General features: G+C 36.4%; 63 protein-coding genes, 1 tRNA gene and 1 other annotated feature (1 of these 65 running past the window's edge). Of the genes, 8 read left to right on the top strand and 56 right to left on the bottom strand.

The genetic code is table 11. From position 1 onward, the window contains the following. The 12 genes from BCR25_RS00295 to BCR25_RS00240 all read right to left on the bottom strand — a co-directional run. On the bottom strand, positions 1-396 hold the 5' portion of the coding sequence (locus BCR25_RS00295) for a YggS family pyridoxal phosphate-dependent enzyme (protein WP_069661616.1). Its footprint begins 282 nt before the window's first position; only the first 396 of its 678 coding nucleotides appear in the window; the start codon lies at positions 394-396; its stop codon lies off the left edge, out of view. A gap of 15 nt (positions 397-411) precedes the next feature. Next, a complete protein-coding gene (ftsZ, locus tag BCR25_RS00290) occupies positions 412-1,662 on the bottom strand; it encodes a cell division protein FtsZ (RefSeq protein WP_069661615.1) in 1,251 nt (416 codons plus the stop codon). A gap of 26 nt (positions 1,663-1,688) precedes the next feature. Further along, entirely contained in the window at positions 1,689-3,011 is a 1,323-nt protein-coding gene (gene ftsA / locus BCR25_RS00285; protein ID WP_069661614.1) for a cell division protein FtsA, read from the bottom strand. A gap of 162 nt (positions 3,012-3,173) precedes the next feature. Next, entirely contained in the window at positions 3,174-4,136 is a 963-nt protein-coding gene (locus tag BCR25_RS00280) for a cell division protein FtsQ/DivIB (protein WP_069661613.1), read from the bottom strand. Between the two features lie 93 nt (positions 4,137-4,229). Next, positions 4,230-5,321 carry an undecaprenyldiphospho-muramoylpentapeptide beta-N-acetylglucosaminyltransferase gene (gene murG / locus BCR25_RS00275; protein WP_069662103.1) on the bottom strand — a complete coding sequence of 364 codons (1,092 nt, stop codon included), beginning with the start codon at positions 5,319-5,321 and terminating at the stop codon, positions 4,230-4,232. Between the two features lie 7 nt (positions 5,322-5,328). Then, positions 5,329-6,699, bottom strand: a complete 1,371-nt coding sequence (gene murD, locus BCR25_RS00270; RefSeq protein ID WP_069661612.1) for a UDP-N-acetylmuramoyl-L-alanine--D-glutamate ligase — start codon at positions 6,697-6,699, stop codon at positions 5,329-5,331. Between the two features lie 385 nt (positions 6,700-7,084). Continuing rightward, positions 7,085-8,050, bottom strand: coding sequence for a phospho-N-acetylmuramoyl-pentapeptide-transferase (gene mraY / locus BCR25_RS00265; protein ID WP_069661611.1), 966 nt, complete (start codon positions 8,048-8,050; stop codon positions 7,085-7,087). A 55-nt stretch (positions 8,051-8,105) separates the two neighbouring features. Further along, positions 8,106-9,980, bottom strand: a complete 1,875-nt coding sequence (locus BCR25_RS00260; RefSeq protein WP_069661610.1) for a peptidoglycan D,D-transpeptidase FtsI family protein — start codon at positions 9,978-9,980, stop codon at positions 8,106-8,108. Further along, positions 9,980-10,381 (bottom strand): cell division protein FtsL, encoded by a 402-nt coding sequence (gene ftsL, locus BCR25_RS00255; RefSeq protein ID WP_069661609.1) that lies wholly within the window; start codon positions 10,379-10,381, stop codon positions 9,980-9,982. The genes BCR25_RS00260 and ftsL overlap by 1 nt, the downstream gene beginning before the upstream one ends. Before the next feature lie 16 nt (positions 10,382-10,397). After that, a complete protein-coding gene (gene rsmH / locus BCR25_RS00250) occupies positions 10,398-11,357 on the bottom strand; it encodes a 16S rRNA (cytosine(1402)-N(4))-methyltransferase RsmH (RefSeq protein ID WP_069661608.1) in 960 nt (319 codons plus the stop codon). A gap of 13 nt (positions 11,358-11,370) precedes the next feature. Beyond that, positions 11,371-11,802: a division/cell wall cluster transcriptional repressor MraZ gene (gene mraZ, locus BCR25_RS00245; protein ID WP_010762855.1), complete on the bottom strand. Its 432-nt coding sequence runs from the start codon at positions 11,800-11,802 to the stop codon at positions 11,371-11,373. Positions 11,803-12,114: 312 nt separating this feature from the next. Beyond that, positions 12,115-12,486, bottom strand: a complete 372-nt coding sequence (locus BCR25_RS00240; RefSeq protein WP_069661607.1) for a DUF3397 domain-containing protein — start codon at positions 12,484-12,486, stop codon at positions 12,115-12,117. Positions 12,487-12,670: 184 nt separating this feature from the next. Between BCR25_RS00240 and BCR25_RS00235 the strand changes: the two genes are divergently transcribed. Together BCR25_RS00235 and BCR25_RS19735 are read left to right on the top strand one after the other, a co-directional pair. Continuing rightward, positions 12,671-13,627, top strand: coding sequence for a magnesium transporter CorA family protein (locus tag BCR25_RS00235; protein ID WP_069661606.1), 957 nt, complete (start codon positions 12,671-12,673; stop codon positions 13,625-13,627). Between the two features lie 71 nt (positions 13,628-13,698). After that, a complete protein-coding gene (locus BCR25_RS19735) occupies positions 13,699-13,812 on the top strand; it encodes a DUF4044 domain-containing protein (protein ID WP_071879564.1) in 114 nt (37 codons plus the stop codon). Positions 13,813-13,983: 171 nt separating this feature from the next. Here the strand turns inward: BCR25_RS19735 and recN are convergent, their stop codons facing one another. From recN to BCR25_RS00185, 10 genes are all read right to left on the bottom strand, one after another. Then, positions 13,984-15,675, bottom strand: a complete 1,692-nt coding sequence (gene recN / locus BCR25_RS00230) for a DNA repair protein RecN (RefSeq protein ID WP_069661605.1) — start codon at positions 15,673-15,675, stop codon at positions 13,984-13,986. A gap of 19 nt (positions 15,676-15,694) precedes the next feature. Continuing rightward, complete coding sequence (locus tag BCR25_RS00225; RefSeq protein ID WP_069661604.1) at positions 15,695-16,144, bottom strand: arginine repressor; 450 nt, start codon at positions 16,142-16,144, stop codon at positions 15,695-15,697. A 188-nt stretch (positions 16,145-16,332) separates the two neighbouring features. Further along, positions 16,333-17,148, bottom strand: a complete 816-nt coding sequence (locus tag BCR25_RS00220; protein WP_069661603.1) for a TlyA family RNA methyltransferase — start codon at positions 17,146-17,148, stop codon at positions 16,333-16,335. Between the two features lie 13 nt (positions 17,149-17,161). Next, positions 17,162-18,052: a polyprenyl synthetase family protein gene (locus BCR25_RS00215; RefSeq protein WP_069661602.1), complete on the bottom strand. Its 891-nt coding sequence runs from the start codon at positions 18,050-18,052 to the stop codon at positions 17,162-17,164. After that, on the bottom strand, positions 18,052-18,291 hold the full coding sequence (locus BCR25_RS00210) for an exodeoxyribonuclease VII small subunit (protein WP_069661601.1): 240 nt from the start codon (positions 18,289-18,291) through the stop codon (positions 18,052-18,054). Before BCR25_RS00210 ends, BCR25_RS00215 begins: the two co-directional genes overlap by 1 nt. A gap of 4 nt (positions 18,292-18,295) precedes the next feature. After that, positions 18,296-19,639, bottom strand: coding sequence for an exodeoxyribonuclease VII large subunit (xseA, locus tag BCR25_RS00205; protein ID WP_069661600.1), 1,344 nt, complete (start codon positions 19,637-19,639; stop codon positions 18,296-18,298). 9 nt (positions 19,640-19,648) lie between these two features. Further along, positions 19,649-20,494 (bottom strand): bifunctional methylenetetrahydrofolate dehydrogenase/methenyltetrahydrofolate cyclohydrolase, encoded by an 846-nt coding sequence (locus BCR25_RS00200; protein ID WP_069661599.1) that lies wholly within the window; start codon positions 20,492-20,494, stop codon positions 19,649-19,651. 175 nt (positions 20,495-20,669) lie between these two features. Next, positions 20,670-21,116: a transcription antitermination factor NusB gene (nusB, locus tag BCR25_RS00195; RefSeq protein ID WP_069661598.1), complete on the bottom strand. Its 447-nt coding sequence runs from the start codon at positions 21,114-21,116 to the stop codon at positions 20,670-20,672. Further along, positions 21,109-21,534, bottom strand: a complete 426-nt coding sequence (locus BCR25_RS00190; protein ID WP_069661597.1) for an Asp23/Gls24 family envelope stress response protein — start codon at positions 21,532-21,534, stop codon at positions 21,109-21,111. Before BCR25_RS00190 ends, nusB begins: the two co-directional genes overlap by 8 nt. 153 nt (positions 21,535-21,687) lie before the next feature. Then, complete coding sequence (locus BCR25_RS00185; RefSeq protein WP_069661596.1) at positions 21,688-22,752, bottom strand: M24 family metallopeptidase; 1,065 nt, start codon at positions 22,750-22,752, stop codon at positions 21,688-21,690. Between the two features lie 258 nt (positions 22,753-23,010). On the opposite strand from BCR25_RS00185, the gene BCR25_RS00180 reads away from it, so the two are divergent. Next, positions 23,011-23,823, top strand: coding sequence for a metallophosphoesterase (locus tag BCR25_RS00180; protein ID WP_069661595.1), 813 nt, complete (start codon positions 23,011-23,013; stop codon positions 23,821-23,823). Positions 23,824-23,923: 100 nt separating this feature from the next. On the opposite strand, the gene BCR25_RS20260 is transcribed toward BCR25_RS00180, so the two are convergent. From BCR25_RS20260 to rplU, 22 genes are all read right to left on the bottom strand, one after another. Beyond that, on the bottom strand, positions 23,924-24,070 hold the full coding sequence (locus BCR25_RS20260; RefSeq protein WP_169818969.1) for a hypothetical protein: 147 nt from the start codon (positions 24,068-24,070) through the stop codon (positions 23,924-23,926). A gap of 184 nt (positions 24,071-24,254) precedes the next feature. Next, a complete protein-coding gene (locus BCR25_RS00175) occupies positions 24,255-24,659 on the bottom strand; it encodes a pyridoxamine 5'-phosphate oxidase family protein (protein WP_069661594.1) in 405 nt (134 codons plus the stop codon). Between the two features lie 206 nt (positions 24,660-24,865). Further along, entirely contained in the window at positions 24,866-25,336 is a 471-nt protein-coding gene (locus tag BCR25_RS00170) for a DUF2798 domain-containing protein (protein WP_069661593.1), read from the bottom strand. 118 nt (positions 25,337-25,454) lie between these two features. After that, the gene (locus tag BCR25_RS00165) at positions 25,455-26,204 is read right to left on the bottom strand and encodes a LytR/AlgR family response regulator transcription factor (RefSeq protein WP_069661592.1); all 750 of its coding nucleotides are present in this window, start codon (positions 26,202-26,204) and stop codon (positions 25,455-25,457) included. A 12-nt stretch (positions 26,205-26,216) separates the two neighbouring features. After that, on the bottom strand, positions 26,217-27,518 hold the full coding sequence (locus tag BCR25_RS00160; protein WP_139124495.1) for a sensor histidine kinase: 1,302 nt from the start codon (positions 27,516-27,518) through the stop codon (positions 26,217-26,219). A gap of 126 nt (positions 27,519-27,644) precedes the next feature. Beyond that, positions 27,645-27,767, bottom strand: coding sequence for a cyclic lactone autoinducer peptide (locus BCR25_RS20915; protein ID WP_071879565.1), 123 nt, complete (start codon positions 27,765-27,767; stop codon positions 27,645-27,647). Between the two features lie 14 nt (positions 27,768-27,781). Continuing rightward, positions 27,782-28,369, bottom strand: a complete 588-nt coding sequence (locus BCR25_RS00155; RefSeq protein WP_069661591.1) for an accessory gene regulator B family protein — start codon at positions 28,367-28,369, stop codon at positions 27,782-27,784. A gap of 161 nt (positions 28,370-28,530) precedes the next feature. After that, positions 28,531-29,373: an ABC transporter permease gene (locus BCR25_RS00150; protein ID WP_069661590.1), complete on the bottom strand. Its 843-nt coding sequence runs from the start codon at positions 29,371-29,373 to the stop codon at positions 28,531-28,533. A 16-nt stretch (positions 29,374-29,389) separates the two neighbouring features. Next, positions 29,390-30,121 carry a SagB/ThcOx family dehydrogenase gene (locus BCR25_RS00145; RefSeq protein WP_211272471.1) on the bottom strand — a complete coding sequence of 244 codons (732 nt, stop codon included), beginning with the start codon at positions 30,119-30,121 and terminating at the stop codon, positions 29,390-29,392. A 52-nt stretch (positions 30,122-30,173) separates the two neighbouring features. After that, positions 30,174-31,013 (bottom strand): thiopeptide-type bacteriocin biosynthesis protein, encoded by an 840-nt coding sequence (locus BCR25_RS00140; RefSeq protein ID WP_069661588.1) that lies wholly within the window; start codon positions 31,011-31,013, stop codon positions 30,174-30,176. Positions 31,014-31,024: 11 nt separating this feature from the next. Continuing rightward, positions 31,025-32,194, bottom strand: coding sequence for a hypothetical protein (locus BCR25_RS00135; RefSeq protein WP_069661587.1), 1,170 nt, complete (start codon positions 32,192-32,194; stop codon positions 31,025-31,027). A 15-nt stretch (positions 32,195-32,209) separates the two neighbouring features. Continuing rightward, a complete protein-coding gene (locus tag BCR25_RS00130) occupies positions 32,210-33,883 on the bottom strand; it encodes a YcaO-like family protein (RefSeq protein WP_069661586.1) in 1,674 nt (557 codons plus the stop codon). After that, positions 33,880-35,331, bottom strand: coding sequence for a hypothetical protein (locus BCR25_RS00125; protein WP_069661585.1), 1,452 nt, complete (start codon positions 35,329-35,331; stop codon positions 33,880-33,882). Before BCR25_RS00125 ends, BCR25_RS00130 begins: the two co-directional genes overlap by 4 nt. A gap of 7 nt (positions 35,332-35,338) precedes the next feature. Next, positions 35,339-36,079 (bottom strand): ABC transporter permease, encoded by a 741-nt coding sequence (locus tag BCR25_RS00120; RefSeq protein ID WP_069661584.1) that lies wholly within the window; start codon positions 36,077-36,079, stop codon positions 35,339-35,341. A 13-nt stretch (positions 36,080-36,092) separates the two neighbouring features. Next, positions 36,093-36,818, bottom strand: a complete 726-nt coding sequence (locus BCR25_RS00115; RefSeq protein ID WP_069661583.1) for an ABC transporter ATP-binding protein — start codon at positions 36,816-36,818, stop codon at positions 36,093-36,095. Between the two features lie 11 nt (positions 36,819-36,829). Continuing rightward, positions 36,830-39,307, bottom strand: coding sequence for a lanthionine biosynthesis protein (locus tag BCR25_RS00110; protein WP_069661582.1), 2,478 nt, complete (start codon positions 39,305-39,307; stop codon positions 36,830-36,832). Further along, complete coding sequence (locus BCR25_RS00105) at positions 39,291-40,313, bottom strand: hypothetical protein (protein ID WP_069661581.1); 1,023 nt, start codon at positions 40,311-40,313, stop codon at positions 39,291-39,293. Before BCR25_RS00105 ends, BCR25_RS00110 begins: the two co-directional genes overlap by 17 nt. Positions 40,314-40,646: 333 nt before the next feature. Further along, on the bottom strand, positions 40,647-40,820 hold the full coding sequence (locus tag BCR25_RS19725; protein WP_071879566.1) for a thiazolylpeptide-type bacteriocin: 174 nt from the start codon (positions 40,818-40,820) through the stop codon (positions 40,647-40,649). A gap of 45 nt (positions 40,821-40,865) precedes the next feature. Further along, entirely contained in the window at positions 40,866-41,024 is a 159-nt protein-coding gene (locus BCR25_RS19720; RefSeq protein ID WP_139124494.1) for a thiazolylpeptide-type bacteriocin, read from the bottom strand. A 794-nt stretch (positions 41,025-41,818) separates the two neighbouring features. Further along, positions 41,819-42,106 (bottom strand): 50S ribosomal protein L27, encoded by a 288-nt coding sequence (gene rpmA / locus BCR25_RS00100; protein ID WP_010762831.1) that lies wholly within the window; start codon positions 42,104-42,106, stop codon positions 41,819-41,821. Positions 42,107-42,118: 12 nt separating this feature from the next. Beyond that, positions 42,119-42,463, bottom strand: coding sequence for a ribosomal-processing cysteine protease Prp (locus BCR25_RS00095; RefSeq protein ID WP_069661580.1), 345 nt, complete (start codon positions 42,461-42,463; stop codon positions 42,119-42,121). Between the two features lie 34 nt (positions 42,464-42,497). Continuing rightward, the gene (gene rplU, locus BCR25_RS00090; protein WP_069661579.1) at positions 42,498-42,806 is read right to left on the bottom strand and encodes a 50S ribosomal protein L21; all 309 of its coding nucleotides are present in this window, start codon (positions 42,804-42,806) and stop codon (positions 42,498-42,500) included. Positions 42,807-42,825: 19 nt separating this feature from the next. Further along, positions 42,826-42,904, bottom strand: a sequence feature (ribosomal protein L21 leader region). A gap of 169 nt (positions 42,905-43,073) precedes the next feature. Between rplU and BCR25_RS00085 the strand changes: the two genes are divergently transcribed. Beyond that, positions 43,074-43,147, top strand: a tRNA-Arg gene (locus BCR25_RS00085). A 46-nt stretch (positions 43,148-43,193) separates the two neighbouring features. On the opposite strand, the gene BCR25_RS00080 is transcribed toward BCR25_RS00085, so the two are convergent. The 11 genes from BCR25_RS00080 to BCR25_RS00030 form a co-directional block, all read right to left on the bottom strand. Next, on the bottom strand, positions 43,194-43,676 hold the full coding sequence (locus BCR25_RS00080; RefSeq protein ID WP_069661578.1) for a hypothetical protein: 483 nt from the start codon (positions 43,674-43,676) through the stop codon (positions 43,194-43,196). Beyond that, the gene (locus BCR25_RS00075; RefSeq protein ID WP_069661577.1) at positions 43,676-43,996 is read right to left on the bottom strand and encodes a collagen-like protein; all 321 of its coding nucleotides are present in this window, start codon (positions 43,994-43,996) and stop codon (positions 43,676-43,678) included. Before BCR25_RS00075 ends, BCR25_RS00080 begins: the two co-directional genes overlap by 1 nt. Next, positions 43,993-44,223: a hypothetical protein gene (locus tag BCR25_RS00070; protein ID WP_069661576.1), complete on the bottom strand. Its 231-nt coding sequence runs from the start codon at positions 44,221-44,223 to the stop codon at positions 43,993-43,995. The genes BCR25_RS00075 and BCR25_RS00070 overlap by 4 nt, the downstream gene beginning before the upstream one ends. Then, complete coding sequence (locus BCR25_RS00065; protein ID WP_069661575.1) at positions 44,223-45,098, bottom strand: phage baseplate upper protein; 876 nt, start codon at positions 45,096-45,098, stop codon at positions 44,223-44,225. Before BCR25_RS00065 ends, BCR25_RS00070 begins: the two co-directional genes overlap by 1 nt. A 24-nt stretch (positions 45,099-45,122) precedes the next feature. Next, complete coding sequence (locus BCR25_RS00060) at positions 45,123-47,930, bottom strand: phage tail spike protein (protein WP_139124493.1); 2,808 nt, start codon at positions 47,928-47,930, stop codon at positions 45,123-45,125. Then, entirely contained in the window at positions 47,924-48,691 is a 768-nt protein-coding gene (locus tag BCR25_RS00055; protein ID WP_069661573.1) for a distal tail protein Dit, read from the bottom strand. The genes BCR25_RS00060 and BCR25_RS00055 overlap by 7 nt, the downstream gene beginning before the upstream one ends. A 13-nt stretch (positions 48,692-48,704) precedes the next feature. Beyond that, a complete protein-coding gene (locus BCR25_RS00050; RefSeq protein WP_069661572.1) occupies positions 48,705-51,476 on the bottom strand; it encodes a phage tail protein in 2,772 nt (923 codons plus the stop codon). Between the two features lie 14 nt (positions 51,477-51,490). Further along, complete coding sequence (locus BCR25_RS00045; RefSeq protein WP_069661571.1) at positions 51,491-51,790, bottom strand: hypothetical protein; 300 nt, start codon at positions 51,788-51,790, stop codon at positions 51,491-51,493. A 53-nt stretch (positions 51,791-51,843) separates the two neighbouring features. Next, entirely contained in the window at positions 51,844-52,185 is a 342-nt protein-coding gene (locus tag BCR25_RS00040; RefSeq protein WP_069661570.1) for a tail assembly chaperone, read from the bottom strand. 180 nt (positions 52,186-52,365) lie between these two features. After that, positions 52,366-52,875, bottom strand: a complete 510-nt coding sequence (locus BCR25_RS00035) for a phage major tail protein, TP901-1 family (RefSeq protein ID WP_069661569.1) — start codon at positions 52,873-52,875, stop codon at positions 52,366-52,368. After that, the gene (locus tag BCR25_RS00030) at positions 52,872-53,060 is read right to left on the bottom strand and encodes a hypothetical protein (RefSeq protein ID WP_245792243.1); all 189 of its coding nucleotides are present in this window, start codon (positions 53,058-53,060) and stop codon (positions 52,872-52,874) included. Before BCR25_RS00030 ends, BCR25_RS00035 begins: the two co-directional genes overlap by 4 nt. 238 nt (positions 53,061-53,298) lie before the next feature. On the opposite strand from BCR25_RS00030, the gene BCR25_RS00025 reads away from it, so the two are divergent. The 4 genes from BCR25_RS00025 to BCR25_RS00010 are packed head-to-tail and all read left to right on the top strand — an operon-like array spanning position 53,299 to position 55,914. After that, positions 53,299-53,769: a GNAT family N-acetyltransferase gene (locus BCR25_RS00025; RefSeq protein WP_069661567.1), complete on the top strand. Its 471-nt coding sequence runs from the start codon at positions 53,299-53,301 to the stop codon at positions 53,767-53,769. An 18-nt stretch (positions 53,770-53,787) separates the two neighbouring features. Then, a complete protein-coding gene (locus BCR25_RS00020; protein ID WP_069661566.1) occupies positions 53,788-54,306 on the top strand; it encodes a GNAT family N-acetyltransferase in 519 nt (172 codons plus the stop codon). Between the two features lie 18 nt (positions 54,307-54,324). Further along, positions 54,325-55,119, top strand: a complete 795-nt coding sequence (locus BCR25_RS00015) for an alpha/beta fold hydrolase (RefSeq protein WP_069661565.1) — start codon at positions 54,325-54,327, stop codon at positions 55,117-55,119. Between the two features lie 30 nt (positions 55,120-55,149). Continuing rightward, a complete protein-coding gene (locus tag BCR25_RS00010; protein ID WP_428839341.1) occupies positions 55,150-55,914 on the top strand; it encodes a MurR/RpiR family transcriptional regulator in 765 nt (254 codons plus the stop codon). Positions 55,915-55,935: 21 nt separating this feature from the next. On the opposite strand, the gene BCR25_RS00005 is transcribed toward BCR25_RS00010, so the two are convergent. Beyond that, the gene (locus BCR25_RS00005; RefSeq protein WP_069661563.1) at positions 55,936-57,255 is read right to left on the bottom strand and encodes a 6-phospho-beta-glucosidase; all 1,320 of its coding nucleotides are present in this window, start codon (positions 57,253-57,255) and stop codon (positions 55,936-55,938) included. Positions 57,256-57,671 lie beyond the last annotated feature (416 nt).

Genomic DNA, 57,671 nt, shown 5'->3' with positions numbered 1-57,671 from the left:
TCCGTGTTTGCTGTCTTCACCTGTGATATTCACTTCTACAAAACAAGCAATTGGTTTAACTGCTCGCTTTTGAATTTCTTCTGCTAACTTCAAGCTGTCTAACGCATGAAAATAATCTATCTCGTTGATTATTAATTTTACCTTCCTACGCTGTAAATTACCAATCAAATGCCACTTAATAGCTGAAAAATCTTTAAGTGCCATTTTTTTTTCGAGTAATTTATCTACTCGGTTCTCAGCCATATTCTCAATGCCAAGTTCAGCAAGCTCCTTGGCACGACCGCTTTCCACAGATTTAGTCACAGCAATCATAGTAACATCCTCGATCGTCCGTGCGGACCTTTGGCATGCCAGCTGAATTTCTTGATTTATTTTTTCTAAGTTATCAGCCAGCATGATCAAAAATCGCTCCTATCTTTTTCTGCGGAAAAATGGTGGTGTGTTTAATTCATCGTCATTGTTTTGTGTTGGTTCTTCACGATGAAACGTTTCAAAGTCTTTCTTTTCAGCATTATCAAATGTTGAATCGTCTACTTTAGGTCGTACGTTTTGTTCACGACGGATATCCCAATCTCCAAAAGCACTAGACTCTTCTTGTGGTTGAGGCTGTGACGGTTTTGACTGTTCCATATCAAGCACTGGTGCTTGTTGGACTGTTTGGATTTGAGTTGGTCTATTTTGACGTGGTGACTTACGATCTTTTTTAGAAGGATCGATTCCTGTCGCAATTACAGTTACACGAATTTCATCACCTAAATCTTCATTAATAGATGTACCGAGAATGATATTCACATCACCAGTAGCAGCACTTGTCACGATATCAGAAGCATCTTGAGCTTCGAATAATGTCATATCAAGTCCGCCAGTGATATTCAATAGGACTTGTTCAGCACCATCGATTGATGTTTCCAACAATGGAGAAGAGATTGCTTTTTTCGTTGCTTCGATGACACGATCTTCACCACTGGCAACACCAATTCCCATCAAAGCTGTTCCTTGATTTTCCATTACTGTTTTCACATCAGCGAAGTCTAAGTTGACATAGCCTGGTGCTGTAATCAAATCTGAAATACCTTGAACACCTTGACGTAAAACATTGTCTGCTTCACGGAATGCTTCAAGCATTGGCGTCTTTTTATCAACGACTTCTAGTAAACGGTTATTTGAGATGATTAATAATGTATCAACGTTTTCTTTCAAAAGAGCGATACCTTCTGCTGCAAAACGTCCACGTTTTGGTCCTTCAAAACTGAATGGTCTTGTTACAACTCCAACAGTTAAAGCACCTAATTCTTTAGCGATTTTAGCAACTACAGGAGCCGCTCCTGTTCCGGTTCCGCCGCCCATACCAGCAGTGATGAAAATCATATCAGCACCTTGTAACGCATCTGATATTACTTGTTCACTTTCTTCTGCAGCTTTTTGGCCAACTTCGGGTTGAGAACCTGCACCTAAACCACGTGTGTACTTAGGTCCAAGTTGAATGACTGTCTCGGCATTTGAGTTTTTAAGGGCTTGTACATCTGTATTTGCAGCGATGAATTCTACGCCTTTGACGTTTTCTTCGATCATGCGGTTAACAGCATTGCCGCCGCCGCCGCCTACTCCGATAACTTTGATGACAGCGCCATTGTTAATGTTATTATCTAAAGAAAATTCCATAGTATCGTTTCCTCCTGTTTTAATTGTTAGTCAAAAATGTTTGAGAAGAAGTCTTTGATTTTACCTGTAACTTTTTCACCAGATTCATGAATTTCTGAATCATCGTAATCTTCTTGTACACTATCAGCATATGTATCATATTGAACTTCCTGCTGAACAGCGATTGACGGTGAAGTTTTTATTTTTTCACCTGGGATTGCTCCCTTAGCGATATGGTAAATATCGTTAAGCTGAGCTGAGTATTCTACGATACTAATCACGTTGGTAAATACTGGGTTACGTAAGCCCATATGATTAGGAACATACAATTTCACACTTGCATCAAAAATCTCCTGTGCTAGATCTACCACACCAGGAAGACTTGCGCCGCCGCCAGTTAAAATAACACCGCCAGGCAATTCCAATGCATCGATTTCGTCAAGTACTTCTTTTGATTTTTTGAAGATTTGTTCCACTCTTGCTTCGATTACTTCCGAAAGATAGCGTTCATCAACCTTAACGGGCTCTGACTTACCGATCACATCAACTGGAAACTCTTCACTAACTGATGTTCTTTCTGGATAAGCATCACCATAATTGATCTTTAAGGCTTCTGCATTATTGAATGATGTATTCAATACAATCGAAACATCTTTAGTGACGAATTCTCCGCCTTCTTGATTGACATGAGTGAACTTCAATTGTTTATCATGCATCACAGAAGTTGTTGTTTGACCGCCGCCCATATCGATAACGATCGTACCAAAATCTTTTTCGCCATCAGATAGAACTGTTTCAGTTAAAGCTAAAGGCATAATCACTAATTCATTGACTGTTAAACCAGCTTTTTCAACACATTTTCTTGTATTGTGAATAATTGTTTTCGGTCCTGTAAAGACAACACCGAACATTTCTAAACGAACGCCAATCATTCCTCTAGGGTCTTTGATTCCTTCAAACCCATCTACTGTAAATTCTTGAGGTAAAATTGCAACGATTTGACGTTCAGGAGGAGTTGAACGAACCAGAGCTGCCGATGCAACATTACGTACATCTTCATCAGTGATTTCTTTTGACTCACTACTTACAGCGATCATTCCTTGGCAATTTTCCACTTCAAGTAAGTTTGCTGGTAACCCCACATTCACACTTTTAATTTGAATTCCCGCTTTTTCTTCTGCTTGTCTTACTGCTCTTTGAATCGCATTTACTGTTTTATCAATATCGACGATGATGCCTCGATTTAATCCATCAGATTTTGCATTTCCTACGCCAATAATATTCATTTGACCTTCAATAAATTCAGCCACTACAACTTTTACAGATGTTGTACCAATATCAAGGCCTACATACATTCCTGTCTTTGCCATGAATGGGGTTCCTCCTCCTATTAATTCCAATATGTAAACAAGCATCAAAGAGCTGTTTACATATATATTTTTTAATGAATACTCACTTCTTTCAATTTTACCATAAACATGGGCTTTTTAGAAAGCAGATTCTACTATTTTATGCTTTTTATTTTCTTAAGTTTATTCAAGTGCCTCAGATGATTCCTCTGCGCTTTGCTCAGTCTCTCCATTATTTACTGGATAAGAGAAAATTCCAACTTCCATATCAATGATTCCAGGACTTTCCATTTGACCAGCTACTTTCCCGTAATACGCCATTTTCTGCTCCAATTGCGAAATATTTACGATCACTTCATTTGCATCTTTCATATGCAAATTGATCAATTCTTTATTTGCATTAGAAGGAGCATAACGAATTTCAGAGATATTTTGCTTGATATCTTCTGGAAGCTGATTATAAGAATTTATTAAGTTTCGAATGATTTTCTGATCTTTAAAATTCTGGAAAACGGGCATCCCACTTACTGGAGCATTCATTTCCTCTGATAAAATCTTTCCATTTTCTAAAATTGGATGGTAGATATTATTAATGGATTCCAAAGCGACTACTTTATACTCTTCGATTTTTATGTTGAACGAGTTGATTCCGCTCAACGAGATGGTTGCTTTTTTCACACGCGGCAATTGACGTTTGATTTTTTCTTCATAGATATTTCTATCGCCAAACTGCTCCCAAAGACTGACACCTTTTTCAAGTTTCGATTGCTCGATGACCTTTTGACTTTCGACAGACGTATTCCCAGTCACACCAATATTACCTAATTTACTCAGCGGAGAAACAAAGTAAAGTACAATCAAAATCGCAATTAAAAATACCGATATGATCAATGATAAACGTCGATATAATCGCGTATTTCGTACTTTTTTTATATTTGGTAAGCGGTCTGCAAAAGATTCGTAAGTTTGCTGTGTTTTTTCTTCAGGGACTAAATCCTCTGACGGCGTTTCTGCTTCAGTTTTTGCTTCTTTTTCTTGCTCGTCTTCTTCCTCTTGAGCCTCGTTTGGCACGACCGATGGGTTCCAGGCTGGTTGATCTCCTTGTGTTTTTAAGTATTCCAGATTTTCTTTTTGCCATGGAGTCAACTGTTGTTCATCGATTGGCTCAAGTGTTTCTTCTTGCTGGTCTTTAGTTTCTCCTGGATCGTCTTTCTTCTTACTAATCTTTTACACCCCCTATCAAGTAATTTCTTTGACCACTTTGTATAGTCGATCACTGGCATCTGGGATGCCTTCTTTTTTAGAAGCTTCAGCCATAGCAGCATGACGCTCTGCATCTAATAAAATCGCATCAATTTCTGCTACTAATTTAGCTCCTGTCAGGTCTTGGTCACGAATCATTTCAACAGCTCCAGATTTGACTAAACTTTGGGCATTTTTTGTTTGATGGTCATTTGTCACATACGGACTTGGCACTAAAATTGCTGGCAAGCCTAATGCTGTAAATTCCGCGATAGAAGTAGCTCCAGCTCGGCCGACCATTAAATCTACTGCAGCCAGCACTTGCGCCATTTTATCAATATACGGCTGAATGCTTACATTTGTCAATTTTTTTCCGGCAAGATTTACGTTTTTTTGTAATTCTTTATAATATCTTTCTCCGGAAGCGTAAAGCACCTGATATTCTTTTTCTTCAAACAATGGCAGTGCCTCAACAAAAGCTTGATTGATCTTCAAAGCACCGCGGCTGCCACCAAAGATGACCACTGTCTTTTTCTCTGGCAGTAAGCCGTAGTCTTTTAGGACTTCCGTTTTTTGAGTTGTCACTACTTCTTGCGCACGAGGGTTTCCTGTTAGAACGACTTTTTCTTTTGGAAAATACTCGGCAACATCTGGAAAACAAATAGCAACTTTTGTTGCATACTTACTTAAAAACTTGTTTGTTATACCAGGTATGCTGTTTTGCTCGTGAACGATCGTTGGAATCTTTAATTGCTTTGCCGCATAGACGACAGAGCCTGATACATAGCCGCCCGTCCCAATGACGACATCCGGTTGAAATTCTTTAATCATTTTTTTAGCTTTTCCGATACTGCTAAGGAAAAGATACACAGTCTTAATATTTTGAGGGCTTAGTGACCGTCGAAATCCTTGTATTTTGATGGTCTTAAATGGAATATCATATTTAGGAACGATCTGGCTTTCAAGTCCGTTTTCCGTCCCAACATACATGAATTCCGTATCAGGTTCTACTTCTCTGACGTGATTAACAAAAGCCAAAGCTGGATAAATATGTCCGCCTGTTCCGCCTCCGGTTATCAATATCTTCATAATTCTCTCACTTTTCTTTGTCATTTAGCTGATTCATTGCTTGAATAAAAGCATCTCCACGCAATTCAAAGTTGGGGTATTGATCCCAGCTTGCACACGCAGGCGATAATAGAATAGTATCATTTTTTTCAGAAAATTCATAGGCATCCTGTACAGCTGATTGAACATTTTCAGTTAAATGAATTTCTGTGATTCCTGCTGCAAGTGCTGCCTTTTTTAACTTTTCTTTCGTTTCTCCGAATAAGTAAATTGCTTTAACTCCCTTTAGCGAAGGAACCAATTCATCAAACTCGTTGCCTCGATCCAATCCGCCAGCTAGCAAGAGCAGTGACGAACGCTCAAAACCACTTAAAGCCATCTCAGTAGCCAAAATATTAGTCGCCTTTGAATCATTATAAAATTTACGTCCAGCTATTTCACCGACATACTGCGTCCGATGGGGTACCCCTGTGAAAATCATCAACGTCTGTCTTATTGCAGCAGTCGGAACATGTTTCAATTTGGCTACTACAATCGCAGCTAGCGCATTTTCAATATTATGACTCCCTGGTACACCTAATTCTTTCGAACTCATGATGTATTCATCCTCATAATAAATTTTATCTTCTAAAAGATAGGCGCCCGCTACTTTTTCTTTTGTTGAAAATGGAATAATCGTAGCTTGAGTCGTCTTACTCAATTCTTGCAACTCTTGCTGATTCCAGTTCAATACTAGAAAATCAGTTTCTTTCATGTTTTTCTGCAAAGCCCATTTTGCTTTGACATACTCTTCTCTAGAACCATGATAATCTAAATGTGCTTCATAAATATTCGTAATAACCGCTATCTCTGGTCGAAACGTTTGAATCCCCATCAATTGGAAACTTGATAACTCCATCACAATATCATCTGCTGATTTAGCTTCTTCCGCAACTTCACTTGCAGGATAACCGATATTTCCAGCTAATCTAGCTGTTCCATCTGCTCGTTCAGCATTTAAAAGTAACCCAATCATCGTTGTCGTTGTTGTCTTTCCATTTGTTCCAGTAATCCCAATAATCGGACACTCCGCAATTTGATAAGCCAGCTCAACTTCTGTAATGATTGGCAATTTCATTTCCAATGCTTTTTCTACCAAAGGATTCGTGTAAGGAATACCCGGATTTTTAACAATCAAAGAAAAATCTTCATCCAAGAGTTCAATGGGATGTCCACCTGTAACAACACGAATACCCAAGGTTAACAAATCTTGGGCTTCCGGGTTTTGATCAAATTGTTTAAAATCATTCACTGTCACTAATGCACCTAGCTCATGAAGCAACTTCGCCGCACTAACGCCACTCTTTGCCAGCCCAAGAACAAGGACTTTTTTGTTTTCATAATCAGTAATTTTTTTCATCATAAATTCTCCTTATCTTATATAAAAGCTGAGAGAAGCGGTTAACTCTGTAGAAAATTAGGAAATTTGATACGAAACGCTCTTTGTTTCTTAGCATAATTTATCTATTTTCCTAAGAGTTGCTTCTTGATGCTAGACATATTAAAAGCTGAGAGAAGCGATTAGTCTTGTAGAAAGTTAGGAAATTGAGAGTGAAATGCTCTTTATTTCATTCGATGTTTCTCTACTTTCCTAAAGGCTGCTTCTTGATGCTAGACAATAAAAGCTGAGAGAAGCGATTAGTCTTGTAGAAAGTTAGGAAATTGAGAGTGAAATGCTCTTTATTTCATTCGATGTTTCTCTACTTTTCTAAGTTACTTCTTGTGGCTGAATCAATCAACACCGTTTAAAAAATAATCCACAGTGTAACGCCTGAACAAACTAGTGCTGTCAGCCAAAAGACAATATCGATTTTCCATTCTGACCAACCACACATTTCAAAATGATGATGGATCGGAGACATTTTAAAAATTCGTTTACCGAATAATTTAAAGGAAGTAACTTGTAAAATCACACTAGCTGTTTCACATACGTAAACTAGTCCAATCAGCAACAATGTCCATTCTTGACGTAAAATAATAGAAATCGCTGCAAGTAATCCACCTAATGCAAGCGAACCGACATCACCCATGAATATTTTTGCTGGCTTTCTATTATAAGGAAAGAAGCCGATTAATCCGCCAATCACACTTAAACAAATGATCACTACATCAAACTGCTGCTGCTTCCACGCAATGATTGCGTATGTACCAAATGAAATCGTCCCAAGTCCGGCAACCAAACCATCTATTCCATCAGTTAGATTTACTGCATTTGAAAAACCAACTAACCAGAAAATCACAAAGACACCATAAAAAATACCTAAAGGCAACGTAGTGATTCCAAAAAGATCTAGTGAATCGGGTAAGCCTTCAGAACGATACACAAAATAGAACACTAAGCCGCCAATAATTTGGCCAACTAATTTTTGACGAGAATTCAGTCCCATATTTCTTTTTTTGAACACTTTGATAAAATCATCAAGAAATCCTAATAGTCCATAAAGAACTAGAATGAATAAAATAATAAGTAGTGACGGAGTAAACTCTTGTTTCCACAATCCCACTAATAATGACGTGATCAAGCTGGCAACTAGGAAGACGAGTCCTCCCATCGTCGGCGTACCTGTTTTCACATTATGCCAAGTGGGTCCATCTTCACGCGTCGTCTGACCTTGTTTTTTCATTTGAAAATATCCGATAAAAATCGGCATCACTGCCACCGTAATAGCGAAGCTAAATACTATCGGGATAAAAATTTGCGTCCACTCCATGATATCTCTCCTAATTATTCCACTCTTTTTATGTTGTTCATCATTTTTTAACTACTTATTTTGCAACATCAGCTGCTTCAGTCGACTCACTATCTACCGAATCCATCACAACTTTCATCAACGGATTCGCAATTTTCGCAAGTGCTTCTCTTGTGTAACTTTGAGGTTTCTTCATTGTTAGATATAAAATATATTCTGGGTTATCTGCTGGAACCATTTCAACAACCGAATAGGTATAATCTGTCAAACCAGCCATATAGCCATTTTCTCCGGTAATCTGTGCAGTCCCTGTTTTAGCAGCTACATGATAACCAGGTACTTTATAAACATCATAAGCAATCCCATAGGTTGGATCTTCTACTGTATCGATCATATATGTCCGAATATCACTTGCTGCTTGGGGTGTGATAATTTGCTGACCGACACTTTCAGGTTGTGTGACTTTTTCTTCACCAGTATTTCTATCAACAATTTTATTGATATATTGCGGCTTCAACATTGATCCATCATTTGCGATCGCTGTAAAAGCCTGCATCATTTGAAAATTCGTCACGTCAACAGCTTGTCCAAACGAAGACATCGCTTGATCGACCCAGTTGTCTCCTGGAAGACTTCCGGCTGACTCACCTGCTAAACCTGAATTAGTTGATTTACCAAATCCAAATTTCTCCAAGTATTCTTTCCATTTTTCGCCGCCCATACTTTGTTCAAGTGTTAGCATCCCAACATTACTAGACCAAGAAATTGCTTGTCGAAACGTCAACGTTCCAATGGCGCCAAAATCATGATCGTTTACCGTTCTGTCATCCAATTTGTATCCGCCAGCGGGATAAGCAAATGTCGCATTGGGATTAAATTTTCCTTCTTGAATCGCAGCCGCAGCTGTGAACAATTTCATGGTCGAACCTGGTTCGAATTTATCTTCAACTAAAAGATTGCGCCAAATAGCATCTTTTCCCAACCCTTCTTTTGTTTCAGGATTAAATGATGGTCGCTGTGACATTGCAATGATTTCGCCAGATTTTGCTTTCATTAGCATTGCTGTCATTTCTTCCGGTTCATATTCTTCAACAACCGGATCCATAAGAGACTCTAACTGACTTTGAATGCGCATATCTAATGTTGTATAGATATCTTGTCCATCCACTGCTTTTTTTTCACTAGCAATCGTTCCTGGAAGCGGATTGCCATACACATCTTTTTTGTAATCGATTTTTCCATCATGTCCACTCAAAATATCATTATACGATTCTTCCAAACCCATTTTTCCGATCAATCCTTTGGAATCGTCGTCTGCATCTGCTGCATCCGTATAACCAATAAAGTGAGAGGCAAAGACACCATTTGGATAAATTCGCGCTGGATGCCCCTCAAAATAAAGACCAGCGAGTTTTTGTTCTTTTAACATGTCTTCAATTTTTTGTCTAGTTTCTAAAGTGAGATTTTTTCCTTTAGTGCCAAATTCTACTTGGAATCTTACAGTTCCGTCTTCATTGACACCACCGTTTAAATATTTCAATGCTTCATCTTTTGTGAGTTCGGTATTTTGGTCCAAAATTTCCGCTAAAGCATCAAAATCTTTTTTCTGGGCATAGAGTTTTTTGTTTTCTTCACCCAGATAGGTTTCAGATAAAATCGCGTAAACAGAGTAAGAGGTTGCATCTTCTGCAATTACTTCACCATTCCGATCCAATATAGCGCCTCTTTTAGCTTTGACCACGCTGCTGCCTTGATACAAATTAGCTGTTTTTTCTGGTAGCGAAACACCTGCTACTTTTCCAACTGCAACGATATACGTCAATCTAAAGGCAAATAAAAAGAACAATCCAATACTCGTAGCAAATAAAATAATGCCTACTTTTTTACGATTGTTCATTGGATTTAAGTTCTTCTTTTTGACAAAATTCTTTATTTTATTTTTTATACTCATTATTTCACGTTCCTTATGTTATCAACGTTATCTGAAAGACCTTTTTTCTTTGCAACGTCCTTGATACGATCCGCTTTTGATAATTCATTTTTTTGTTGTTCCAATTTCAAAGCAGATTCTTCTTTTTCTTGGATCATTGCTTGCGTTTCAGTGATTTCATTAGTCATTTGTGTAATAGATGTACGTACTTGAATGGTGAGAACTGCTATACCAATAATCGCTACGAGCAACAAAAAGCCGATAGTCTTTTCTAAGAGTGAGATATTTCTCAGCTTCCTTTTCGGAGATTGGGGTAAATTGGGATTTTTTTGAACTTTAGGTTCATGTTCTACCTCTACGATTGGCTCATCCATTACTGGAACATCGTATTGAAAATCATCCAGTCTTTTTAACTCAGCCATTTCGTTACCCCTTCCTCTAAATGTTTGATTTTACCTTTTCGGCAATTCTTAGTTTTGCACTTCTTGAGCGATTATTTTCAGCCAATTCAATCTCACCAGGTAAAATTGGCTTTCTTGTGATTACTTTTAGTTCCGGTTGAAACTCTTCTGGAACGACCGGGATACCCGGAGGTAAATCTTGTATAGTACTGTATTCTTTAAACATATTTTTGACGATTCGATCTTCTAAAGAGTGAAATGTAATCACACTAATCCGACCATTTTTATTTAATAAAGCAATAGCTTGCTCTAATGACTCTTCTACAACGCCAAGTTCATCATTCACAGCGATTCGAATCGCTTGGAAAATTCGTTTGGCTGGATGACCGCCTTTTCTTCTGGCAGGTGCCGGAATGGCCGTCTTAATAATTTCGACTAATTCTCCAGTGGTTTGAATCGGCTCTTTTGCTCGAACACGTTCAATTTCTCTAGCGACTTGTTTTGAAAATTTTTCTTCCCCATAACGGAAAAAAATCTTTACGAGTTCGTTATAGCTATATTCATTCACTACATTATATGCAGAAAAATCCGCGTCTTGATCCATCCTCATATCCAGAGGTGCATCTTGGTGATAACTAAAGCCTCGTTCAGCTTCGTCCAGTTGAGGAGAGGAAACACCTAAGTCGTATAAAATACCATCAACTTGATAAACTTCCTGTTCAGCTAATTGTTGTTCGAGGTGTCGAAAATTCGACTTGATAAATGTCACCATGCCTTTATCAACATATTTCTTTAGTCGTTGTGCTGCATGATCCAATGCCTTCTGGTCTTGATCAAATGCGTACAAGTGACCTTGTTCGCTTAATTGAGAAAGTAAATACTCACTATGACCTGCGCCACCCAATGTACAATCGACATAGATGCCGTCTTCTTTCACATGTAACCCATCCACTGTCTCTTTCAATAAAACAGTATAGTGCTGAAAGTCCTTCGTCATAATGCTCCTCTTTCTAAAAACCAAAATCAATCATTGTTTCTGCAATTTCATCAAAATTCTCTTCAGCTTCTGTAGAAAATTCTTGCCAGCGGGCTTCATCCCAAATCTCGATTCGGTTTGATACTCCGATGATTACACAAGCTTTTTCCAAACTGCCATGTGTTCTTAACGCAGCAGGGATGTTGATTCTACCTTGTTTATCGATTTCACATTCAGTTGCAGCCGAATAAAAAAAGCGGACAAATGTGCGGGCATCCTTTTTAGCTAGAGGCATTTCTTTCAACTTTTCCTCTAGTTGTTCCCATTCGGACATTGGATAACCAAATAAACAGCCATCCATTCCTCTTGTGACTACAAATTTCTCGCCTAATTGGTCGCGAAATTTAGCAGGTACGATGAGTCGGCCTTTGGCATCTATATTATGTTGAAATTCACCCATAAACATAGCCAATATTCCCCACTTTTCCACTTGATAGAAACAGTCTACCACATCCTACCACTTTCTACCACCAAAAACGTATAATCTTCTTGCATTTAATGGTTATTTAAAAAGTTTGTAATATTACTTATTAAGATAAATCCGCTCTAAAAAACGCTATCAACACCTGTATAATAACTTTTTAAAAGATTTCACTTTCTTTTTTTTCACCTATCATTCTCATAAAAATATTACAATTTTTTTTAGTGGAGGAAAGTGGGGGATTTGCTCTTATTTTTACCTGCTCTACATCGCTGCATTTTTCGTTATCCAGTCAACTTATGCCAGATAGTGAAAGATATTCAATAAAATCAACACTCCATATAAAATCAGGCTTAAAAGAAAAACTAAACGCCAAAACATTTTAAAATATCTGCCGTAAAGAATTTCTCCGTAATAGTACGCTTGAAAAACAGCGACACAGATCCCCAATAACAATACTGAGATGATCATATATGGAACAATAGACTGTCCATAACTATCCTTTGATAATTCATTTAGTCCTATAAATAAAAATGGAATAGAAATATCTGGTGCTTTTACCTTATAACGCTCTGTCAATGAGAACGTTGAGATAATAAAATTGCACGCAAATAAAACAACTACTGGAAAAACATACCAAAAAAGCATAATGACTGAAAACGACACCATTTCCTACACAATTCCTTTCGTAACACACTTAGTTAACTATACTTCATCTTCTTTACACTGATGTTTCATTTCGTTTAAAAATTCATGCCTAAATAATACTAAATGACAAGGCTTTTATTCCCCGAAAACCAGTCAAGTCTATTATAATGGAATTAACAAACTCTTGAAAGAATGAGGTGAGCTTTTGATTAATTACTTAGCACTGGAAAATGGACAGTTTACTTCATCGAATTCAACTACGGAAGATACGATTTGGCTAGCTGTCGAAAGACCATCAGAAGAAGAAATCAATCACTTAATAGACACTTACAAACTCCCTAAAGATTATATCACAGGAGTGCTGGATGATGATGAAAATTCTCGTTTTGAAGGACTTCATCAAAATACACTGGAAGAACCGGCTCTATTGCTGGTCCAGTACCCGCACGCAACCATTAGCCCCAGCGGCTATACCCAACTAGACACTTTTCCATTTGCAGTTATTTTGACGACAGACGGAAAGGTAATTACTGTAATTAATAAATCAGCCGATTTCTTGAAAAAGGCATTGACTACTCCTTTTCCGAATAGTGAACTACCGATCCAAGAATCGCTTATTTTATATTTATCTTGGCATATTTCAACCTGCTACAATCGCTTTTTAAAAGAATTGATCCAAGAGACAAATAAGCTGGAAGGTGAATTAAAAGTCTCCACTGAAAATAGTCAACTCTATCAAATCATGGATATTCAAAAAAGTTTAGTCTATTTTGAATCAGCGATCAATTCCAACTTAGAAGTATTGAACCGACTTTATTCCGCTAAAATTTTTAGCGATCCTAGAGCTCATTTGCCTCATCTTCACGATATTCTTGTGGAAACAAAGCAGGCTGCAACGACAACTAAAATTCAGTTAAAGCTTGTAGATAAAATCAGTGATACTTTTTCAGCAATCGTTTCAAACAACTTGAATAATGTGATGAAGATCCTAACCTCACTAACGATCGTCTTAACGATTCCCACAATCATTGGAGGTGTCTTTGGAATGAATGTGAAATTGCCGTTTGCCAATCGGGAAGATGCCTTTTTTTGGATATCCGTTGTAACCACCGTTACGTGCATCTTTGTCATTTACAGGCTAAAGAAACGAAACCTTTTGTAAAATTTCTGGTTGCCGATTTAGTCAAAAGGTTGTACACTAAAGAAAGTAAAGTATAAGGATGTGTAAGATCAATGAACGATAAAAAGACAAGTACTTTCTCTAAAGTGACTAAAGTCGTTGTTTGGTTGATGCTGATCGCTATTGCCGGTTCGACATTATTGACTGCTATCATGAGTATGAGATAATCAACCAAATAAACATATACGGAGACAATTTTTTGAAGAAACACGAGCACTATTCCTTCATTATCTTGATCTCTTACATCAAAAAAAGGACGAGACAAACGTATTTGTCTCGTCCTTTTTTTGATGTAGAGCTCTGAATAAAACTACTTTTTATTGCTTGAAATAGACGCTCTATCCCTTCCGTTCTTTCTCAGCCATATTCAATAATTCCTCAGCGTGCTCCATTGTCAGTTTAGTGATCTCGCTGCCTGAAAGCATCCGAGCAATTTCTGTCACTCGTTCCTTTTCTTCCAAACGTCGAACTTTTGTTTCAGTCCGCTCACCAATGATTTCTTTTTCGATAAAGTATTGATAATCAGCAACGGCTGCGACTTGGGGCAAATGAGTGATACATAGTACTTGCGAATCTTCTGAAATCTGATAAATCTTATCTGCAATTGCCTGTGCCACACGTCCGCTGACACCTGTATCCACTTCGTCAAAAACAATGCTTGTAATTCCCTGTGACTTAGAAAAAATGGTTTTCAAAGCAAGCATCACACGAGAAAGTTCACCACCAGAAGCTACTCTAACTAAAGGCTTCAACGGCTCACCTGGGTTTGTTGTAATATAAAATTCGACTTGATCGAGTCCTTCTTCTGTGATTTGATCTTCAGGCAGCTCTGAAAAACGTATATCAAATTCTGTCCGCTCCATGTATAACTCTTTCAATTCTTTTAAGATACTTTTTTCTAAAACAGCTGCAACTTTTTTTCTAATGGTCCGCAACTTCATTCCAAGTTCAAGAACTTGGTTTTTCTTTTCAACTAATAACGTTTCAAGCTCTCCCGTGCGGCCTTCCAGAAAGTCAGCATCTGCTAACTCACGGGTGATTTCATGATAATATTCAAGGATGGAATCGATCGACTCACCGTACTTTCGTTTCATTTGGCGGATTAATTCTAATCTTGTTTCTACTTCATTTAATCGGTTTTCATCTAGTTCTAAACTGTCGATATGACGCGTTAAATCACCACTAGCTTCTTGTAATAAGTAATAGCTGTTTTGAACAGTTTCCGAAAGCGCTTTGTATTCAGGATCAAGGTTTTCAATCGAAGAAAGTTCATTCATAGCATAACCGATTTTATCCAAGCTACTGTCGCCTTCTCCGTTGATCGCTTCATGACTCGCAGCTAATGCGTCTGCAATTTTTTGGAAATTACCTAATTTGTTCCGCTCTTCTATCAATTGCTCTTCTTCTCCTGCAACTAGCTGAGCAGCAGCGATTTCATCGCTTTGAAATTGCAGCATGTCCATCCGCTGAGCGAATTCTTTTTCATTTTTTTGACGATTTCTGACTTTTTTTTCAATCATCCGATAATCAGAATAACTTTCTTCATATTGTTCTTTGATTTTCAATAATTCCTTGTCGCCAAAATCATCCAGCATCCCTAAATGTCTATCACTTTGCATCAATTCTTGGTGCTCGTTTTGTCCATGAATATCAACTAAATATTCTCCAACTTTGCGTAGATTTGCAATGTTGATGATTCGACCGTTCACCCGGCAGACATTTTTCCCAGAAGTGGAAATATCTCGTTGGATCACAAGTGATTCCTCATCATTTTCGATACCAAGTTCTTCCAGCAGATTGACTAATTCTTGGTTTTTCGGCATCGTAAATAGCCCTTCCAATACACATTTTGATGCTCCTTGGCGGATATAATCGCTTGAGCCTCGTCCTCCAGTCAATAAGCCCATTGCATCGATAATAATCGATTTACCAGCACCCGTTTCACCAGTTAAAACCGTCATTCCCATTTGAAAGTCTAAACGTAAAGACGATATGATCGCAAAATTCTTTACAGAAAGTTCTTGCAGCATTGTTCATTCACCTCGATTTTTAAATATATCGGAAAAATTCAGCTTTTAAATACTCTGCATCTTTATCAGTCCGCGCAATAATCAAGACACTGTCATCGTCATTGATCGCAGCAAAAACAATGTCTTTGTATTGTTTTTCAATTAAATTAGAAACAGCAGCAGCATTCCCTGGTATAGTACGCAAAATAACCTGCTTATCCATCTGATCAACTGAAATAAATGCATCTTTCAGTAATTTTTCTAATTTAACTGCGCTATCTTCTTGCGTTTGAACAGGAACACTGTAGCGGTAGCCACCTTCAGCAGAAGGAACTTTGATCAATTTCATTTCTTTGATATCACGAGAAATCGTGGCCTGTGTGACTTCAACCCCTTTTTCTTGTAAGTAAGCCACAAAGTCTTCTTGTTTTTGAATATTTTTATCTGCTAATAAACGAGTAATCAGACGATGTCGATCTTTTTTTCTCATACTAATTGGCTCCTTTTCAAATCCATTTCCATTTTATCATAGCGTATTTTTATTCATTTTGAAAGTCTAAAAGCAGAGCACCAAAAAGATTAGCTGACGTAACATTAACATCTGATTTTAATAAAAAATTGCGGTTTAAACTATTTAAGCTAAACCGCAATCAACTATAAAAGAGTATCTGCATCTCACTACTTTTTCAATTCACGATGAGCAGCTGCTACCACTTCATCTATATCAACTGAATCGGTCATTGTTCCTGCTCCTTCAATAGAAGTCAGATAGGCTAGAAATTCAATATTTCCTTCACCACCTGTGATTGGAGAATAATCCAGTCCACTGATCATATAACCGTGCTCTTGCGCAAAAGTGAGAATATCATTTAGCACAAGTTTATGGGTTTCCGGTTCACGGACGATTCCTTTTTTACCAACAAGTTCTTTACCTGCTTCAAATTGTGGTTTAATTAAGGCAACAACTTGACCACCTGGTTTTAAAATAGCATGTAACGGCGGCAATATCAGCTTCAAAGAAATAAATGACACATCGATCGTTGCAATATCTGGTATCCCTTCTTCGAAATCTGCGGGTGTACTATACCGAAAATTCGTCCGTTCCATCACCACAACTCGTTCATCTTGACGAATTTTCCAAGCAAGCTGGTTGTAGCCCACATCCAACGCATAACTTAAACGAGCGCCGTTTTGTAAAGCAACATCAGTAAATCCGCCCGTAGAAGCGCCGATATCCAGCATCGTCTTATCTACTACATCGATTTGGAAAACCTGTAATGCTTTTTCTAATTTTAATCCGCCACGAGAAACATAAGGCAATGGTTGTCCTTTGACTTGAAGAGGTGTTTCAATCAAAATTTTCTCTCCCGGTTTATCTAATCGTTCATTTTTATCATTGTAGACGAGACCAGCCATCACTGCCCGTTTTGCTTTTTCCCTTGTTTCAAATAATCCTTGGTTAAACGCTAAAATATCCACGCGCTCTTTTTTCATAAGTGCCTTCTTTCTATGATAACCGCAATTGATTTAAAAATTCTTGTAATAATGCCAGATGAAAATCACTGCTTATTTCTTTCACTGCTTCTAACGTTTCATTGCCTAAATTAAGCTGTTCAGCCAATGCTTCTTTTGCACCTTCTAAGCCAAGCAAGCCTGGATACGTACTTTTGTTTAACGCTTCATCCCGACCAACTTGTTTACCTAGTTCTTCTTCTGAACTCGTCGCATCCAATAAATCATCCTTGATTTGAAAGGCCAATCCTAAATGACTGGCAAAAACACCAAGTAAGTCTACAACTTCTTGTGGCTGTTGCGCTAAAATTCCACCTGCTAAAAGAGCAAATTCAATCAGTGCACCGGTTTTCTTTTCATGCACATCCGCAAGTTCTGCGAGTGACAGTGAACTGTTTTCACCTTGCAGATCTCCTGCTTGTCCAGCGACCATTCCTTGTGTTCCAGAAGCTTTGCTTAACAGCTGAATCAGCAGCACTTTTTGATCAGACTGAATTTGGCTAAGTGCTACCAGTTGAAAAGCAGCCGTCAATAAGCCATCCCCAGCTAAAATAGCATGGGCTTCACCAAATACTTTATGATTTGTCGGTTTCCCACGGCGCAAGTCATCATCATCCATCGCCGGCAGATCGTCATGAATCAATGAGTACGTATGAATCATTTCAAGCGCTGCAGCAACTTGATAATCCGCAGTTTGTATTTCTCGATTGAATGAATCAAGTACTGCTAAAACCAGGAGCGGACGAAATCGTTTGCCACCCGCATGAATCGAATACAGCATCGCTTCTTTTAAACGATCATTTGCTGTATAATCATTGATAAAATTTTCCATTTCTTTTTCAATAAGCGGCAACTGTTGCTTACGAAAATCAGTGAAATTTTTCATCAATTTGCCTCTCCTTCTTCAAATGGAATTTCTTCGTTATTTTCAGTCATTACTTTCGTCAATGTTTTTTCAGCTTTTTCTAAAGTATCCTGACACTGTTTACTTAAGACCATTCCTTCTTGAAAAGCCGCAAGAGCTTCTTCCAAAGGAACATCGCCACGCTCTAAACGTTGTACGATTTCTTCTAATTCCGTTAATGATTCTTCAAATGTCTTTTCGACTGTTTTTTCTTTGGCCATTTTTTTACTCCTCTTCCGCTGGTAAAATTTGCTCTACCACCGTATCTACTACACCATCCACATAATGGATTTGGATTTTTTCTTTTGGTTGCAGTTCATTTACTGATTTGATTACTTGTTGCTCTTTCGTCGTATAGCTATAACCGCGTCCCATTATTTTTAAAGGACTAAGCAAATCCAGCTGTTGAACTGCAGAAACAAACTGTTTTTGTTTATCTTTCATATATTGTTCCATTCGGTTATTCAGTGATTCATTTAAAAATCTTAATTGTTGCTGCCCTTCTCTGATTTGACTTTGAGGACTTTGCTGCCTGAATTGACCGATAATTTCCTGCGCCGTACGTTGTTTTTGATGATAAATAGTTTCCATTGATTGAATCAAACGCTGAGTGATACGATCCAGCTTGATCGTCTGTCCTTCGTATAAACGATCCGGTTGTTTGAAAACATAGGAGTTCTTTAGACGTTGATAGCGGTCTGATTTTTGTTTCAACTGATAAAGAAAACTCTGCTCTAAACGTGTTTGCCGATCTCTTATTTTCAACAGTTCCTCATTTAATACAGGTACTGCCAATTCCGCGGCGGCTGTAGGTGTTGCCGCTCTGACATCTGCCACCATATCCGCAATCGTAACATCTGTTTCATGCCCTACTGAGGAAATAATGGGTGTCTGCGCTTGATAAATCGCTCTAGCAACTCGCTCTTCATTAAACGGCCATAGATCCTCGATCGATCCGCCGCCTCGTCCAATGATCATGGTATCAAATGTTCCCAGTTCTTCAATTCTCTGGATATTTCGAACAATATCGTCTGCTGCCTGATCTCCCTGCACTAAGGTTGGAAATAAGACCAGTTGGGCAATCGGATATCGTCTTTTAACTGTCGTAATGATGTCTCGAATAACCGCTCCGCTAGGACTAGTCACAACTGCAATTCTTTTCGGATAACGAGGAAGTATTTTTTTCGGTCCTTCAAACAAACCTTCTTTCCCTAACTTTTCACGTAGTTCTGCCAGCGCTTGGTATAACGCTCCTACGCCGTCCGGCTCCATATGCTCTACATAAATCTGGTAAGAACCGCCATTTTCATAGAGGGAAACACGACCAACAACTAAGACTTTCATGCCTTCTTTAGGTTGAAATTTCAGCTTTTGGAAAGCTGATTTAAACATGATTGCCGAAATCTTTGCACCATCATCTTTTAAACTAAAGTACTGATGAGCATTCGGTCTCAAACGAAAATTAGAAATTTCTCCTGTTAAGTAGACACGTTCCAAGTATGGATCAGCATCAAATTTACGTTTTAAATATTTGGTTAAAGCTGTAACTGTTAAATATTGCTGCTCCATCTTCTCACCTTACTTTTGTTTTTTAGCGGCCTCCACCGTTTGATACATCAACATCGTGATCGTCATTGGGCCTACACCTTTAGGAACAGGTGTAATGTAGCTAGCGATTTCAGAGACTTCATCGAACTTCACATCGCCGATCAACTTGCCATTTTCATCACGATTCATACCCACATCGATCACAACTGCACCTGGTTTCACGAACTCTTTCGTCACAAAATGACCACGTCCGATTGCTACGACTAGAATATCTGCTTCTTTAGCAACTGACGGTAAGTCGACCGTTCTAGAATGTGCGATCGTCACCGTTGCATTTTCCATCATCATCAGTTGTGCCATCGGCTTGCCCACAATGTTGCTCCGTCCGATTACAACTGCTCGTTTCCCTTCAAGATCAATGTTATACGCTTCAAACATTTTCATGATGCCGTACGGTGTACAAGGAATCATTGTAGGCTCACCGATAAATAAATGCCCCATATTCATTGGGTGAAAACCATCCACATCTTTATTTGGATCAACTGCTAGCAATACTTTTTCTTCATTGATATGTTTTGGTAACGGCAGCTGAACTAAGATACCATGAAACTCAGGGTCTTGATTATAGCGTTCGATCACTTCCAGCAACTCCGCCTCAGAAATTGTTTCAGGCAAACGCTCGATCTTTGAATGGATCCCGATTTTCGCCGCCGCTAAATCTTTATTTTTTACGTATGTTTGACTTGCCTGATTCTCGCCTACCAACAATACGACTAATCCTGGGCGAATCCCGATTTTTTCAAGTTCTGCAACCTCTTCTTTGATTTGTGCCTGCATTTTATCTGCTAACTCACGTCCGTTGATTAACTCTCCCACAAGATCACTCCTCTTTTTTGTCTGTATTGTCTTATTTTAGCATAATTTATCAGGTCTTAACACTCAATAATACTACTCACAAACGATTTCATGTACAAAAAAAGCGACTAAGAGCAACTCTGCGAGTTATTCTTAGCCAGCTAAAATCTGGTTAAACAGTAAAAATGCGAACCATTTAATCCTCAATATCTTTCATCACATTCGACAACACACCGTTGACAAACTTTCTTGAACGGTCATCGCTATACTTTTTAGTCAACTCGATGGCTTCATTTAATGCAACAGTATTCGGTACATCACCTGCATACATCATTTCAAAAATAGCCATACGTAAAATAATCAAATCCATTTTGGCGATTCGCGCGATCGACCAGTTTGCACCTAAATGTTTCTCGATAACCTCGTCAAGTTCTCCTTTGCGATCACAAACGCCACCTACTAATAAATCTAAATAAGTGGGGACAAACTCTTCTCCATCTTCACTGATGATCTCTCGATTATCCAACTCCAATGCATAAGAAATCGCATCTTGCTTCGTCAAATCAACATTAAAATCTAAAGGAAATAAAGCTTGCAGCGCTTTTTCACGAATCTCATGACGAGTAAAACTAGGCTTACTCATTTGTGCCCTCTTCTTCCGGGAATAATTCATCAAAATCTGGTTCTGGAAGTTTTTCAGGAACGACCGCTACCACATGGATGTTCACTTCAACTAAATCGATATCTGTCATAAATAGTACTTGTTGTTTTACACGATCCTGCATGTCTAATGCTACTTTAGGTACTGAAATACCGTAGTTCAAGTAACAATAAATATCAACTTTTAAGCCTTCTTCTTCTGCTCTTAAATAGACACCTTTACCATGAGCAGCACGGCCAAGAAATTCTGTTACATTATTAGCAAATGTTCCGCGCATACCATATACGCCATCAACTTTAGAAGCTGCAATACCAATAATGACTTCAATCACTTCCGGCGCAATTACGATTTCGCCTAAAGCATCTTTTGTATTGATTACTAGATTTTTTTCGTCAGTCATTTTTATCCTCCTCAATAGTTATGTCCGAGAAACTTTATCTGCATTTCCAAGCTTTCGTTCATATACCTATCTAAGTTTACATTCACCATTAGTTTATCATTAAATGGCCGATTTCGCTACCAAAAAAAGAGCGTAGAAAACGTGTTCTGCTATTTATAAGATAATCAATTCTTTAGGTGAATGAGTCAAGACACGATTACCGTCTTTGGTAATTAATAAATCGTCCTCGATCCGAACACCGCCAAGACCAGGAAGATAGATACCAGGCTCATCTGTGATCACATTTCCAGGCACAAACTGTTTATCTGCTCTGAATGAGACATTTGGTCCTTCATGAATTTCCAACCCAATCCCATGCCCTGTGCTATGTCCAAAAGCGTCTCCATACCCATAAGAAGCGATATGATCACGAGCGATTGCATCTAGCTGAATGCCTGTCAATCCGGGTTTTGCTTCATCTAATACTTTTAGCTGTGCTTCCAAAACGATTTGATAAATCTCTTTCAATTTACTGTCAGGTTCACCAATTGCAAAGGTTCTTGTCATATCAGAAACATACCCTTGATAATAACAACCAAAATCTAAGGTAATCAAATCACCTTTTTCGATCACCTTTTCACTCGCTACACCATGAGGCATCGCAGAACGAACTCCACTGGCAACGATCGTTTCAAAAGAAACACTTGTTGCGCCTAATGAGCGCATATAGAAATCCAGCTGATTAGCAATTTCGATTTCTGTCATTCCTGGTTTGATCACCGTTAAAATATGTTTAAACCCAAGATCTGCAATACTGCAGGCTTTTTCAATAATTGCAACTTCTTCTTCATCTTTGACTTCACGTAATTCTTCGATCAATCCAGCAACAGGAATTAGATCACACGGAGTAATTTCTTCTAATAAACTATATTCTGCAAAGCTAACAAATAGCTCTTCAAAGGCAAGATTAGTCAATTGCTCCTTTTCTGCTATCGCAACAACTTCATCAAAAATCGGACCTGCATTTTGAATGATCTCATAGCCTTGCGCCTGTGCAGCAGCTTGTTCTGTATAACGAAAATCAGTGACAAAAAAAGCCTTATCTAATGTGATCACTGCTAACCCAGTTGTACCAGTGAAATTTGTCAAATAGCGTAAGTTATATGAGCTAGTTACTAAAAAGGCATCCAGATTATTAGCTTTCATTAAAGCTCTTAATTTATTTACTCTAATCATCATATATATTTTCCCTCTTTCTTTCTAAAGTTCTCTTTAATTGTAGCAAATTTTCCCTTTCTTTGTTACCTATTCGGTCTAAAACATAACTATCTTTTTTATTTTAGTTTTATTTGAACAGTTTTTCTAAGTAATAAAATGGCAAGCTTATACTTTTTTATCGAAACTTCTAAATTATTCTAAAGTTTTCTATATATTTGAACGCTTTTATTATTTTTTTAATTATTCTTGATATAGTGACTAAAGAAAGCGAGGACATACATGAAAAAAAGATCAATTATTTTCTTATTATTATTTTTTGTAATCATCGGTATGATTCTATATGCCTTTTTTATAGAACCCAAAAGAATCGTCACACATAACTATACGATTGGAAATAACGATGGGCAAAAGCCAGTCAAGGTTGTACAACTTTCAGACATTCATATCCAAGAAAAGTATCCTGCAGCCCAGTTGGAAAAAATCGTCACACGAGTAAATAAAGAACAACCCGATATTATTTTGTTTACCGGCGATTTATTCGATAATTATGCAAAATACGGACCGGCGGAGGAAGTAGTTACGGCGTTAAGCCGCTTGAACGCTCCGTTAGGAAAATTTGCGGTTTGGGGCAACCATGATTATGGCGGTGGCGCTGCCCGTGTGTACCCAGAAATTCTAGCAGCTGCTGACTTTCAGTTATTGGAGAATTCTGGAATCAATGTTTCACTTTCGGAAGGAAAATCAATTTTTATTGGCGGCTTAGATGACTCTTTATTGGGAAATTCCGCTATTGATGAGACTTTGATTAACCGACAAAGTGATTACACGATTTTACTAAGTCACGAGCCGGACAAAGCAGATGAACTTATCGACCAAAACGTTCAACTGATTTTATCTGGTCATAGTCACGGCGGACAAATCAATGTTCCTTTTCTAACAATCAAAAATGCTATGGCAGAAAAATATTTCAGCGGTTTTTACAATTTAGCAAACGATACGACCTTGTATGTCAATACTGGACTCGGTACGACTAAAATAGCCGCACGTTTTAGAGTTCCGCCGGAAATCGCTGTTTTTGATCTATATCTTTAAAAGCATCGGTTAGTGAGTAAACAACAAGAAATCCAGGAAATAAATTTCCTGGATTTCTTGTTGTTGCTCTTTTTTTCGGCTGTTTTTCCTGTTTATTTATCTAGTACATTTCTTTTACTCGTCCACCGATTTTATCTGCAAATTTTTCTGCATAATTTTTATTACTAAAGATCCGCGCTCGTCTTTTGTCTCTTGTACGTTGCCCGTCTTTACTAATATACCCATGTAATACTTTTACAGCGTACATCGTCATTCCTCCCTTTCGTTTCTTTTTGGTGATGAGGTAACTATAACCTAGAAAGCTTAACAAAAGCATAAAAAGATCCGAATTATCTATGAATACTTCTTAAGAAAAAGGAAAAAGAGCCCGAAACACATCACTAGCTGTTTCGACTCTTCTGATAATGGTGAGTTTATGGAAACTTATCTCCTTAAACGATGATATCTTTGGTTTTTTTGTCCATATGAATTCTCGCTGTCCAGGTTTCAAACGTAACCAAGACTGGATTTGGATGATCCAATTCTTTTTGATAAGCCGACAACTTTGGTTCGACTTCTTGCGCAGAATAGACCTCTTCAATGGAAAATTTACCTTTTAATAATAAACTTTCATGAGCGATCTCTTCATAACAGCAAACAGACCCGTTAGGATTGTGACGAATGTTTTTAACTGTTTCGCCTTCTCCATCCAAGTAAAACTGTAACTTTAACAATCCTTCTCTCCATAAGGGCGCAGAGACTGTAATAACAGAGGGAAATTCTCGTTTATCGATCGTTGCGAGTAAAAATACTTTACTTGAATTTAATAACCTAACAATTCGCTCATGTATTTCCATTTTTGAAGACCTCCTTGTTCATATATATTCAATTAATTATAACAATTATCGCCTATTTTTGAAAAGCTAAACCCTTTTGATAACAAAATAATGACCAAGTTAGAATCACAGGAACTCTAACTCAGTCACTTTGAATCAAATCAAATGGTGGAAACAGCAATACTGGTTTCAAAAGATATATCCATCCTTTTGACTCTCGCTACTTATCAGTCAATAGCCTTTTCATTCAGCCAATTATTTTGCTGACTTTTCTTTAAAATCATTCTGCACACTGGCCCGATAAGCAGAAGCTGCAGGGGCAACGCCATAACCAAGTTTGCGACAAAAGCAGCTCTATAATACGAAAGAAATTCTTTAGTGAAACCAAACTGAATTACAACACCATACATCGACATAAAAAAGACCATGCCCAGCACCATACAGCTGGAAATAGCAATGATCATATGCAGTTTCTTTTCTTTATTGATCGGCAATGCAAAGGCAATTTTCTTCGCAGTTGCGGCTACAACAAATACATCCAGTAAAAAGGCAACGATAAATCCTGGAATCAAGCCTCCGAACAAGTGCCCCCACGAAAATTGACCATGCAAAATCAAATTGTACAGACTCATTGAAAACACCATAGAAAAACAGACGATCGTTGTGAAAAATAAACTTTCTTTTTTAGTTTGCGGCATATATACACTCCTCTTTTTTTTGTAACAAAGATCATGCTACCATAAATAAAAAATTCTCGTAAGTGTTTTTTTCTAAATGAAAAAGTGACATTGTAATCGATCAAATACTTTGTACTATTTAATCATTATTTGTTATTCTTGTTTCTAAATTTTTTTGAACAGCTTTAATCATTCTTGCCGATCCATAGCAAATTTCTCCATTATTCAACAAAATCTCTTTCTTTTTAAAATCAATTTCTTGAATATTATCAATATTTACTACAAAGGAATTATGACAACGAATAAAACCTTCATATTCTTTCTCTATTTCCTTTAACTTCCCATAAAACTCAACTTGACGATTTTCCATATGAAGCACCACTTTATGCAAAGGAGAGGACTCAAAAAACATAATATCCTTATAATCGACGCTGATTATTTTATCTGCAATCTTTTGTACAAACTTTTTTTTAGCTCCATTAGAACTAATCTGTCTTTTTTCATTTGCGGCTTTTAAACAGCTGATGACCTTTTCTTTCACCTCTTCAAAATCATCTTTGATAATAAAATCCATCGCAGCCACTTTATAAACAAAGTTTAGATAGCTCATCTCAGAATGAGTCGTGATGAATACAATGTCACCATTAGGATCCATTTTTCTGATTTCAGCACCTAGATTGATGCCGTTAATCCTATGATTCAAATCTATATCAAGAAAATACAGTGCATCTTTGTTACTTTCCTCAATATACCCAAGAAGCTCATCTGGGTTTCCTGTTGCTAAAGCCAGACGCATATCTAAGTTTTCAATCATAATATAATTTGCGACATATCTGGAAATCTTCTCTCGTTGTTCTTCTTGATCTTCGCAAATAAACACATCAATCACTTTTATCTCCTCCTAATTCACTATCTTTATTTCTTGCTTAAACATCTCATTTTCAATAATCGTATCTAAATGAAGATTTTCCGCTGCATCAACTAGAGCTTTGAGGGTATTTAACCCCAATCCACGGCCCTCTCCTTTTGTTGAAAAACCTTCCTTATAGTAGTTAAACATCTTATATCCCTTATCATCAAAATCATTCCATACAATAAAAGATACGGAGTGATCAAATGTTACAAACCCCACTCTTACTTGGCCTGTATCAGTTTCACCAGCTGCTTCTATCGCATTATCCAATAAAATGCCAATACAACGGCACAAAGTAACTCTATCCATGTTTAGCTGTTCGATCACTTCTGGACATTCAAAGCTCACATTCAGCCCTTTTTCCTGTGCTGTAATTAATTTAGATGCAATTAAACCCTTTAGCTCAACTACCTGAAGATTGGTTAGATCCCTCATCTTAAAATCATTTTTCCGAATCTCATGACTGACCTGCATAATATTCTTATTAAAGTAATTTTCTAGTGCATCTACATCACGCTTATTTATATACTCCGCCATGGAAGCCAAAATATTGATATAATCGTGACGAAAGCGACGCATTTCAGTATAATTTTGTTCTAACTGCTCGGTATAAATTTGCATGCTAGTCAGCTCAATTTCCTTTTCCTTCATCTCAAAACGCTTTTTAAATGTATAGACCATGAAAAACAGACTTGCAACAAATATGACAAAATAAATAAACAAGTAAATTGTGTTTAACAATACTAAAGTACTTTGACTTCCTACTATACGTACATAAACAATCATTGAAAAATAGATAATATAAGTAAAAAAACTGAAAAAAGCAAAAATGTAGTTTAAGTTTTTTGAATCTACATGTTTCGCAAATAGCATATCCATCAGCTTTCTCCAAATAAATGCCACAATTACTCCACTAGTTAGCGCAATTCCTTCATGAATCAACATAAGAACCATATCAATAGTATCTGCTTCTGTAAAAATGCTATTTACACCTAACATCGTTCGCGTAATAAAACTTGCCAAATGGTCACTTAACACCATGATGATCATTGCAATGGATGCATAATAAAGCGCATCTACCCATTTTTTAGAAACTCTCTTGGAGAGAATAAAAATAAGCAAAAAAACAAACAAAGAACTAAAAATACCAATTTCTCTATATAATGCAACAAGAAAAAAACCTGACAAAATAACTATTAATATATTTAAATGATTGATTACTTTTTTGCCCAAAAGCACTCCAACAATAATGCAATTAATACAAAGTTGAATAAAAATTAGTACATCCAATTTTCCATCCTCGCTTCTCAAAAGTGATATTATTTAACCATTATACTACATATTCAGATGTTTTTGATCTGTTATCCTTAAAAAGGTTACTATATTCACTTGATTAGCGTAGAAAGGTTTAGTACTTTATTTTTTCAATTCTTCGGGTATATCGCATTCGTACATAAATCCTGCACAAAAATTCTCCACGTTAAAAGCCCCAACTGCCATAAATAATTTTGTTATCCCAATTGTAAATAATGATTGCATAATTATCTCCCTTTCTATTCTCCTAATAATTTATATGTCAACGGTAAAATGCAGACGACTGCCAGCAAACTGCCGAAAAACACTTGATTCATGATCATTGTCGAGTCTGTTCCAAATATTAGTGCGACACAAATTGAATAACCAACTAGCGCCCGATTACGTAATTTTTTCCGTAACTCGATTGTCCCAACTTGATTTTTCTTTGTTCCTTGTGGTGCATATCTGTATAAGCAAATATAAACAAACAGACTAACAACTAAAGGAACGATCTTTGATAGATTGATTTCATTTACCAATAAAGGAAGCAATACAAATAGCAAAACGCTTACCCAAGTACATGTACTGCTCTTTTGCGCATGCACTCCTCGAGCACTGATCCTAATAATAAAGTAAGCACTATGAAAAAGAATGGTCAAGGGCAAAACCTGTAATAATGCAGCAACCAAATAGACGACAAAACCTTTTCCTAGATTAGTCAAACAGACCTCTATACCAAGCTTACATTTAAGTTCTTGTATTCTAGACAAGTCCTGTTTCTCCTTCAGCTTCTCTACGATATAATTTGCAATTGTCTCTTCTTTAAATTTTTTCAGTATCTCCATTATGTCATTGGCCCTCCCTTTATTCTTCTTAACAACAATAGTATATTCTGTTTTTTATACTTTTTATTAAAAATGTATTAACTCCGTCTTTCGCTGTCATATATGTACACACAAAAAAAGAAAATACACAGTTACGAGTATTTTCCTTACAGTCATGATTCTTATACAACGAATTCGACTAAATATTTAGGATACAAGGTCACCATTTCACTATAACCTTGTAAATCCATTCGATTAATACAAACTTTATTACGGGTTGGGAAAAATTCATTTTGCCTCATTTTGTTATACAGGTTAAACAATTGAATAAATAAGATCCTCTCGAGAAAGAAACACATTAGCAGTTCTTCATGATGCATAATAGCAGCATCATGTTCTTTTTCAATTTGAAAATCTGGCACTTCAAATTTAGTAGCATTAATCAACGGACCAATTTCTAAACTTGTTTCCTGACAACTAAGAGCTAAAACATAGGTTGCAAAATTCTCTATATTTTCGATCTCTGTAATTTCTTTTTGGGTACCGATCAATAGATCAACTTCTGCCTGCTGTTGCTCACTATAGATTGTTTTTACAAAAGGTAATTTTTCAAGAAAATCCTGTACATTGGGGAATTTACCTTCCAAAAATAATTGAATCGTAAATACTTTCCCTGTGTCTATAATGCTTTCAGAAAATTCCAGATATTCTTGAATCGCTTCTGTTGAAATAAAATACGAAGAAAAAAATTCTGTATAATTTCTGACTAGATTTAATAGCTCCCTAGATTCTTTCTTTTCATATTGAATAAATAGATCAGCATCTTTTTTCAGTAACTGTTTGCCTAATTTAGCTTCCGGTTCCTCTGCCGTTTCTTCTATTCCATGGTATATGATCTCCTTCAATTTATTAAATGCTATATCTTTGACTTTAAAAGCCATTACAGCTTCTGATGTTATGCAATCCTGAATCATAAAGAAATCATTTACTTTTTTCACTTGATACCTCAGTTTTAAACAATACATAGGTCCACTCTCCTTTCTATCCTAGAAGAAATGCATATAATGACGTTTGATTGTCTCCCAGGAGTTTTGATAATTCAATATCGTAAAAACCACCCAATGGAACACTTTCTAATCCTAAATAGTTGGCTACCAACTGAATATTTTGTCCAATATGCCCTGCTTCCTGTTGAACCAGTTTATAGGAAATATCTGTATATTTTTTTGAGATACTTGTCATATCACAGCTCAGTGCAATTGCAAACTGGGCGGTATGAACTAAATATTTCTGTATAAACGCTTTACTAATTTCCTCCCAAGGCTGATATTGTTTCACCATCAAATTTTGAGTATCACAGTTTAAACGCATGATGTTTCCCTGTTCTACTAGTTGCTGGTCCACTAGATTTTCATTAAATAGGAAATAACAGTCCACGTAATACTGTGCTCCACCAGAAGGATAGGTACGATTTTCTTTTTCTCCACCAATCATTGCTAACTGTGCAAATTGAGCAATCTTTTCTCTATCAACCTTTTCTCTTGCTTCAAAAGGATTTCTCGCTGAGTACCTGTTCATCAATGTTTCTTCAAATATATTATTTTGACTTGCTGTATAGCTCAAATCAACTAATGGATACCCTTCATTGCTTAATAATTTTCTTGGTCGATGTGCATATACTTGCGTATTTGTAAATTCTGGTTCATTTATTGACATCAAATGATAATCGATAAAGTTCTTTTCAACATTCTTTTCGCCTTTAAAATTCCACAAAATCAGCGCCTCCTTTCATGTTTGTCTCTGTTCCCCTTGTTCTTATAACAAATTACACGTTTATCTTTACTTCAGTTTTGACAAACGTATCTGAGAATAAAAACTCGAATTCAGGAGAAATGCCCAAACGATTATTTAGCATATGAAGATGCGAAATAACAATGTAATAAGCATATTTTGGTTCCATAGTTGTTTGTTTTATCTTTATTTGTTCGATAAGAGCACGAAAAGTTTCTAGATATGTTTGATAAAAATGCAATGAGCATTCTCCGTTTTGCAATCGGTTAATTCGGCTAGTGATTGCCTGTTGTATACTAGAATCAAGTTCCGCCCCCTCAAACTGAATCCAAATTTCCCGATATGCACGAAAGAATTTTTCAAAATCATCGAAATAACCCAGTTCTTCTGCTATTTTTGCACATTTGTACATCATATCAATTGCCAAAACATATCTTTGGCTACGAGTCAATTTTTGAATAATATGGCTGGTAAATCTTGAAGAACACTCAAATAATTCCTCAGATAAATCCATCACATCTGCTCCTCCATATCGATACAATTCAGGTACATAATCAATAGTCTGGACAGAAAAGTTAGGAAAAGGTGCAGCTGGCTGAACTTCTTCAGTTTCAACAATTGCAGCGTCATAAGAAACTTCCTGAAAAGGATGATCTTTATAAGTCATTTGAAATTCCACCATTAACTTTTCTATTCCTTCTTCAAAATTTTCAGCTTGATTTTTATATCTTAAGCGAATATGCGGTCCTCCATCCCAATAACGGATGAAGAAATAGGAAAGAGTTTGTCTATCGATATACGGAAACAAATAATCTTTCAGAAATATTTCTATTAATTGATAATCATGAATAAATATATGCTTAGATGTCCACATGTTGTTCTCCTTTACTTTAACATCAAGCTATGACTGGTATTCAATGCTTCAAAAATATTGACAGAATACCCAATAATAGTTTCATCTGTTAAATTGAATTTTTTCTTGACGTTTAAATCATTATAGTTTTTCATGCCTCGAGCAGCGAGCCCGTAGCGAGCAGCTATTACAGAGAGGTGCTGGGCAATGCGTCCTATCTGCACAAAATATTGATCATATTTTTGTTTATTTTTTTCAAAAGTTAGAAATAGCCAGTAGTTCATCCCTTCTAAATTGGTGAAATCCTGGTATTCCTGTAACAACTCCTTATAAACAGACTGACTTTCGGCTTTTACCAAAGATACCTCTTGACTAATCTGATAAAAACCGCTTTCAACATCTAATACATGATCGACGAAACACCATAGCTTAATTCCCGGATAACTGTCAGCGGCGCTTTGAAAAGCTTTAAAAATTTCAGTATGAACCTCTGAAGGCAAGACTACTCCTGTGACTGCATCACCACGAATATTTTGCTCAGATGTCCGATTCATGAATTCTTTCGAAACCGCTTGTTGTTTAATATCTTCCTTGCATAAGTGATATTCTTGATCAGCAGCTATTTCTATAGCATAAGGAATCGTTACTTGTTCTTTAGGGGCTGAAAAAGAAATTTTTTGTGTAATCTCTTTTGTCCGTATCTGATGCGCCTGTAACACGTGTTCCAGATTATATAGAAAATGACCGGTATTCAGTAAACCAAGCATACATGAAAAATCTCCATAAAATCGTTGTAGCTGTCGATTGTCATTTAAAATCACCAGATAATCTTTTTCCGGATCCAATCCTTCAAAATAGTTCTGCTCATGAACATGAATCCTATCCGTTAACGGATCATAAACAAATAGATGTGTTTTATGAACAAAAATCAGTTTTACACTACTTATATTTCTTGCTTTTGGTGAAAGTGCATGAAAATAGTATTTACTAAAAAAATCAATCCGTTGGATCATCTCCAAATAGTAGTACAGGTCATAGATAATTGAACTCCAACTCGCAAGACCTCCCATTTCTTTTAAAAATTTCATTTCAATAATATCTTTATACTCTTCAAATAAAGGCTCGTCAGTAATTATTGATGTTGAAATCATTTGATTATAGCGATTCTCTCCAAATTTATTTAAATAATTTTGATCAATCATCCGTATGCCTCCTATTTATGGAAATGGATGAGGGGTTTGTTCGATCCACACTGTATCCAAAGTTCCTCTTTGTTTGAATGCTATTGCTTTTTCTATACGCCGATTAACAACTCGTCTATTTTGATGACCAAAAGTCATCGTCAACATTTCAGGTACAATATATTTGACATTAACAAAACCGGCAGAGAACAGATTAGGATTATATGTCGTTGCACGATATACTTTTTCAGAAACTTTCATCAACTGATTTTCAAGCGCTCTAACAACTTCTGAAAATTGCCCCTGATAACTAGCATATGCGGATGATAATTCCTTATATGACTGTACTAATGTTGTCTCTAAAGCAAACGCGAATACAGGTCTCATTTCTGGATTAGAATAGAGCAGGAGATGATCCTCTAAACGATGGACAGCTTTCGGGTTCTTTAAAAGAAGTTTTTTACGTTCTTGGTAATCCTGACTATCAAATACATTAGTAAATACGGTGATAGCAGTCGTTGCTTCAATTAAGGCTCGTTCAATTGATTCTTCTAAATCAAATGATGCCGCCGCAGCCGTATAAAATGCCATATCATTTTCCTTTGGATCAATTTTTTCAAGTAATACCCAAATAGTTGGAATCGTTGTTTCCATTGAGATATCAAATAAATGTACGCGAATTTTTTTTCGTTTTAACGAATCTATATAGGCTTGGATTTTTTTTGAATGAATCGTTTCTTCTTTAATTCTCACTGGTGGAATCTGACCATACCAAGTTGCTAGGAAAGCATCTCTTTCAATTAACTCCAACATCGCATGTAAGCTTGCTTCTGCTTCAGTTGAGCCAATCGCACTACCGTTAGAACTTTCATAAATATACCGTTTTTCTTCTGAAGTCGCATGCGAATTATAATAAACTAACTGCTCTGGAACCAGTACCTGTTCCTCCTTGTGCAGCGCTTTGACTTCTTCATAATAGAGTGGTTGTTCCTTCGTGTAGTCATTTGGATTATGATAGTCACATTGAGCCATCACTTCACTCAATGTCAAATCGATTTTCTCAGAATCGCCTTCCTTTAATTGGATATTCTTTTTTTTATAAGGAAACGCCGTAGCATAGCGCTCTAATGATTCTAAAATAGAAATGTATTTTGATTTTTCATATGAACTGGTCCGACCATAGGAGAGCATTGATATTCCTTTATGTAGCACTTCTGTCTGAACCATTGGTGTCCCATATGAATCACCAGAACGAGTGGCAGCATTGATAATAGACGTTGAAGAATCATAAATCATTTTTTTATGATCATCTATTTTTTTTCTAACTTCTTCAAAACTAAGCTGTCGATTATTTTTATGATCAAAAATAGTATCCAGTTCCTCAGGCAACACAGCCATTAGATCTTCATTGCATTTACAATCGCCCCGTTTGAACGTTGCTTTAGCTTTAATTTCAAGAGTGTTTCGATTCATCTCGTAAAGAAATCCTACACTTTCATTTTCTAATTTTCTTTTTAAAACATCGATCATCTCGATTTCAACTGGATTCGGCTGGTCTGTTACCCAGCCGAAATATTCATGATATTGATCCAATTCTTTTAGTCTTTCTTTGTAACAGTCTAGACAAAAAGTTTGCTTATTTCCTGCAGAATGAAGAAATATATACTTTTGATTTGTAAGAATTATCATTGACTCATTCTGTTCAATCATCTTTTCACCTCCAGCAATTCATAGTCAAACCCATTCCTTTTTAGTATTTCGCTTAAATTTGTTTGCACCGCTATCTCATGCCACTTTATAGCTTGGTCTCGATGCGTCAACATATCGGCTAAACTGCTAATAGCTTTTGGCTCTTCCTCCCGATACTCTGTTTTTGCATAAAATGTTTCTTCCACACTGATCTGATTCATTTGTATACTGATCCAGGTCAAAAGAGCAGTCGTCATTTGAGCTTCGGTTTTGAGTGGTAGTTGAAATTCAACGGTTTCTTGCTCCTTATGATTTGCAATTGACAAGTAACACCCACCTTCTTCACACGCTTGAACATAACAAGATATCCTTAAATCTTCTTGTTGCAATAGATCTTTTAAGAGCTCACCTTCTTCAAGCAGAGCTAAATCAAATGTCCATTGTTCTGCACATTTATTGTGTAGCGTTCCATGAATCAACCTGTCGTTTGACAGTAATAGCAAATCTTTTTGATAACAATCTTTTAAGATTTCAATAAAAGCGACCTCTGTAACAAAATGGGACAAGCGCTCATAAGAAATATCTGCAAAATAATAATTCTTCTCTTCTTCAGTCTGGACAGTTATGATTTGTAACGGTGATTGATTGTACTTCATATACTCATCGTTTTTATTGAATGATTTGATTTTTGAATCATAGTTCTTTACGAAATATTCCAATGAATTATAATTTTTAATTGGGTCTTTAGACACTTTTGACGTGCTGTTAGTTTTAGGATAATTTTTCATTTCGATCTCTTGAAAAGCCGTTTTTCTTTCTACTTCCAATAAATGGTTGATTTTAAACGTAGGTGCTTCGGCAGCGACAGTCGAAACGATAGCACAATAGTAAATGAATCCTGCAATAAGCCGTTCGGAGATATCATTTTTTTGAATTGGTTCAAACCATTTTGGTTTCCTTATAGAAAGGTAAACATCATTTTCTTTTTTCCAAATATAATACTGTTGCTTTATTTCTCCATTCAATTTGATCTCAAACGATTCTTCTTTTGATGAATTGGTGGTTAGATTATTGGCAGAAAAATACTCACGTAAATATTCTTTGCCAAAAAAATTCTCTGGTATCCCAATACTTATTTTTTCTACTTGTTCCAGCGATTCCTGAACCTCTAAACAGGCCTCTTCTAACCATGGCAGATAGCTACTATTTTTATGTTTGTCATGTTGTTCAACAGTTATTTTGTAAAATACTTGTTTTTCCAAGAGTAGCTGTATCAATGAGCTATATCGACGGTATTTCTCATATAAAGCCTCTTCTTCCACTCCTTGAAGAGTATCACGAAAAACAGCGATAATTTTTTGATAATCAGAAAGGTTCGTCTTTAATTTTATTTTTTCATTTGGTCCATGAATAAATAAGTACGGCTCATTGTAATAATACCTACTGTTTCTACGAGATTTTACGAGCATGACGATATCACTCCTTCTTTTTATTTACTCTGATTACAATTAAAGAAATTACGATAAGAGCCACTGAATATGCGATAGAGATCAACATATCCTGATTAAATGTAAATGTTTGATTCCAAATGGCAATGTAGATCTGATTTAAATGGTAAATAGGATTGATATAAGAAATAATTTGGACAAAATCAGGTAAACTTTCTACTGGAACTGAGAACCCACCTGTAAACATCACAATTTGGAATAAAACAATTGAAACAACTAAAGCTGTTTTGACCTCTTTAAAGTTAGAATAGATAGCATGTGAATAGATCAGCATACAGGCATTAATCAGGAGCAGACTAAAGTATGAAATGATAAAGTTAACAATCGAAAGCTGTAACCCGTAAACAAAAATACCGATCATTGTAATTAGAAAGAAGCCAGCACTTGCTATAATAAATGATTTAGCAATGCTTGATAGCAAAAGAATCTTATCTGTAATCGGTGTGATAAATAAGCGCTTTTCAATTCCAGCTGCCCGGTTCATTACTTGGTCAAACCCAAAAGCAAAGAATACAACAGAGAAACTGATCAATACAATGAACGATGGCGTGTACATCTGCACATAATTCATTCCTCCGCTATACGTAGAATCACTGAACATTTGTCCCATTAAAATATATGTTGCTGGTGGTACTACTACTGTAAAGACTAAATAAAACAGTTCTCTGAAAAACATTTTTAGATCATATTTAATTTGTGTTAGTAACATGGTTGATTCCCCCTTATTTTGCAATCTTATCAAGATAGAAACTATTGATTGATTTATGACCTGAATTTAGTATATTTTCTGGTGTATCAAATACTTCATTCACACCATCATTGATAAATAGTACTTTGTCACAATACATTTCAATTTCATCCATATAATGGGTAGACAAAATAACTGTACTGTCATTTTTTTTAATATAACTTGTAATGTTTTCCCATAAAACATTACGCATATGAGGATCTAAGCCTGTCGTTGGTTCGTCTAGAATAATCAGACGAGGTTTTGAAGAAAAAGCAATAGCCAAACTTACTTTTTGCTTCCAACCACCAGACAGATTATCAAAAAATGTGTTTAAATGCTCACCTAGTTCAAATTCTTCTATGATTTCGTCAAGATTCACTTGTCCTCCATAATAAGACCGGAATAAATCTAACAATTCTTTTACTTTTAATTTTTTATAAAACTGAGTTGGTTGTAGAACTGCTGAAATATTATTTTTTATTTTTCCCAGTTTGGCATGATCAATTTCCTTCAAATTTTCGCCAAAAACAACTACTTTTCCGTCATTAAAGTCTTTGATGGTCATCAAAATTTCCAAAAAAGTCGATTTTCCGGCACCATTTTTCCCAATAACTCCAATGATTTCACCTTTTTCAGCAGTAAAATTGATTCCTTTTAAAACAGTTTTTTTACCATAACTCTTTGTTAATTCTTCTACTTTTACATTATATTTCTGCATAATTCACCCTCCTAATTATCGATTGTATACTCAACAACATATTCTCTAAGCTCGTTTTCAAATTTAGGTACTACTTCTTCGATATAATACAATGGTTCTAAACTCTGCTCCCCCTTGATCTCACTAATGAAATGTTTAAATAGTGCAGGTACTTTGATATCAATAAACATTGGTTTCATTGCGGAAATTTCTTCTCCTAATCGATATTTCTTTAGAAAGAAGGTTTTGGGTAGCTCTTGTTCTTTGAAGTACTCATTACCATTTAGGTACAAAGCAATATCATCTTCTGATTGCTCAACAAGTTTATTCAAATCAGCTAATTGTAGATTCCATTTTTTTCGATACAAAACAACATTCTCAAAGTTGATTCTCGGCATTTCTGTTCGTTTTTTCAAAAAGTAGTTGATATCAAAATTGATTCTTCCGCTTTGAAACAATAATAGTAGGACAGATAATACTCCTGGTAAAAAAACAGGAACAAGCGAAGATTTGTACGCTACTCGTGCTTTTTGTCCCTCATGATCTAGAACTTTTAATTTGCTGCTACTCTGATCGTACATAACAGAAAAATCGGAAACACTAGGATGCTCTGTATCACTAAAGCGTTGATTTCCTAATTCTAAGTTCAATTTTTGAGTGTAGACTCTATCATGGATTCCTCCATTAAACCCAAACAACTCAGTTACCTCATAGTAATTTTTATCATAATAATTTTTTTTGACATATTCTTTATACTCTTTGCTATTTTCCAGATCTCCAAAAAAATCTTTAAATCTAGACAAAAACTTTTCCTGTCCATCATAAATATCATTTAAAATCACTTTACCCTGAAAAAGTTGGTAGAAAAATGTCATGCTAAATTCGTTTCCACACTTGATGTAATCAGGAATCCGTTTAGAAAATGGTTCTATCACCTTTCGAAAATCAATTTCTGAAGATCCATTTTTTTCCAAATAGTCTAAGAAGAAAACCTTAAATTCATCACGCAAATCATCTAAAAGTTTTACTTCGGGAGCTATTGCGTCAGCATATCGATAATCCATATCTTGAAAATAAGGGAAAAAGTAACGCAGTTTTTCAAAAAATACTTGGTTTAACAAGTTACTATCTGACAAACTTACTACTTCATTTCCATACTTTTCTCTATAAAGCGCAGCAACTTCATACTGTACCCGAATATTGACATCAAACAACAGTAAGAAACTGGTCATCTCCTGAAAGAAAGATGGGGAGAATTTATCCTTTATGTCATCAATGTTACTTTTATTCTCTTTAGAGCCAAACAAGACATCTTCGTAGAGTATTTCCGTACCAAAGCTAGGGATAGATTCACTCAGTTGCTTTATAACTTCCTCGATACTTTGCCAAATAGTCAGTCGTTCTCCTACCTCAGCAATTTCAAATTCGTCTTGCTTTTCATCTATAGACTGAAGTTTTTCTCGTAGCGTCTCGCAGATTTGATTATCATTCAAGTACTCAATAATATGTTTCACCAACCCACGCTCAGCCACAACGGTAATCTTTTGTACTAATACTTTGATGGAAACAAGTTTTTTAAACACCTCAAGTTCGTAATTTGAATATAATGTGTGCTGCTTTAAAAATTGCTCAAAGTCTTCATAATTGATCGTTTGACCTTGGTGTTCTTTAAGATAGTCAATGACTTTTTCATCTATTTTCATTTCGACTAACTTATCACTAGTTTCATATATTTTTCTTGATTGCGGAACATTTTCTTGAGTAACAAAGAAAATTTTACTATCGCGTTGTCCAAATTTTGATACTTGAACAGGAATTTTTTTTAAGGCTCCATGATCAGACCGAATGGTTTCTAAAAAGATTCTGAACAGCAGAGCATGATTTAATTCAATATTTACTTCTTTCGTTATCGAAAACATATTTCCCGTAGATCCCGTTTTAGTTAAATAGGAAAAAGGACTTGTCTTCATAGAACTTCGCATCAATAAATTGATAATAAAATTATCGAGCTTCTTGTCCTTTTTGTTATGTTGATCTATGGGTTTTGATAAATATTTTTCAACGTTCTTATAAATAGTTCTGTTAAAAAAGAGAATCGTCTTTTTTAGTTGTTCATTTGCTATTTCCTCTTGTAAGACTGCTCGGGACTTTTGCACGGTCTCCGTGTAGATTTCGGTCAATGATAGTTTGATCTCCTCCTGTTGCTTTAAGAGAGCAAGCAACTGTTGCAGACAAATATCTCCTGAATATTTTTGTAAACGTACACGCCTTAAATTGTGAACATCTCGTTTGAGATTTAAAAGTTTCGACTCTTTTTCCTGAGAAAATTTTTCTTCTATTTTACATACAACGAGATCCTTTTCTTCTTCTATGGCAAGTTGTAACTCATTTAATTTTGCCACGACAATCTGAATTTCTTCCGAATATTCTTTCATTTTAAAGTACCAATCATCAGATATATTTGTTCCTCGATAGATACTAAACGGGTTTTGGCTAATTGTTAATTCCAAGACCTAATTCCTCCCTCCAGGTAATACCTTTTTCTTTTTCCACTTCCCTATACGCTAAATAGAGATATTGCTGTTTTTTCAGTGCGCTTATGTTGAAGAATGGTAGAACCAAATACAAAAGATTTATTGTAAATCGATAAGCTGTTGCTTCTGAGTTTTCCATAAAATTTTTCTGTCTTGAATAGTGAACAAAGTTTTGATGAAAATCATTTTGGAAATTTTTTTCCAACTCTGTTATAGTACGTTCTAATTCAGATCTATATGCTTCATCTACCAATTGATCTACCTGCTCTAGACAGTCATAATAAAATTGTGAAAATTGATTTGCCCAACGCTCTAATATTTTAGAATGTATTTTCTTCAAGTATTCAAATTTTAATTGTTTTTCTTGATATATTTTTTCAAAAACACTTTCACTGTATGGTCTATCTTGTTTTTCAGAAAGTTCAAGAAAGCCATGTACATGTGATATAAATGAAAAATATCCTTTATTGTCTCCATTTTGTTGATAGACATTGGAAATTTTGGCAAATATTAGAGGAAATAGTTCTGCTTCAGAGAGATTTTCCGTAATAAGATATTTTTTTGTATCCATAAGTAACTGGTTAAGTTTAAAACGCTCACCTACATATAATTGCGTCATTAGTTGATTATGAAAAAAGAATTCAAAGGGACAGACTTCAACTTCACCATGCTCTCTGATTTTTTTTATTTGCTTTTTATTTTCCAATTTTGAAAGTAAAGACAAATTTCTTTCATATTGATCCTGAATTTTTTTTACGTACGATGCTTCCAAAGGGTGCTGATCAATAAGTTGGCCTAACTTTTTTTTCAGTTTTGAGATTATCTCTTTTGTCGGTTTGTTTCTTGTAACGATTTGAAGGTGCGGTCCTCCTTCCCAACTCTTTGAGATAAAATTTGAGTGTCCATCCATCAATAGTTCAATAAAAAGTAAAAGTGTTTCTTCTAGTGATCTATCATAGTTATAAATACAAATTTGATACATAACAACACATCCTTATGTACATTTTCAATAAATCTTGAAACAGAGGATGGGGCAGAAGTGTTTAACCCCAGGAAATAATAGGGAATTCTCGAAAATTGCTAAGCATCACAGCGAGTTTACGAACAGATGATCATTGGTATATATCTGGTGTTCTTCAAATTTTGTGAACAACCAAAAGTACTGTTCTAGATCAGCTCGTGCCTCACTGTGTTTTACAGCAATTTCAGCTTATTTCCGAAGGGGTTGCTTCTGCTTCCACCGTTCATTCGGATTCCAAGTGGCTGAGGTGTAACTCATAGAATTATGTCCCAGTCACTGTTCCAATGTTTTTAATTAGCAAGAACCACAACACGAAGTTGAGCCACAAGTTGATGAGGCAGAACAGCTCGTTGAACCGCTACTAGCTGTTGTTTCTGGAATTGCTGATACTTCATCTAAATCCAACAATTCTACTTCTAAATCAAATTCATTTGACGCTACTTCTTTTTTATTCATGTCTTTTTCCATGAGTAATTCCTCCAAAATAATTTTTTTCTTTTGCATTTAAAAAATTTAACAAGAGCCGCAGCATGAAGTTGAACCACAAGTTGACGAGGCGGAACAACTTGTTGAACCACTGCTAGCTGTTGTTTCTGGAATTGCTGATACTTCATCCAGATCCAACAATTCTACTTCCAAATCAAACTCATTTGTATCTATTTCTTTTTCCATGACTATTCTCCTTTCATTTTTTACTACACCCATACTGTACCTTAATAACCCATTTGATTTTCGTATTTTACACATCATCTTGTTTATCATACTTATTTGTTCAATCTAGATAACTTTACGTGTTGAGATTTTTATCCTAACTGTTCATGAAAAATGTGACTGTCCCTTTTAACCCTATTTTTTTGATAATACTCAAATAAAAAGAGTTATTTTCTCACATTAATTCTTTCACTGAGGTACTTGTTTAGTGACTACCTGTTTAACGCTGCTTGTAAAAGCTATCATGTTCTAAAACTCAGATTTAACAGTTAAATTTTTTTGAACTTAGGACATAAAGCTCTAGACAACTAAAATAGAAGGCTGAAAATCCTTTTACGATTTTCAGCCTTCTATTTTAGTTTATTGGGAGAAACAGCCTTAGTTGGTGTAGCTGACTTAGCCTGTATTTTCTTAAATTTGCAGCCATCAGTGTAAATCCAATTTTGTGTGTCTGCTATTTTACTCAAACAGAGAACCGAGTAACGTCTAAATAATCCTTTAAAAAGATGAACGTGGGTTCGACGTCAATTATTCACTGACGATAAATTTTACCGTTTTTTGAATTCCCACTCATTTCAAGGATACTCGTATTTTTCAATAGTTCCTCATAAAAAAGGGTTGGTTTTTCGGTGAGCTTTTATCAAAGTTATCAATGAATTTGCTAACTTTTAGATGAAACAAAGTCAAACAGCTTCATACAAATAAAAAAGCTCTATCCCTTACAAGACAAGGGATAGAGCCAATTAGTTCAATTATTATTGAGCGACTGGATAAACAGACACTTGTTTTTTATCGCGGCCTTTACGTTCAAAACGTACTACACCGTCTACTTTTGCAAATAAAGTGTCATCGCCACCAATACCTACATTAGCACCAGGGTAAATTTTAGTTCCGCGTTGACGGTATAAAATTGATCCACCAGTAACTGTTTGGCCATCAGCACTCTTAGCGCCTAAGCGTTTAGATTCTGAATCACGACCATTGGAAGTAGAACCTCCACCTTTTTTATGGGCGAATAATTGTAAATTCATATTTAGTAACATCGTCTGCACCTCCTATTTTTCGTTTATGGTTTTGACTTGAATAAATTCAAGATTTTCTTGTTCGACTGCTTGTAAACCTAATAAAAGATTTTCCAAGAGAATTTGGGCGATATTGGTTTGTTCCTGATTAGCATTAGAAAGCACTTCGACATAAAGGTAACCACCTTCATCATCATTGGTTTCTACAATCGGTTCAAAACCAGCTAATGCATCAATCCCATTGACTGTACTGATCGTTAATGCAGACACTGCTGCACAAACGACATCACTGCCGTATGGACCTGCTTCTGCATGCCCTGTTACTTCAAATGAAACGATTTGACCTGCGTCATTTCGTTTAAAAGAACTTTTAATCATTGATAGGCCTTCTTTCCTATGCAACTTAAAAGAATTATGCGTTGATTGCTTCGATCACGACTTTTGTATATGGTTGACGGTGACCTTGTTTACGGTGAGTGTGTTTTTTAGGTTTGTATTTGAAAGTCACGACTTTCTTTTGTTTGCCGTGTTTTTCTACAGTTCCTTCGACAGTTGCACCTGCGACAGTTGGAGCTCCTACTTTCGTAGATTCGCCACCCACTAAGATAACTTCGTCAAAAACAACTTTTTCGCCAGCTTCTACGTCTAATTTTTCAACGTAAATTGCTTGACCTACCTCAACTTTTACTTGTTTACCACCAGTTTTGATAATTGCGTACATGCTATACAGCACCTCCTTCTTCTAGACTTAGACTCGCCATCCCAAGTGATGATAGAACATCATACTTAAAAACTTGTTCTGTGCGGTTGTAGCTGTGGAGACCACAATTACAACATTAATACTATATCAAAATATAGATAGAGAGTCAATGAAAACTTGATTTTTCTGTCTTTATGGGTATTATGAAAAAAACTTTGGTGTTATTTCTAATTAATGATTGACTTTGTTTTCCATGTTCATTATAATAAATTTTGTTGTGTTATTCATGCGCCAATAGCTCAGCTGGATAGAGCACTCGCCTTCTAAGCGAGCGGTCGGGAGTTCGAATCTCTCTTGGCGTATAAAAAGAAACTGGCTGATGTTTATCAGCCAGTTTTTTGTCATATACTAATACTCATAAATTTTCGTTAAAACATACATTTTAGTGCCTTTACCTGTTGTATCTTTATCTAAAGCGTTGTTTGCATGTCCAGATAATTTATCATTATAAACATACAGATATTTTACTTGAGGATTTCCTCCATTGTAAGAATTTATCATACAAACTACTCCACGCCCTTGATGATATATCCCAAATTGTTTTGGAATATAAATAAATTGAAAAGCTGATGAATTTGGAGCTCCTTGTTCTGAGTATCCTTCCCATTGTAAAATCCATCCGTTAGTACAACTGGATAATGGCTTACTAGGAGTCGTTACCTGTCCTTGCCCACCGTACCACGCTCCAGACCATAACTCTTTATCATCCACTTTAGGTTGAACATTTTTTGATAGATTTTCAAATTCTGCTTTCAAACCCTCAACTGCTGAAGTATGTGTCTTCGGATAAAGTAAATTTCCTTTTTCTTCTAATTGTACGATATCTGCCATTATACTGATCCCACCTTACTGAAAGTTATTGTTGGTAATGTATCCAATTTTTTCTTGTCTAGTGCACTCATCAAGCCATTTACTGTTTGTGTTGCAACAGCTGTCGTTGTTGCATTTGTTCCTGCTGGTCCTTGGGGGCCGGTTGCTCCTGTTGCCCCTTTTTCTCCCTGAGGTCCTTGTGCTCCTGTAAGTCCTTGCGGGCCTGCTGGACCCGCGTCTCCTTTTTCTCCTTTGATTGTCGTGATCCCTTCAACTGCACTGACATGTGTTTTAGGGTAAACAACAACACCATCACTTTTTAATTCAACGATATCTGTCATACTGTTCCCACCTTATCTATTGTTATGTTTGTGCCTTGGACCCCTAGATCCTTAGCTGTTAATGTAATATCTCCAGTTTTTCCGTTAATGGAAGTTACACCGGTTCCTGCTGTTTCAATTTTGTCCAATCCAAGAATCGCACTAACATGTGTTTCTGGAAAGATTTGACGTTTAATTCCTGTTGCGTCAGTTTCCATGACTTTTTTTATTTCTACTTCATTCGCCATTAAATTGACCCCACCTTTCTTAAGAAGAAAGTATCTTGCTGCTGACTATCGATTTCAGCGATCACTAATGCGGAAACCTCTTTTGCATGTGGAACTGTGCCGACTTTTGTTACTGTACGATTCAAACTGAACTTATCATCACGAATCGTTCGCAAGATTCCCGTCTCTCCGCTTTTTAAGGTAAAATGTGACTGTTTGAGTTCCTCGATTAAATTTAAAAGATTCCCAGCGACATTTTCGTCTAAAATCGCTTTGATAGAGGCAAACCACTCGTCAAATTCGGCTCTTTGAACTGCTGTCCATTGATCATAACGCTCTTGACTCGAAGTGATCCAGCCTTGAAATTCACTTATGATTCGCTGTAGTTCAGCCTGTGCGACTAAATACCAGTCATCGTAGATTTCCTGACAAGTTTTCACCCATTCTGTAAAATAGCGCAAGATTTCTTCAAAAGTCCAGATGTAATTACTGTCTTTGATTCCATCCTCATAGATACTTTCTTTTACTTGATAAGTAAAATCTCTGGTGGAAAATTGTTGGCGCCAGCTTAAATCTTCTTGTAGTTCTCTAAAGCTGAAATATGCGGTATTTTCACCTACCGACTGCATATCATAATTTGTTAATGTGTATTGAAGCTTCCCTTTTTTTGCATCGATGATCTTTGTGACTTTTTGTTCTGATAAACCTAAGCCAGCATGATGACCTTGCTTCACGCAGAAAAGAGGGATTAAATTGGAAATGTCTTTTGGTTTTCCATGTTCCGTTATAGTGACATCCAGTACTTGAGTGCCTTCGTCAAATTGACGAATCACCATCGTTGGGATGTTGTCATTTGGTTGTGTTATTGATAAAAAAAATGGATACACGATAGACATTCACTCACTCCTTTCTAAAAATGATTATTTGGGTGGAATGACAATTGAACTGATTTCACTTGATCCGACCCAGGTACGTTCGTATCTTTCTATAATTTTTCCCTTACCGATATTTTGTTCATAGGTTTGGAAGCCGCCAGCTACTAATCCTCTAATAACACCAGTGTGTCCATAGGAATAGTCAACATTGAAACCGCCGATATTTCCACCACGTTTCCAATTGATGATTGCCCCCACTACTAGATCCTTATACTCTGGTTGGTAGATAACTTTCCAACCGACTGCTGCCCAATCATAAGAACTGCCTATATCCGCTGCTGCCGACGTATTACCGACCACATGGCTCAAACCATATTTAGTACCGGCATCTAATCCACAACCGCCTAGAAACCCTGAATATTCTGCTGGTACAGCATAACATTGTCCATTTCCCCAATACTGGCCAACTAGGGAGTCTAAATGTTCCAACCCAGCTTTTCCAGCTCCTGTCGACGGTTTTAAGTCTTTAAACCTGTTATACCATTCTTGGGCATAGCCTTGTCTTTCTGGGTGAGCATTTTCAGGACGTTCAAAATTCATTTCAAAAGCATAGGCCGCTGTTGCTGGATCTGCAATCGACTTAAAAGCATTAACACTTGTCGGATTGACTACACCGATCCATTGACCATTGTACATACACCAATCAATCAATTTTGCTTGTGCTAAAGTTGATTTGTAGTCATTTGTAATGCCAGCTGCTCCAACCAAACGCTTCACATACTCACGACCATCCCATGTTGGACTTCCTACAAGTGGATAACTCGAACCATCCCATTGAACTAAACCATAAGCTGGTCCGTCAAATTGATCGGTATCTGGATCCATCGTTCCACCTGTTTCTTGTTGAACATTTCCCAAGATACCAGCCGCAGCTGCTGGGCTATAGCCATTACTGGTCAAAAAGCTCCATAAATCCCAAGCAAATTTATCTGTTTGTGTCGTTACTTCGGGTGGATAACCTCCGCCAGTTCCGCCATTGCCTCCACTACCGTTACCGTTGCCAGTGATTTCTTTGCCGTTTAGAAATAATTTACCTTTAATGTTTAGATTACCATTGATATTTACGTCACCATTGATTTCTCCTTGGCCATGCAAGCGCCATATTTTCTTGTTTGCATTAGATTCTTTAGGAATTTCAAATACAGCCCCAGGTGCTCGCTCTTCTTTTGAAACAGCCGATCCGATTGAAAACTGATACCCAGGGATCTGACATATGGAAACCCCCACAGGTTCGTTTGTTTCGCGATTTACCGTTGCACCGATCCACGCTTCTTCTTCATTTCTCTTTTGATTTCTAAACGCTATGGTTCCGTTTGATTGCAACTTGATTTGAAAGGTGTTGTCACTTTTCGTTTGAACATTGACTCCTTCTAAAGTTCCTGCTTGAATAAAATCCGCATTAAACTTTCCGTCAATGGTCCACGCTGTTTTCGGTTTATTGGCAAAATTGTCTTTCACAAAGCCAATACCATCCGAATTCATTACTAAAAAATTGGTACTTTTTTCTAACGAATCCCCATTCATAAATACCATCTGATACGGCTCACGACTATTGGACTTTCCTGTTTCGATTCCGTTCATTAATTTGATTGATCCGCCTTTAGCACCGCGAATGATATCATCTTGCCACTTCGAAATTTCTTCTGAATCATAAAAAGTCATCTTTTTTTCTTCTAAAGAAGCTACATTTCCTTTTAAATCAGAAGCTGCCTTTGACATACTTTTTGTGATGTTATCTCCCAAACCTGCTTCGACTTTTCCAGTTAGATGATCGATCTTGACTTTAAAAATTCGCGTTTGATAATGATAGTTGCGTTCATGATGATGGATCGTTACTGTATTGCCAATCGTATCTCCACCTAGAATTTCTGTTTTAAATTGGGTCAACGGACGAGAATAATCGACAAGTGATGTATAGGTTTGTTGAAGTAGTTCCTTTGGATCTTCTATTTCATCGAATGTAATTACTTTCTCTCTTTTTCTCATGCCGCCATTTTTTAATGGGATACCATATTGCTTGGTCATTTCAGGAAATTCCAGCCAGTTTTGTCCTTTAGGTTTGTCTAACGGATCACCATTCGCTTTTTTCCATTCGATAGCGGTAAACTCTGTTCGTTTCCCTTTACCATCGCCCACGTCTTCTCCTTGGCCTCGACCAATTAAACTTGTATAGACTTGATTACGATCTTGTTCTTTCACAATGCTTAGCGCTTTATCTCCATAAGTAAAACGCTGATTACTTCGTTCACCGATTTCTTGATAAACTTCCACCCATTTTTCTGTAATACCGATTCCATCGATTTTATATTTAAAGAGAATCTCACAGCCTTTTGTTTGAAGCTCTTTCAACGCATCACGAATCGACAAGTAGCTAAAATCAGCTGTTATTGAAGGTAAACCACTGTCTACTTTACCGACTTGCCACTCAGTATCTACTAGTAATTTTTGAAGTGTTGTTTTAATCGCTGTATTTTTTACCGAAACATTTTTCACAACGTAAGAATCCAATTCATCAGGTGCAAAGGCAATCCCTACAAATGAGAAGATATTTTTATCTTCACTGTCGGTAATGATACGATACAAACTATAGGATTCTGAACTTTCTTTAACAGCCATATAAGAGGCTGCCTTCAATTCTTCATCATAGATAGTCGAAACATTTAAAGTATCTTTCAACAATTCCTCTTTATTTGTTGTAATCTCTTTTTCTTGAACAACTTCCACTAGCTCTTTTTCATTTACGATACGAAGTAAGTGCTGCTGTTCATCAAAAAAATAAACACTCGTCATAATTGTACCTCCCGATAAGAAATCATCATTTGTCCATTTGAACAGGTGATAGTTTGTCCTTCTTGAATCTGAAAATTCTCAAAATCGCTTTCCAGATCCAGTAAAAATGTTTGGTCGATACCATTTACAAATACTTTTCCTTTTAAGAAATCAAAAATGATTTGATCGTCTGCATTTAAATTGTAACTAGTGATTTTGATCATTTTATCTGCATTTTGAATCATCAATGGACCAAATTTTGCGATTGTCACAGTAATTTTTTCAGGAGTTACTGGGTAAGGAAGATAGGTTGTAATTTGTCCACCTGTCGTCAAAAGAAGTGAGTATTTTTTAGGATCGTTACAAAGTATGTCAAAGCTAGCAATAATATTGTTCGTATCTCCACGAACCTCATCTGTTGTGACGTATTGACCATAATAGTGATACTCTAGTTCATCTTTAAAACGAAGCTCCACATCTTCTTCTCTATAAAGCAACTGCATTAATCGATGGTATTTTTTTTGTAGATCCTGCGCAGTTTTTCCTGTTAACTGGTAGGTTACTTTGATTGTTCTGGCAGGTAGTTTTTGATTTAATTTGACACTTCCAACTTGTGTATTTTGTGTTTCAATATCCAGCGATAACATTTCTCTGCCGGTAACTGCTAAGGTCCGATATCCGTCGATCATTTTTTCGATATACACACCGTCATACATCATCGCAGAAGAAGGAAGGATCAAATCATCTTTATGACCTTTTTCTAGTGTGTCTTCAAAATAATACATGTCTTTCCTCCTTCTAAAATGCTAAGTTGATTGCAGCGTCTTGACCCATTGCTTCAGAAATATCTGAAACAAATGCTTTGAACTGCTGATTGCCAAAATTGATATTGAATGTTGCTGGTTGTTTTTCTTTTTGCTGTGTTTGTGTACTGCTGGAATGAACCGATAATTTTTGGACCGTGTCTACTTGCTGATCCAGACTGTCTAAACTTGGCAGTATCACTTTAGATGCTAAGTCATCCATTGGTTGGTCGATGACATGTGCGTTTCGCTCAATCCCGATAGCAAGACCAGCTGGGAGCATGGCACCGATTTCGTCACGCATCCAGCGAGAGGGTGAGTGGATTTTGAAAATACTTTTAAAGGCATTCCCGATACTACCTGCAATATCTTTGACTGCATCTAGTGCCGCTCTCGCCATACCCCCAATTCCATCTATCAAACCTTGTATTAAATTTTTACCTGCATCTTTTAAATCAGGAATGGCTTTTATAAAGGTTTCAAGAAGTTTTAACATAATCTTTAAACCAGCTGCAGCGATTTTCGGAATACTTTGACCAATTCCTTGCACAAGTGCCAAGATCAAGCCAACAGCTGCTGATAAAATTTGAGGTAAATTTGCTAACAAACCTTCACAAAGTTTCCCGATGATTTCAACTGCTGCATCTAATATTTTAGGTAGATTTTCTGAAAGTGTTCGCACTAAAGTAGTGATTGCCTCCAAGGCAACTGGGATTAATTGAGGTAAAACAGAAGCAATTCCTTCTGCTAATTTCACAAGTATTTCAATCCCTTTATCGATAATTTTAGGCAGACTCGTCGTAATTTCACCCGTCAATGTATCGATAATAGACGTAACTGTATCAATCAATTTAGTTGGATCTTGAAATAAGCCATCAACTAAAGCAGACAATAATTCTAAGCCCATCATGAGCAATTTAGGAGCAGCTGTTAGCAAACTAGTTGCCAACGTTTCTATAATTAAAAGTGCTGAATTAATTAACGAAGGTAAATTCGCAATCACACCATCAATCAATGTTTGTAATAATGCGATCCCACTTTGAATGATCACAGGTAGATTTACCGAAATTGCTTCAGCTAAACCAGCAACGAGTTGTGTTCCTGATGTAATTAGATCTGGAAGCTTGTCAATGATTCCTTGAACAAATCCTGTGATAACTTCCGGACCTTTTGTTATGGCAGTTTGAATCATGTTGCCAATTTGACCATCCATTTGACTATCTAATAATGCAAGTCCAGCCAAAGCAACACCTATAATTGCAGTCGGTGCAATAGCTTTCATTGCAATTCCCATAACTGAAACTAAGCCTTGAACCATCCCACCGAGTGCAGTGGTTCCAGCTTTCATAGGAATTTGAACAGATTTTGCTAAATTAGAGCCTACTGTACTAAACTTTTCGAATTTTTGCTTTATATCATTTAATCCAAAATCTAATGTCGATCTAAGTGACGCAGTCGGATCCATTTCCCCGGTAGCATAAGGATCTGTTAACTGAGGAGGGGCTATTTTAGTCAATACAGATAATCCAGTATTTCCTATTGTTTGTTTCATACTACTGAATTTTTTCTCCATTTCAGAGAATCGCTTAACTGAGATTTGAGAAGCTTTGTCTAATTCCTTAAACACATCATCTCCAACATTCAATTCTCCTTTGAATACTTTGAAAGCATTTTTTGCATCAGAAAATCGACGAACAAGATTTTGTGAGTTTTCATCCATTCTTTTAAAATTGGAATCATCAATTTCCAATTTGCCTTTAAAAACTTTCTTTAGTAATGAATAGTTTTCTCCTGTATTGCTCATAGAATCATTTATTTTTTGGAACATCGAACCACCTTGAGAAGAAACTGATTGAAACGCTTTGCCGACACCAAAAATGGATGTCTGAAAATCAGGAAATCCCACATTTGCAAGAGCTTCATCTAATTTATTGACTCTCCCTTTAAGCTCATCAAATGTCGCTCCTGCCTCAACACCCTTTTCTAGTGGTTTAAACATTTCTTTCAGACTATTCTTTAGTTTTTCGAAGCTATTCTGAGATTTTTCTACTTCTGTTGCTGGTTTCTGCATTGCATTAGACAATGCTATGCCCAAATTCTCACTTATAGAAACTAAACTATTAATAGAAGAATTGATCGACGTTAGTGTACTATCTACTGCACCACCAAACGAAGCAACCACAGACTGACTGCTTGTAAAAGTACCGGTAAATGCTGTCATATTCTGATTCAACAGTGAAAATTCTGCAGTCAACTTCTTTCCAGATTCAATTAATGTAGAGATACTTGTACTATCAATGACTAATTCACTTTTTAAACTAGAAATAACTGTTTGAACATCACTAAAACTTTGTATCAAGCTTTTGGTCTGAATATCTAAAGAAACTAAACTAGTGTCATCAATCGTTAAGCTTCCTTGAAAAGCTTGATTTAAAAGCCCGTAGCTTTTGCTTACTAGGCCCAATGAGCGAATCATTTGTTGACTTTGTAAAGATAGTTCTGAAAAAGTCGTACCAATAGCCGATAATCCACTTTGAAAACTAGCTAAATCATTAGCAACAATCGCTTGATTTAGCGCAGTTATTTGTTTTTTCATATCAGCAAAAGGCTTCGATAACTTGTTGCTTTTAGATAGTGGTTTAATAAAACTGTTGAGCCTTTTGGTTGTTTTATTCAATTGCTTATCCAAGCTTTTAGTCACTTTCATCGATTTTTTGATCGACTGGATAAATTTTTTATTTGTTGTGGGTAGTATTTCTTTTGCCATTTTCTACCTCCTTTCTACGAATTAAAATTTGCAATCCAATTCTGGAGTTTTTCTTTTTCTTGATTTTTCGGTAAGCTATGGTCTCTTCCGAGTATTCGCTTCTCTGCTTTTTGATAGTTGAAGAATTTATCAAAGGTTCGATAGACTGGTTTTCCTTTACGGGTTTGTCCAGCCATGACCGTAGCCCACGCTTGTAAGTGAATGTTGTATTGCATGTCTAAACTTTTTAGCTGGTAAGCCTTGATCCGCAATTCATATTCTGGAATGGTCAGTCGATCAATCTCATTGAAATCTTCGATATTTAAATATCTCAAACAATTAAGCTGGACTTGTGCATAGCTTGCATCAAAATCACTTTCTTCCGAGTTTACAGTTCGGCTTCCTCCAGCATCTTGTTCACCATCACTGCTGTATATTCGGACTTTTTTAATTCTTCAATGACCGCTTCAAATAATGTCTGAGAGCCGTGTTCTTCTACATAAGCCTCTAAATCTTTCACTTGAATTCTTGGTTTTTCAGTCAAATTTGCGATCAATAAGGTTTCAAAAAGTGTGTCGACATCTGACAATAGTAAATTTGAAATGATCGCCCCTACTCCTAATTTCAGTTTCATGCCGCCTCGATCTACCGAATAGCGCTGATTGACTTCTTTTAAAAATCCATAACCAAATTTGAAATTAAATAGTTTTTCATTAATTGTAAGCTCCATGATTGACCTCCTAGTTTAAAGAGACCGAACTCCGGCCTCTCTTTTCATTACTTATAAAATTGCTGGGCTACAAGTGATTCTTTCTTAAAATAAATTAGACTGTATACATAGAAAAAAATTTTCTTCGCAGTCACTTTAATTTCCCCAAGTTAATACTTTTGTTCCAGCCTTGATCTATTATTACTCAGCCGCTTCTACTTTGACTGTATCTTTAAATTCATAATCGCCGCCTTCAGTCGTATCAACGACTAACGAAGCAAATCCGTTTTTGCCAGCGCCTTCGATTGCCCATTCTAATGAGTATTCCACTTTGTTTTCAGCAGAATCAGTTTCTTCAAATGATGTGAAGAAGCCTTCGAAATATTTTGCTTTATATTTGCCTTCATTTTGCCCAGTACCAATTTCTTTGGTATTGATACGCCAAATTTGAACACGTTTATTTTCATCCATTGCATTTTCTAATTTATCGATTTGTGTTGAACCGATTTTATAAAGAGTTGTTGCTGAAACAGTTGTTTCAGTCGCTCCTGGTGTGACTACGCTACCGTCTTTCGTAACTGTCGATTCACTTTCTTTTGATTTTGAATAGCCATTTTCTGTGCTGTAAGCTAAGCCCCACGCTTGTTCATTTCCTTCATCTTCAGCTAAACGAAAACGCCATACTACATCTACTCCACTTAATGCTGTCATTTATTCATTTCCTCCTTCAGTTGCTGTTCTAACGCTCGTATTTTTTGTTGCGATCGCTTTAATTGAGATGCAAGTTGATGTCTTTTACGTTGCTCTGCTTTTACTCTTTTTTGCAGCTTCTTGATAACCTTTAATTGTTTTATTCTTGCCTTATCCTGCTGCGTTAAAGAAACGTTTGTTTCCACCCTCGCATCTCCTCTCATTTTAAGTCTCGGGCGACTTGTGTTACTTGATGAACCTAGTATATAAAGAATTCAGCTCATCAAACTCTCCACTTTCTTTTAAGTTCATTTCAAATTCCTGTCACATTTCTTTCACTGTTCAATTTTTCGTCATTCTATTTGATCCAAATAAATAAGGAGAGTATGTTAAAATAGATAGAAGCGTTAACTAAAATGAGGGAATTGAAAGGACGTTGACTCTATGTTGTTAAAAGAATATACCTATGCGTATTCAGCATTGATCGCTCAGTATCAACTAACAGAAGCACAGTTGCGTTTTACAGGCACACCCGAAATACCGCTTAAGCTATCTAGGTCAAATCCTTCAATTCATCCCATAGTAGGAATCGAAAACGAGCGGCTGACCAATTTTTTTGTTTTAGATGAAAGAAAGGATGTGGCCTTATATGCAGATAACGAACATGCTGTTTTGCTGCGAACTTTTTCTACCGATCATCGTTATCAAGGTAAAGGCTATGCTAAGAAGGCTTTACGATTGTTGCATGATTTCACTAAAAAGCTTTTCCCAACTGCTGATGAAATCATACTGGCTGTAAATAAAAAGAATATTTCAGCTCAAACTCTTTATAAAAAATCAGGATTTGTACCTATGGATAAAATTGTAGAAGGTGCGGCAGGACCTCAATATGTAATGACTTTGAGTTTACTTTAAAAGGAGATGGAATCAACGATGAAAAAAATACTTGAAAATGAGCGACTGTACTTAAGAGAACTATCAGAAGATGACTTTGAAGATTTGTGTGCTATTTTACAAGATGAAGAAACAATGTATGCGTATGAAGCCCCATTTACCGACGAAGAAGTAACTGATTGGCTAAATTGGAATTTAGCCAGCTATCAAAAAAATGAATTTGGTTTATGGGCAATCATTGATAAAAGTAAAGAGAACTTTGTTGGTCAATGCGGCATTGTTTATTCAGAAGTTGAAGGAAAAAACTTATTAGAAATTGGTTATTTGGTAAACAAACAATATTGGAGTCAAGGATATGCCAGTGAGGCTAGTGCTTTATGCTTAAACTATGCAAAAAATATCTTGCAAGCGCAAAAGATTTGTTCGATTATTCGAGATACAAATATCGCTTCTCAAAAGGTTGCTGAAAACAATGGTATGAGCATTGTTCAGGAGTTTTATAAAGATTATTCTGGTCTACCTGTAAAACACTTTGTTTATAGTATTGATTTAAGCTAACAATATTGGAGGGATCAAATGCCTTTTTTAAATGTTTCTGGTGCTACTATTTATTTTGAATCGAAAGGTCAAGGAAGTCATCTTTTATTCATTCACGCTGGGATTACTGATTCACGAATGTGGGATCATGAATTTCATTCTTTGGCTCAGCAGTTTCAAGTCACTCGATTTGATCTTCCTGGCTTTGGTCAAAGTTCATTTACAGGTGGCTCATTTTCTTATACAATGATCATTAATGAACTTTTAGATCATTTAAAAATCAAACAAACATGTATCTTCGCAGCCTCTTTTGGTGGAAAGATAGCATTAGATTTTGTACTTGAAAATCCTAAGCGCTGTTTACGTTTAGCATTAGAATCTTCCGCTATTGGAGAATGGGATTTTTCAGAAGAATTGCAACGATATGATGAAAAAGAGGAACAATTATTAGCACTAAGTCAGTACGAACAAGCAGCGGATTTAAATTATCACACATGGGTTCTTAGAGACCGTGATCCAAAATATTTTGATTCTAACATAAAAAAGCTAATCCTTGATATGCAAATGACAGCTTTTACTAAGCCAGAACCACTATCACCCATTAAAGAAATTCAAACGGCTCAACCACTATCTACAAAATTAGATCAGCTCACATGCCCAGTGCTGATTATTATTGGTGATCATGATGTTGATGATTTTCAAAAAATTTCTGTTTTTTTACATCAAAAAATTTCTCATTCTGAAAAGGTAACTATTCCTAATGCTGGCCATTTAGCTAACTTAGAATTTCCAGAATTGGTTGAGCAACTGGTAACTGATTTTTTTCTACACTAAACAACTATTAATTATTCAACAAAGAAAGTAGTGGATATCTTGTTATTCTTAGACCACACTCCTGATCTAAGTCCCATCGACTTAGAAATTTATAAATATGTTGCCTCTCACATCGATGAAGTTGTCTATATGAGAATTCGTGAATTAGCGAAAGAAACCCATAGCAGCACTGCCAGCATTTTGCGTTTTTGTCGAAAGTTTGGTTGTGAAGGTTTTTCTGAATTTAAAATCAAATTGAACATCTACCGAAAAGCTTTAACGGAGCCTGTAACTACACATGCAGTAGATGAAACATCCTTCACGAATTTTATCCAGCGATCAACAGAAGCGTTTTATCAAGAACGGATGCAGGCTGCGGTAAAATTACTAGCTGAAAAAGACCTTGTATTATTTATTGGAACAGGATCCTCAAAAATCATAGCTGAATATGGTGCACTGTATTTTTCTTCCATTTTTAGTATGGCTTTTCATATTGAAGATCCGATCAATCATCCAGTAAATTTTTTTAATAAAAGTATTGCCAAAAATGTATGCGTGATCGCCCTTTCTGTTAGTGGTGAAAATGAAGCGATCATCAATTATTTGAATCACTTTATTTCAAATGACTGTGCGATCATCTCTATTACGAATAGTGAGAAATCAGCCATTGCTTCTTTATCAGACGTAAACATTCCTTACTATATTTCAACAGAGCGAATTGGCGACAGCGACATAACTTCACAGGTCCCAGCGCTTTATACTGTGGAATATTTAGCAAAAGAAGTGCAAAAAAATAAACAAGCGGGCACCGAATAGGAAACCCACTTGTTTATTTTTTTATTTAAAGAAGTTTGGTAAATAAGCTTTATGTGCTTCTAGCAATTCGTCCATTACTTTTTTAGCAACATCTCCGCTCGTGATCAATGGATTCATTGTGAAGGCTTGTAACAAGGTTCCATAATCTCCTGTTACTGCTGCTTCAATCGTTAATTCTTCCATTGATTTCATTACTTGTAATAAGCCACGTTCTTGAGGCTTAAAGCTGCCAAAGTTATAAGGAACAGGACCTTTTCCAGTGATTGTACACGTTACTTCAACTGCACTTTCTGCTGGTAAATCTGTGATCGTTCCGTTGTTTCTTGTGCTAACGGTCATCGTTGTACGTTTATCATTGTGGATCGAATTGATGATCTCACAAGCTGCATCACTATAACGAGCCCCACCACGTTCTGCTAATTGTTTTGGTTTGTAATCCAAGTTTGGATCTTTGTATAGTTCAAATAATTCATGCTCGATTTCTTTCACTTTTTCTGCACGAGTACCATTATTTTTAAAGTCCTCTAATTCTTCTGCCAACATTTTATCTGTATAATAGTAATAATTGTGGTATGGACAAGGAACCATGTGTAGGTTTTCGACCTGTTCCCAAATCAAGTTGTTATCTTTGATGTTGGCTACGATTGATTTTGCGTCATCTTGACCATACATGATTTTGATTAGCTCATCTGTACGGTCTTTTCCGTTTTTATCAGTGATTGTATGCCAGTGTAAATGATTGATTCCAGCAAATTGGAAGAACAGATCACGATTGCTTTCACCCAGTAATGCTGCCTCTTCAAAAACGGCATTCACAGGAATATTACATAGTCCTACCACTTTATCCCAGTTTCCATAACGTAAAACAGCTTCTGTTACCATTCCTGCTGGGTTCGTAAAGTTGATCAACCAAGCATTTGGACAAAGTTCTTTCATATCTTCTACGATATCTAAAATCACTGGAACTGTTCTCAATGCCTTAAAGATTCCGCCGGCACCATTCGTTTCTTGACCAATCAGACCATGACTCAACGGAATACGTTCGTCTAAAATGCGAGCATCCAATAAACCAACTCGTAATTGAGTAGTTACAAAATCCGCATCTTTTAATGCTTCACGACGATCCAAAGTTAAATGAACTTCACAATCTACGCCTGCAGCTTTCACCATGCGTTTAGCCATTTCACCAACAATTTCCAGTTTTTCTTTTCCAGCTTCAATATCAACAAGCCACAATTCGCGGACAGGTAATTCATCATAACGTTTAATAAAGCCTTCAACTAATTCTGGTGTATAGCTTGATCCTCCACCGATCGTAACAATTTTAATTCCCTTTGACATGACCTTCAGCTCCTTAGTAATTTATCTGCTTTTAGTATAGCGGTTACACCTAAGACAAGCTATAGAGAATAAAGAAGTCGTTACAAGAAATTAAATGCGTAACCTGTGACATCATAGTTACACTGCGTAACAAGAGGATGGGACAAACACCCATGAGGGCTATCACCCTCACCAAACAGAATGAAAACGAAAATGATCGACCTACAGGCTTTTTCCTGTCATACATAGAGATGACAGGAGTGGCTTGTAGGTCGATCGCTTATTGAGGTTCTTCTCCAAGTAACCTTGAGGGACAAACTAGATCATTCTACTTATTTGTACCAATCATTAGGTCTTAGAACCTGCGTATAAAAATAAATTGTTTCTATAAGTAGAATAGCCCCTTCTGTACTTTTTTTCAAGGAGGAATGTTGAAA

The organism is Enterococcus termitis (genome assembly GCF_001730305.1).
Classification (GTDB): domain Bacteria; phylum Bacillota; class Bacilli; order Lactobacillales; family Enterococcaceae; genus Enterococcus_L; species Enterococcus_L termitis.
This window is presented reverse-complemented; position numbering and strand designations above follow the sequence as displayed.

Excerpts from the sequence above, each read along its gene's own strand:
- BCR25_RS00125 (WP_069661585.1), bottom strand. The coding sequence starts at position 35,331 with ATGCTCGTAAAATCTCGTAGAAACAGTAGGTATTATTACAATGAGCCG.
- BCR25_RS20260 (WP_169818969.1), bottom strand. The coding sequence starts at position 24,070 with ATGTACGCTGTAAAAGTATTACATGGGTATATTAGTAAAGACGGGCAA.
- ftsL (WP_069661609.1), bottom strand. The coding sequence starts at position 10,381 with ATGGCTGAGTTAAAAAGACTGGATGATTTTCAATACGATGTTCCAGTA.
- BCR25_RS00150 (WP_069661590.1), bottom strand. The coding sequence starts at position 29,373 with ATGTATTGTTTAAAACTGAGGTATCAAGTGAAAAAAGTAAATGATTTC.
- BCR25_RS20915 (WP_071879565.1), bottom strand. The coding sequence starts at position 27,767 with ATGCAATCATTATTTACAATTGGGATAACAAAATTATTTATGGCAGTT.
- BCR25_RS00210 (WP_069661601.1), bottom strand. The coding sequence starts at position 18,291 with ATGGCCAAAGAAAAAACAGTCGAAAAGACATTTGAAGAATCATTAACG.
- BCR25_RS00190 (WP_069661597.1), bottom strand. The coding sequence starts at position 21,534 with ATGACTGACGAAAAAAATCTAGTAATCAATACAAAAGATGCTTTAGGC.
- BCR25_RS19725 (WP_071879566.1), bottom strand. The coding sequence starts at position 40,820 with ATGGAAAAAGACATGAATAAAAAAGAAGTAGCGTCAAATGAATTTGAT.
- BCR25_RS19720 (WP_139124494.1), bottom strand. The coding sequence starts at position 41,024 with ATGGAAAAAGAAATAGATACAAATGAGTTTGATTTGGAAGTAGAATTG.
- BCR25_RS00025 (WP_069661567.1), top strand. The coding sequence starts at position 53,299 with ATGTTGTTAAAAGAATATACCTATGCGTATTCAGCATTGATCGCTCAG.
- BCR25_RS00040 (WP_069661570.1), bottom strand. The coding sequence starts at position 52,185 with ATGGAGCTTACAATTAATGAAAAACTATTTAATTTCAAATTTGGTTAT.
- recN (WP_069661605.1), bottom strand. The coding sequence starts at position 15,675 with ATGCTGCAAGAACTTTCTGTAAAGAATTTTGCGATCATATCGTCTTTA.
- BCR25_RS00155 (WP_069661591.1), bottom strand. The coding sequence starts at position 28,369 with ATGGAGATACTGAAAAAATTTAAAGAAGAGACAATTGCAAATTATATC.
- mraY (WP_069661611.1), bottom strand. The coding sequence starts at position 8,050 with ATGGAGTGGACGCAAATTTTTATCCCGATAGTATTTAGCTTCGCTATT.
- BCR25_RS00225 (WP_069661604.1), bottom strand. The coding sequence starts at position 16,144 with ATGAGAAAAAAAGATCGACATCGTCTGATTACTCGTTTATTAGCAGAT.
- BCR25_RS00135 (WP_069661587.1), bottom strand. The coding sequence starts at position 32,194 with ATGATTGATCAAAATTATTTAAATAAATTTGGAGAGAATCGCTATAAT.
- ftsZ (WP_069661615.1), bottom strand. The coding sequence starts at position 1,662 with ATGGAATTTTCTTTAGATAATAACATTAACAATGGCGCTGTCATCAAA.
- rpmA (WP_010762831.1), bottom strand. The coding sequence starts at position 42,106 with ATGTTACTAAATATGAATTTACAATTATTCGCCCATAAAAAAGGTGGA.
- BCR25_RS00035 (WP_069661569.1), bottom strand. The coding sequence starts at position 52,875 with ATGACAGCATTAAGTGGAGTAGATGTAGTATGGCGTTTTCGTTTAGCT.
- BCR25_RS00260 (WP_069661610.1), bottom strand. The coding sequence starts at position 9,980 with ATGAGTATAAAAAATAAAATAAAGAATTTTGTCAAAAAGAAGAACTTA.
- murG (WP_069662103.1), bottom strand. The coding sequence starts at position 5,321 with ATGAAGATATTGATAACCGGAGGCGGAACAGGCGGACATATTTATCCA.
- BCR25_RS00015 (WP_069661565.1), top strand. The coding sequence starts at position 54,325 with ATGCCTTTTTTAAATGTTTCTGGTGCTACTATTTATTTTGAATCGAAA.
- BCR25_RS00050 (WP_069661572.1), bottom strand. The coding sequence starts at position 51,476 with ATGGCAAAAGAAATACTACCCACAACAAATAAAAAATTTATCCAGTCG.
- BCR25_RS00070 (WP_069661576.1), bottom strand. The coding sequence starts at position 44,223 with ATGGCGAATGAAGTAGAAATAAAAAAAGTCATGGAAACTGACGCAACA.
- BCR25_RS00185 (WP_069661596.1), bottom strand. The coding sequence starts at position 22,752 with ATGATGATTAGAGTAAATAAATTAAGAGCTTTAATGAAAGCTAATAAT.
- BCR25_RS00115 (WP_069661583.1), bottom strand. The coding sequence starts at position 36,818 with ATGCAGAAATATAATGTAAAAGTAGAAGAATTAACAAAGAGTTATGGT.
- BCR25_RS00080 (WP_069661578.1), bottom strand. The coding sequence starts at position 43,676 with ATGGCAGATATCGTACAATTAGAAGAAAAAGGAAATTTACTTTATCCG.
- BCR25_RS00170 (WP_069661593.1), bottom strand. The coding sequence starts at position 25,336 with ATGCCGCAAACTAAAAAAGAAAGTTTATTTTTCACAACGATCGTCTGT.
- nusB (WP_069661598.1), bottom strand. The coding sequence starts at position 21,116 with ATGAGTAAGCCTAGTTTTACTCGTCATGAGATTCGTGAAAAAGCGCTG.
- BCR25_RS19735 (WP_071879564.1), top strand. The coding sequence starts at position 13,699 with ATGAACGATAAAAAGACAAGTACTTTCTCTAAAGTGACTAAAGTCGTT.
- rplU (WP_069661579.1), bottom strand. The coding sequence starts at position 42,806 with ATGTACGCAATTATCAAAACTGGTGGTAAACAAGTAAAAGTTGAGGTA.
- BCR25_RS00130 (WP_069661586.1), bottom strand. The coding sequence starts at position 33,883 with ATGATTGAACAGAATGAGTCAATGATAATTCTTACAAATCAAAAGTAT.
- BCR25_RS00075 (WP_069661577.1), bottom strand. The coding sequence starts at position 43,996 with ATGACAGATATCGTTGAATTAAAAAGTGATGGTGTTGTTGTTTACCCT.
- BCR25_RS00005 (WP_069661563.1), bottom strand. The coding sequence starts at position 57,255 with ATGTCAAAGGGAATTAAAATTGTTACGATCGGTGGAGGATCAAGCTAT.
- mraZ (WP_010762855.1), bottom strand. The coding sequence starts at position 11,802 with ATGTTTATGGGTGAATTTCAACATAATATAGATGCCAAAGGCCGACTC.
- BCR25_RS00140 (WP_069661588.1), bottom strand. The coding sequence starts at position 31,013 with ATGTGGACATCTAAGCATATATTTATTCATGATTATCAATTAATAGAA.
- rsmH (WP_069661608.1), bottom strand. The coding sequence starts at position 11,357 with ATGACGAAGGACTTTCAGCACTATACTGTTTTATTGAAAGAGACAGTG.
- BCR25_RS00220 (WP_069661603.1), bottom strand. The coding sequence starts at position 17,148 with ATGAAAAAAGAGCGCGTGGATATTTTAGCGTTTAACCAAGGATTATTT.
- BCR25_RS00240 (WP_069661607.1), bottom strand. The coding sequence starts at position 12,486 with ATGGTGTCGTTTTCAGTCATTATGCTTTTTTGGTATGTTTTTCCAGTA.
- BCR25_RS00055 (WP_069661573.1), bottom strand. The coding sequence starts at position 48,691 with ATGTATTATTTTGAAGACACACTAGAAAAAGGTCATAAAGATGATTTG.
- BCR25_RS00180 (WP_069661595.1), top strand. The coding sequence starts at position 23,011 with ATGAAAAAAAGATCAATTATTTTCTTATTATTATTTTTTGTAATCATC.
- ftsA (WP_069661614.1), bottom strand. The coding sequence starts at position 3,011 with ATGGCAAAGACAGGAATGTATGTAGGCCTTGATATTGGTACAACATCT.
- xseA (WP_069661600.1), bottom strand. The coding sequence starts at position 19,639 with ATGGAGCAGCAATATTTAACAGTTACAGCTTTAACCAAATATTTAAAA.
- BCR25_RS00120 (WP_069661584.1), bottom strand. The coding sequence starts at position 36,079 with ATGTTACTAACACAAATTAAATATGATCTAAAAATGTTTTTCAGAGAA.
- BCR25_RS00065 (WP_069661575.1), bottom strand. The coding sequence starts at position 45,098 with ATGTCTATCGTGTATCCATTTTTTTTATCAATAACACAACCAAATGAC.
- BCR25_RS00215 (WP_069661602.1), bottom strand. The coding sequence starts at position 18,052 with ATGAAAAATTTCACTGATTTTCGTAAGCAACAGTTGCCGCTTATTGAA.
- BCR25_RS00020 (WP_069661566.1), top strand. The coding sequence starts at position 53,788 with ATGAAAAAAATACTTGAAAATGAGCGACTGTACTTAAGAGAACTATCA.
- murD (WP_069661612.1), bottom strand. The coding sequence starts at position 6,699 with ATGAAAAAAATTACTGATTATGAAAACAAAAAAGTCCTTGTTCTTGGG.
- BCR25_RS00095 (WP_069661580.1), bottom strand. The coding sequence starts at position 42,463 with ATGATTAAAAGTTCTTTTAAACGAAATGACGCAGGTCAAATCGTTTCA.
- BCR25_RS00175 (WP_069661594.1), bottom strand. The coding sequence starts at position 24,659 with ATGGAAATACATGAGCGAATTGTTAGGTTATTAAATTCAAGTAAAGTA.
- BCR25_RS00105 (WP_069661581.1), bottom strand. The coding sequence starts at position 40,313 with ATGTATCAAATTTGTATTTATAACTATGATAGATCACTAGAAGAAACA.